The sequence below is a fragment of the Bradyrhizobium commune genome (genome assembly GCF_015624505.1).
In the GTDB taxonomy this organism is placed as follows: domain Bacteria; phylum Pseudomonadota; class Alphaproteobacteria; order Rhizobiales; family Xanthobacteraceae; genus Bradyrhizobium; species Bradyrhizobium commune.
The window spans coordinates 5,513,241-5,568,705 of the sequence record NZ_CP061379.1; the positions used below are offsets into that span (position 1 = coordinate 5,513,241).

The 55,465-nt window shown below is 64.5% G+C and carries 58 protein-coding genes, 1 tRNA gene and 1 riboswitch (2 of these 60 only partly in view); of the genes, 30 read left to right on the forward strand and 29 right to left on the reverse strand.

Features of this window, described 5'->3' with window-relative positions:
- The 4 genes from IC761_RS25885 to IC761_RS25900 all read right to left on the reverse strand — a co-directional run.
- On the reverse strand, positions 1-780 hold the 5' end (the start) of the coding sequence (locus IC761_RS25885; RefSeq protein ID WP_195799510.1) for a DEAD/DEAH box helicase. The gene continues 2,328 nt to the left of window position 1, outside the view; the window shows 780 of its 3,108 coding nt (coding positions 1-780); it begins with the start codon at positions 778-780; its stop codon lies beyond the left edge, outside the window.
- Between the two features lie 341 nt (positions 781-1,121).
- Positions 1,122-1,730, reverse strand: coding sequence for a cysteine hydrolase family protein (locus IC761_RS25890; RefSeq protein ID WP_195799511.1), 609 nt, complete (start codon positions 1,728-1,730; stop codon positions 1,122-1,124).
- 12 nt (positions 1,731-1,742) lie between these two features.
- Positions 1,743-2,135 carry a VOC family protein gene (locus IC761_RS25895; protein WP_195799512.1) on the reverse strand — a complete coding sequence of 131 codons (393 nt, stop codon included), beginning with the start codon at positions 2,133-2,135 and terminating at the stop codon, positions 1,743-1,745.
- Positions 2,136-2,215: 80 nt separating this feature from the next.
- Complete coding sequence (locus IC761_RS25900) at positions 2,216-2,518, reverse strand: hypothetical protein (RefSeq protein ID WP_195799513.1); 303 nt, start codon at positions 2,516-2,518, stop codon at positions 2,216-2,218.
- A gap of 133 nt (positions 2,519-2,651) precedes the next feature.
- Here IC761_RS25900 and IC761_RS25905 point away from each other — a divergent pair, with 133 nt between their 5' ends.
- Positions 2,652-3,167 carry a YciE/YciF ferroxidase family protein gene (locus tag IC761_RS25905; RefSeq protein ID WP_195799514.1) on the forward strand — a complete coding sequence of 172 codons (516 nt, stop codon included), beginning with the start codon at positions 2,652-2,654 and terminating at the stop codon, positions 3,165-3,167.
- 60 nt (positions 3,168-3,227) lie between these two features.
- Here the strand turns inward: IC761_RS25905 and IC761_RS25910 are convergent, their stop codons facing one another.
- Complete coding sequence (locus IC761_RS25910) at positions 3,228-4,415, reverse strand: CaiB/BaiF CoA transferase family protein (protein WP_195799515.1); 1,188 nt, start codon at positions 4,413-4,415, stop codon at positions 3,228-3,230.
- 168 nt (positions 4,416-4,583) lie between these two features.
- On the opposite strand from IC761_RS25910, the gene IC761_RS25915 reads away from it, so the two are divergent.
- Both IC761_RS25915 and IC761_RS25920 read left to right on the forward strand, forming a co-directional pair.
- Positions 4,584-5,471: a hypothetical protein gene (locus IC761_RS25915; protein ID WP_195799516.1), complete on the forward strand. Its 888-nt coding sequence runs from the start codon at positions 4,584-4,586 to the stop codon at positions 5,469-5,471.
- 82 nt (positions 5,472-5,553) lie between these two features.
- Positions 5,554-7,239 carry an O-linked N-acetylglucosamine transferase, SPINDLY family protein gene (locus IC761_RS25920; RefSeq protein ID WP_195799517.1) on the forward strand — a complete coding sequence of 562 codons (1,686 nt, stop codon included), beginning with the start codon at positions 5,554-5,556 and terminating at the stop codon, positions 7,237-7,239.
- Positions 7,240-7,266: 27 nt separating this feature from the next.
- Here IC761_RS25920 and IC761_RS25925 read toward each other — a convergent pair whose 3' ends face one another.
- From IC761_RS25925 to IC761_RS25935, 3 genes are read right to left on the reverse strand one after another with little or no spacing between them, the layout of a single operon-like run.
- Entirely contained in the window at positions 7,267-7,665 is a 399-nt protein-coding gene (locus tag IC761_RS25925; protein WP_195799518.1) for a hypothetical protein, read from the reverse strand.
- A gap of 46 nt (positions 7,666-7,711) precedes the next feature.
- Positions 7,712-8,530, reverse strand: coding sequence for a crotonase/enoyl-CoA hydratase family protein (locus tag IC761_RS25930; protein WP_195799519.1), 819 nt, complete (start codon positions 8,528-8,530; stop codon positions 7,712-7,714).
- Between the two features lie 35 nt (positions 8,531-8,565).
- Entirely contained in the window at positions 8,566-9,078 is a 513-nt protein-coding gene (locus tag IC761_RS25935; protein WP_195799520.1) for a pyridoxamine 5'-phosphate oxidase family protein, read from the reverse strand.
- Between the two features lie 92 nt (positions 9,079-9,170).
- Here IC761_RS25935 and IC761_RS25940 point away from each other — a divergent pair, with 92 nt between their 5' ends.
- Positions 9,171-9,737, forward strand: a complete 567-nt coding sequence (locus IC761_RS25940; RefSeq protein ID WP_195799521.1) for a TetR/AcrR family transcriptional regulator — start codon at positions 9,171-9,173, stop codon at positions 9,735-9,737.
- Between the two features lie 39 nt (positions 9,738-9,776).
- Here IC761_RS25940 and IC761_RS25945 read toward each other — a convergent pair whose 3' ends face one another.
- Complete coding sequence (locus IC761_RS25945; protein ID WP_195799522.1) at positions 9,777-10,676, reverse strand: LysR family transcriptional regulator; 900 nt, start codon at positions 10,674-10,676, stop codon at positions 9,777-9,779.
- 79 nt (positions 10,677-10,755) lie between these two features.
- Here IC761_RS25945 and IC761_RS25950 point away from each other — a divergent pair, with 79 nt between their 5' ends.
- The 4 genes from IC761_RS25950 to IC761_RS25965 are packed head-to-tail and all read left to right on the forward strand — an operon-like array spanning position 10,756 to position 16,313.
- The gene (locus tag IC761_RS25950) at positions 10,756-11,346 is read left to right on the forward strand and encodes a hypothetical protein (protein ID WP_195799523.1); all 591 of its coding nucleotides are present in this window, start codon (positions 10,756-10,758) and stop codon (positions 11,344-11,346) included.
- 4 nt (positions 11,347-11,350) lie between these two features.
- Entirely contained in the window at positions 11,351-12,541 is a 1,191-nt protein-coding gene (locus tag IC761_RS25955; RefSeq protein ID WP_195799524.1) for an efflux RND transporter periplasmic adaptor subunit, read from the forward strand.
- Positions 12,538-15,657: an efflux RND transporter permease subunit gene (locus IC761_RS25960; RefSeq protein WP_195799525.1), complete on the forward strand. Its 3,120-nt coding sequence runs from the start codon at positions 12,538-12,540 to the stop codon at positions 15,655-15,657. Before IC761_RS25955 ends, IC761_RS25960 begins: the two co-directional genes overlap by 4 nt.
- A complete protein-coding gene (locus IC761_RS25965) occupies positions 15,654-16,313 on the forward strand; it encodes a hypothetical protein (RefSeq protein WP_195799526.1) in 660 nt (219 codons plus the stop codon). The genes IC761_RS25960 and IC761_RS25965 overlap by 4 nt, the downstream gene beginning before the upstream one ends.
- Positions 16,314-16,352: 39 nt before the next feature.
- On the opposite strand, the gene IC761_RS25970 is transcribed toward IC761_RS25965, so the two are convergent.
- Positions 16,353-16,427 (reverse strand) — tRNA-Gln (locus IC761_RS25970).
- 240 nt (positions 16,428-16,667) lie between these two features.
- Between IC761_RS25970 and IC761_RS25975 the strand changes: the two genes are divergently transcribed.
- A complete protein-coding gene (locus IC761_RS25975; protein WP_195799527.1) occupies positions 16,668-18,446 on the forward strand; it encodes an acyl-CoA dehydrogenase family protein in 1,779 nt (592 codons plus the stop codon).
- 2 nt (positions 18,447-18,448) lie between these two features.
- Here the strand turns inward: IC761_RS25975 and IC761_RS25980 are convergent, their stop codons facing one another.
- Complete coding sequence (locus tag IC761_RS25980; RefSeq protein WP_195799528.1) at positions 18,449-19,687, reverse strand: MFS transporter; 1,239 nt, start codon at positions 19,685-19,687, stop codon at positions 18,449-18,451.
- A gap of 315 nt (positions 19,688-20,002) precedes the next feature.
- Here IC761_RS25980 and IC761_RS25985 point away from each other — a divergent pair, with 315 nt between their 5' ends.
- The 8 genes from IC761_RS25985 to IC761_RS26020 all read left to right on the forward strand — a co-directional run bounded on the left by IC761_RS25985 (position 20,003) and on the right by IC761_RS26020 (position 28,946).
- Positions 20,003-20,761 carry an enoyl-CoA hydratase-related protein gene (locus IC761_RS25985; RefSeq protein WP_195799529.1) on the forward strand — a complete coding sequence of 253 codons (759 nt, stop codon included), beginning with the start codon at positions 20,003-20,005 and terminating at the stop codon, positions 20,759-20,761.
- A 69-nt stretch (positions 20,762-20,830) separates the two neighbouring features.
- Entirely contained in the window at positions 20,831-22,489 is a 1,659-nt protein-coding gene (locus IC761_RS25990; protein ID WP_195799530.1) for a bifunctional metallophosphatase/5'-nucleotidase, read from the forward strand.
- 124 nt (positions 22,490-22,613) lie between these two features.
- Complete coding sequence (locus IC761_RS25995) at positions 22,614-23,543, forward strand: histone deacetylase family protein (protein WP_195799531.1); 930 nt, start codon at positions 22,614-22,616, stop codon at positions 23,541-23,543.
- Positions 23,544-23,617: 74 nt separating this feature from the next.
- Entirely contained in the window at positions 23,618-23,869 is a 252-nt protein-coding gene (locus IC761_RS26000) for an exodeoxyribonuclease VII small subunit (protein WP_008132970.1), read from the forward strand.
- 560 nt (positions 23,870-24,429) lie between these two features.
- Complete coding sequence (gene dxs / locus IC761_RS26005) at positions 24,430-26,358, forward strand: 1-deoxy-D-xylulose-5-phosphate synthase (protein ID WP_195799532.1); 1,929 nt, start codon at positions 24,430-24,432, stop codon at positions 26,356-26,358.
- Positions 26,359-26,393: 35 nt separating this feature from the next.
- Complete coding sequence (locus IC761_RS26010) at positions 26,394-26,945, forward strand: nucleoside 2-deoxyribosyltransferase (RefSeq protein ID WP_195799533.1); 552 nt, start codon at positions 26,394-26,396, stop codon at positions 26,943-26,945.
- 26 nt (positions 26,946-26,971) lie between these two features.
- Entirely contained in the window at positions 26,972-27,706 is a 735-nt protein-coding gene (locus tag IC761_RS26015; RefSeq protein ID WP_195799534.1) for a TlyA family RNA methyltransferase, read from the forward strand.
- Complete coding sequence (locus tag IC761_RS26020; RefSeq protein WP_195799535.1) at positions 27,699-28,946, forward strand: class I SAM-dependent RNA methyltransferase; 1,248 nt, start codon at positions 27,699-27,701, stop codon at positions 28,944-28,946. Before IC761_RS26015 ends, IC761_RS26020 begins: the two co-directional genes overlap by 8 nt.
- Here IC761_RS26020 and IC761_RS26025 read toward each other — a convergent pair.
- Positions 28,943-29,533, reverse strand: coding sequence for a hypothetical protein (locus tag IC761_RS26025; protein ID WP_195799536.1), 591 nt, complete (start codon positions 29,531-29,533; stop codon positions 28,943-28,945). The two genes, IC761_RS26020 and IC761_RS26025, sit on opposite strands and share 4 nt — an antisense overlap.
- 252 nt (positions 29,534-29,785) lie before the next feature.
- Between IC761_RS26025 and IC761_RS26030 the strand changes: the two genes are divergently transcribed.
- Positions 29,786-30,844, forward strand: a complete 1,059-nt coding sequence (locus IC761_RS26030; RefSeq protein ID WP_195799537.1) for a class I SAM-dependent methyltransferase — start codon at positions 29,786-29,788, stop codon at positions 30,842-30,844.
- Positions 30,845-30,850: 6 nt separating this feature from the next.
- Here the strand turns inward: IC761_RS26030 and IC761_RS26035 are convergent, their stop codons facing one another.
- The gene (locus tag IC761_RS26035; RefSeq protein ID WP_195799538.1) at positions 30,851-31,306 is read right to left on the reverse strand and encodes a GNAT family N-acetyltransferase; all 456 of its coding nucleotides are present in this window, start codon (positions 31,304-31,306) and stop codon (positions 30,851-30,853) included.
- 36 nt (positions 31,307-31,342) lie between these two features.
- Positions 31,343-31,726, reverse strand: a complete 384-nt coding sequence (locus IC761_RS26040) for a bleomycin resistance protein (protein ID WP_195799539.1) — start codon at positions 31,724-31,726, stop codon at positions 31,343-31,345.
- Between the two features lie 131 nt (positions 31,727-31,857).
- On the opposite strand from IC761_RS26040, the gene IC761_RS26045 reads away from it, so the two are divergent.
- Together IC761_RS26045 and IC761_RS26050 are read left to right on the forward strand one after the other, a co-directional pair.
- Positions 31,858-32,499, forward strand: coding sequence for a carboxymuconolactone decarboxylase family protein (locus IC761_RS26045; RefSeq protein WP_195799540.1), 642 nt, complete (start codon positions 31,858-31,860; stop codon positions 32,497-32,499).
- A 17-nt stretch (positions 32,500-32,516) separates the two neighbouring features.
- On the forward strand, positions 32,517-33,362 hold the full coding sequence (locus IC761_RS26050; protein WP_195799541.1) for a nucleotidyltransferase domain-containing protein: 846 nt from the start codon (positions 32,517-32,519) through the stop codon (positions 33,360-33,362).
- A gap of 3 nt (positions 33,363-33,365) precedes the next feature.
- On the opposite strand, the gene IC761_RS26055 is transcribed toward IC761_RS26050, so the two are convergent.
- The gene (locus IC761_RS26055; RefSeq protein WP_195799542.1) at positions 33,366-33,998 is read right to left on the reverse strand and encodes a hypothetical protein; all 633 of its coding nucleotides are present in this window, start codon (positions 33,996-33,998) and stop codon (positions 33,366-33,368) included.
- Between the two features lie 163 nt (positions 33,999-34,161).
- The gene (locus tag IC761_RS26060; RefSeq protein WP_195799543.1) at positions 34,162-35,016 is read right to left on the reverse strand and encodes a DUF1194 domain-containing protein; all 855 of its coding nucleotides are present in this window, start codon (positions 35,014-35,016) and stop codon (positions 34,162-34,164) included.
- A gap of 242 nt (positions 35,017-35,258) precedes the next feature.
- Positions 35,259-35,336: riboswitch (Fluoride riboswitch) on the forward strand.
- A gap of 101 nt (positions 35,337-35,437) precedes the next feature.
- Here IC761_RS26060 and IC761_RS26065 point away from each other — a divergent pair.
- From IC761_RS26065 to clpS, 3 genes are all read left to right on the forward strand, one after another.
- Entirely contained in the window at positions 35,438-36,646 is a 1,209-nt protein-coding gene (locus tag IC761_RS26065; RefSeq protein WP_195799544.1) for an MFS transporter, read from the forward strand.
- Positions 36,647-36,677: 31 nt separating this feature from the next.
- Positions 36,678-37,061, forward strand: coding sequence for a fluoride efflux transporter CrcB (crcB, locus tag IC761_RS26070; RefSeq protein ID WP_195799545.1), 384 nt, complete (start codon positions 36,678-36,680; stop codon positions 37,059-37,061).
- A 161-nt stretch (positions 37,062-37,222) separates the two neighbouring features.
- Positions 37,223-37,528, forward strand: a complete 306-nt coding sequence (gene clpS, locus IC761_RS26075) for an ATP-dependent Clp protease adapter ClpS (RefSeq protein WP_195799546.1) — start codon at positions 37,223-37,225, stop codon at positions 37,526-37,528.
- A 9-nt stretch (positions 37,529-37,537) separates the two neighbouring features.
- Here the strand turns inward: clpS and IC761_RS26080 are convergent, their stop codons facing one another.
- From IC761_RS26080 to fabI, 6 genes are all read right to left on the reverse strand, one after another.
- On the reverse strand, positions 37,538-38,032 hold the full coding sequence (locus tag IC761_RS26080; protein WP_195799547.1) for a GNAT family N-acetyltransferase: 495 nt from the start codon (positions 38,030-38,032) through the stop codon (positions 37,538-37,540).
- Between the two features lie 67 nt (positions 38,033-38,099).
- Positions 38,100-38,630 carry a GNAT family N-acetyltransferase gene (locus IC761_RS26085; RefSeq protein WP_246791317.1) on the reverse strand — a complete coding sequence of 177 codons (531 nt, stop codon included), beginning with the start codon at positions 38,628-38,630 and terminating at the stop codon, positions 38,100-38,102.
- Between the two features lie 34 nt (positions 38,631-38,664).
- On the reverse strand, positions 38,665-39,855 hold the full coding sequence (locus IC761_RS26090) for an adenylate/guanylate cyclase domain-containing protein (RefSeq protein WP_195799549.1): 1,191 nt from the start codon (positions 39,853-39,855) through the stop codon (positions 38,665-38,667).
- 80 nt (positions 39,856-39,935) lie between these two features.
- A complete protein-coding gene (gene aroC / locus IC761_RS26095; RefSeq protein ID WP_195799550.1) occupies positions 39,936-41,024 on the reverse strand; it encodes a chorismate synthase in 1,089 nt (362 codons plus the stop codon).
- A gap of 85 nt (positions 41,025-41,109) precedes the next feature.
- Positions 41,110-41,709: a histidine phosphatase family protein gene (locus IC761_RS26100; RefSeq protein WP_195799551.1), complete on the reverse strand. Its 600-nt coding sequence runs from the start codon at positions 41,707-41,709 to the stop codon at positions 41,110-41,112.
- 12 nt (positions 41,710-41,721) lie between these two features.
- Positions 41,722-42,543 carry an enoyl-ACP reductase FabI gene (fabI, locus tag IC761_RS26105; protein ID WP_195799552.1) on the reverse strand — a complete coding sequence of 274 codons (822 nt, stop codon included), beginning with the start codon at positions 42,541-42,543 and terminating at the stop codon, positions 41,722-41,724.
- A 168-nt stretch (positions 42,544-42,711) separates the two neighbouring features.
- Between fabI and IC761_RS26110 the strand changes: the two genes are divergently transcribed.
- Together IC761_RS26110 and IC761_RS26115 are read left to right on the forward strand one after the other, a co-directional pair.
- On the forward strand, positions 42,712-43,200 hold the full coding sequence (locus IC761_RS26110) for a sigma-70 family RNA polymerase sigma factor (RefSeq protein WP_195799553.1): 489 nt from the start codon (positions 42,712-42,714) through the stop codon (positions 43,198-43,200).
- Positions 43,201-43,252: 52 nt separating this feature from the next.
- On the forward strand, positions 43,253-44,026 hold the full coding sequence (locus IC761_RS26115) for an anti-sigma factor family protein (protein WP_195799554.1): 774 nt from the start codon (positions 43,253-43,255) through the stop codon (positions 44,024-44,026).
- Positions 44,027-44,337: 311 nt separating this feature from the next.
- Here IC761_RS26115 and IC761_RS26120 read toward each other — a convergent pair whose 3' ends face one another.
- A complete protein-coding gene (locus tag IC761_RS26120; RefSeq protein WP_195799555.1) occupies positions 44,338-45,306 on the reverse strand; it encodes a DnaJ C-terminal domain-containing protein in 969 nt (322 codons plus the stop codon).
- A gap of 159 nt (positions 45,307-45,465) precedes the next feature.
- Entirely contained in the window at positions 45,466-45,870 is a 405-nt protein-coding gene (locus IC761_RS26125; RefSeq protein ID WP_195799556.1) for an RT0821/Lpp0805 family surface protein, read from the reverse strand.
- 113 nt (positions 45,871-45,983) lie between these two features.
- On the opposite strand from IC761_RS26125, the gene pdxH reads away from it, so the two are divergent.
- Together pdxH and IC761_RS26135 are read left to right on the forward strand one after the other, a co-directional pair.
- Positions 45,984-46,625 (forward strand): pyridoxamine 5'-phosphate oxidase, encoded by a 642-nt coding sequence (pdxH, locus tag IC761_RS26130; RefSeq protein ID WP_195799557.1) that lies wholly within the window; start codon positions 45,984-45,986, stop codon positions 46,623-46,625.
- Between the two features lie 26 nt (positions 46,626-46,651).
- The gene (locus IC761_RS26135; RefSeq protein ID WP_195799558.1) at positions 46,652-47,404 is read left to right on the forward strand and encodes an SDR family NAD(P)-dependent oxidoreductase; all 753 of its coding nucleotides are present in this window, start codon (positions 46,652-46,654) and stop codon (positions 47,402-47,404) included.
- Positions 47,405-47,523: 119 nt separating this feature from the next.
- On the opposite strand, the gene IC761_RS26140 is transcribed toward IC761_RS26135, so the two are convergent.
- Entirely contained in the window at positions 47,524-47,757 is a 234-nt protein-coding gene (locus tag IC761_RS26140; protein ID WP_195799559.1) for a hypothetical protein, read from the reverse strand.
- A 186-nt stretch (positions 47,758-47,943) separates the two neighbouring features.
- Complete coding sequence (locus tag IC761_RS26145; RefSeq protein WP_195799560.1) at positions 47,944-48,921, reverse strand: magnesium transporter CorA family protein; 978 nt, start codon at positions 48,919-48,921, stop codon at positions 47,944-47,946.
- Positions 48,922-49,260: 339 nt separating this feature from the next.
- Here IC761_RS26145 and IC761_RS26150 point away from each other — a divergent pair, with 339 nt between their 5' ends.
- The gene (locus IC761_RS26150) at positions 49,261-49,947 is read left to right on the forward strand and encodes a L,D-transpeptidase (protein ID WP_195799561.1); all 687 of its coding nucleotides are present in this window, start codon (positions 49,261-49,263) and stop codon (positions 49,945-49,947) included.
- Between the two features lie 37 nt (positions 49,948-49,984).
- Here IC761_RS26150 and IC761_RS26155 read toward each other — a convergent pair whose 3' ends face one another.
- Complete coding sequence (locus IC761_RS26155) at positions 49,985-51,061, reverse strand: extensin family protein (RefSeq protein ID WP_195799562.1); 1,077 nt, start codon at positions 51,059-51,061, stop codon at positions 49,985-49,987.
- 65 nt (positions 51,062-51,126) lie between these two features.
- Here IC761_RS26155 and IC761_RS26160 point away from each other — a divergent pair, with 65 nt between their 5' ends.
- Both IC761_RS26160 and IC761_RS26165 read left to right on the forward strand, forming a co-directional pair.
- Positions 51,127-52,755 carry a fatty-acid--CoA ligase gene (locus tag IC761_RS26160; RefSeq protein ID WP_195799563.1) on the forward strand — a complete coding sequence of 543 codons (1,629 nt, stop codon included), beginning with the start codon at positions 51,127-51,129 and terminating at the stop codon, positions 52,753-52,755.
- A gap of 156 nt (positions 52,756-52,911) precedes the next feature.
- The gene (locus tag IC761_RS26165) at positions 52,912-53,766 is read left to right on the forward strand and encodes a DUF1499 domain-containing protein (RefSeq protein WP_195799564.1); all 855 of its coding nucleotides are present in this window, start codon (positions 52,912-52,914) and stop codon (positions 53,764-53,766) included.
- 80 nt (positions 53,767-53,846) lie between these two features.
- Here IC761_RS26165 and IC761_RS26170 read toward each other — a convergent pair whose 3' ends face one another.
- A complete protein-coding gene (locus tag IC761_RS26170; protein ID WP_195799565.1) occupies positions 53,847-54,764 on the reverse strand; it encodes an MBL fold metallo-hydrolase in 918 nt (305 codons plus the stop codon).
- 179 nt (positions 54,765-54,943) lie between these two features.
- A protein-coding gene (locus IC761_RS26175) for an acyl-CoA dehydrogenase (protein ID WP_195799566.1) crosses the window boundary here: on the reverse strand, positions 54,944-55,465 show its 3' portion. 693 nt of this gene lie beyond the right edge of the window; only the last 522 of its 1,215 coding nucleotides appear in the window; its start codon lies off the right edge, out of view — the gene reads right to left on this strand; its stop codon occupies positions 54,944-54,946.

The window sequence follows — 55,465 nt, forward strand, 5'->3', positions numbered from 1 at the left end:
CATGCCCCGGGTCGCCTGCTTCCAGTCGCGACGTCCGAGATATTCGCGCTCCCTGTCCGCGCGTCCCGCCACGTCCTCGATCGTGTTCAGCCAACCGTCGGCGTGCGCGGGAACGCCGGCATCCGCGATCCATTTGGCGCGTCCGCAATAATCGAACAGTGTCGTGCGCTTGGCCCGCGTCCCGGCGAAAGCGAGCCGCTCCGACATCGGATCGACCAGGAGCTCTTTGGTCTCGAAGATGATCTCGTGCTCCTTCGGATCGAATGCCACGATCCGATTGATGGCGCGCCCGGAATGCTCGATCCGGAACGGCCCCAATGCGCCTGCGGGAAATATCTCGAACGTCTGCCCATGAAACAGGACGCCGCCCGGATAATCCGGCTCCTCGTCCAGATCGTAACCGAGCGCTTCGAGACGGACGCGAAGATCTGCTTCCGAAAATTTGCCGCCGACCTTCAGATCCGTAGTCAGGCGCAACAGGCTCGCCGGTAGCGGCAGCCTCTCCATCACGGCTTCCGCTGTCGCGACCAGAAAGACCGGCTTTTTCGATTTCGCGAGACGCCTCAGCACCGCGGCTCTGCGGCCTGCGATTTCGCGCGATGGCTCCAATTGATCGAACGGCAAGGTGTTCAGACGCGGAAACACCAGAACCTCGCAGGACGGGTCGAGCGCATGGATGACGCTGCCGAGCCGCTCCGCCCTGCTCTCATTCTCGGCGAGAAACACCAGCCCGCTCCGGCCGGACTCCTTCCATTGCGCCAACAGATGCAACGCCATCATGCCAAGGGGCGACGACGACGAGATCGTGGCGCGTTGCGCCGCGTTGCTTCTCTTGGGCGGACTCCTGGTCGGCGGGCTCTTGACCGGTAAGCGCCTGGTCGGCGAGTTCTTGGCCAGACGCACTTTTTTGGAATGACGCACGTTAATCCGTTTCTGGTCGTCGGCTTCGTCAATTGCGGGCGATTCGGCAGTCCCCGGTCATGCATAGGGGATTTGCCGCTCGAACGCACGCATCCGGCCCCCGCGCCGTCGGACCAAACAGGGCGATGCGGGTTACCCCAGGCACCGCCGGGTGACAACCGGACACAACGGGGACGATGAACAGCCTCGGCGCCGTTCGATCACTCTCTCCAGAACTCCGTCAGCTCCTCGGCCGTCGCCAAGTCCACCTGACCGTGAAAGCGGGTGCGGTACATCGTCATCAACGCGTCGTGGCCGACGTCGGACGAACTGCATAACGCGTCTTCAACGATCACGACCCTGAAGCCGAGATCGACGGCGCTCAGGACCGTCGAGAGAACGCAGACATCTGTCTCGGCACCGGTGATCACCACGGTGCCGATACCTTTCTCGATCAGCAGGCTCGCTAGCGCCGAGTTGCTGAATGCGGAATAGGCGGGCTTGTCGATGATGCGGGCCGGAGGAGCGAACCTTGCCAGCGCCGGCACGAGTTCGAGAGCGGATGGCGGGAGCTGGCTGCGGGTCGCCTGGCGCCATCGTCGAAAGTAGCTCTGCCACTGCCCTGGGCGATCCCCGGGATCCTGCGGCGTGATGAAACGCGAAAACACGGTTCTGACCTGATAGCGCGAGACGATCGAGACGATCGTCGGCAACACCTTCTCCATCCACGGCGTTTCCCAGAGCCCCCCGGGCGCAAAAATATTCTGCATATCGATGCAAAGATGCACTGCATCCCGAATTGGGCTTGCGGGCGATTTTGCGTCCATCATCGGTCCGCTCGATCAGAGACCGAAGCTCTCGCGCCCCGTGTAGGTCACGGTTTCGATCTTGTTGCCATCGAGATCGCGCACAAAGGCCCCATAATAGTTGGCGTTGTAGTCGTCACGGATGCCCGGGCCTCCCTCATCGCTTCCGCCATTTGCCACAGCTGCGCTATGGAAGCGCCTCACGGTCTCGCGGTCGGGCGCTTGAAAGGCAATATGTACGCCATTTCCCGGGCTGGCAGGCTTGCCATTCACCGGCGTTTCGAGACTGAAGACGATGTCAGACGCGCCGTAGTGAACGGATCGCTCCGAAGCCTTCAGGACCCGAAAGCCGATCAACGTCATCAACGGATCATAGAAAGCGCGCGCGCGACGCACGTCGTTGGTTCCGACCGATACGTGATGGATCATCGGTTTATCCTTACCGGTGCAGGCGGGAGGAGGCTTGGCATCGGCCTCCCCCTCTCGTCCTCCGTTGCAATGCCGATGACTCAGCAGTCCTTGTCGCTGGCGGCGCCGGTCGTCTTCGACTGTTCGGCCGCGGTCGGCTGTCCCTGCATCTGACGCTGGGCATCCTGCGACGAGGTCGCCGTGTTCTCGCTCGCCTTGTTCATGGCCGACGTCGGTGGATGTTCCTTGGCGTTTGACGACGCGGTGCCCGTGGCCTGGCTGGTCCAGCCGGTCGTTGCCGGCCCTGATCCGGCGTCGCGGCTGGCGGTATTGCAGGGACCGCCGAGAGCGATGGTGGAGCTGGCGGCCAGGACTGCGCCTACCAGCAATGATTTCGTCAGCATGACTGTCTCCTCTCTGCCTTGCCGGAATTGCAGCCGGCCGGGTCGATGCTCCTCTCCAGCCCCGGAATAGGAACGACAGGCGCCTGCCGCCGTTCCAAAGCTTTCCCGCCGAAAAGAAAAGGAGACATTTGAAATGGGTTTGTTCACCAAGGACATCAAATCGATGGAAGACCTGCTGATCCACGGTTTGCAGGATATCTATTACGCCGAACAGCAGATCCTGAAGGCGCTGCCGCAAATGATCGACAAGGCCACCAACCGGGACCTTGTGACCGGCCTCAAGAACCATCTCGAGGAAACCAACAAGCAGGTCGAGCGGCTCGAGAAGATTTTCGCGAAGCTTGGCAAGGAGCCCAGCGGAACGCAGTGCCCGGCCATCGACGGGATCATCAAGGAAGCCAACGAGACGGCGGGCGAGATCGAGGACAAGGCCGTCCTTGATGCGGCGATCGTCGCGAACGCGCAGGCCGTCGAGCATTACGAAATGTGCCGCTATGGAACGCTGATCGCCTGGGCCGAGGGACTCGGTCACGACGAGATCGTGCGCTTCCTGACGACGAACCTTAACGAGGAGAAGGCCGCCAATACCAAGTTGAATACGGTTGCCTTGCGCAAGGGCGTCAATGCCAAGGCATCAAGTGCGGCGTAGACTGACAACCTCGCGGCTCCGCAGATAGCGGAGCCGCTCGTACAGCGCCTCGCATGCCCTTCAAATGATCCTGCTCTGTCGAAGCGCCGCGATCGCGGCCTCGTCATAGCCGAGTTCCGCCAGCACGGCATCCGTATGTTCGCCGAGCGTCGGCGGACGCGTCGCGATTTTGCCCGGCGTTTCCGAAAGCCGCACCGCGGCGCGGGCGACCGGCGCCTGTTTCGGCAGGCCCGGATAGTCCACGCCTTGCAAGAAGCCCGCGGCACGAATGTGAGGATGATCCAGCGCCTGTTGCGGGCTCAGGACGGGCCCGGTCGGAATCATCGCTTTGCCCAGCGTGTCGACCGCCTCCTGCGTGGTGCGCTCGGCGCACCAGCGCGCCATCCGCTCGCTGATGATGGGGCCGTGATTGCCGCGGCTGATGTCATCGGCAAAGCGGGGATCGTTGAGCCATTTGTCCTCCTCGCCCATCAGCTTCGCCCAGCGCTTGAACAGGGGATGACCGGTGACCTGGCACAGCACCCAGCCATCCTTGGTGCGGTAGATGTCGACGGGCGCCGCGGTCTGGCCGAGATTGCCGGTCGGCACGCGATTGACGTTGATGACGGCCTGCTCGATCAGCGTCGCATTGGTGAAGGACAACGCGGTTGCGAGCAGCGCACCCTCGACGATCTGGCCGCGCCCGGACTTGCCGCGCGCGATCAGCGCTGCGAGCGTCCCGAACGCGCAGTGCAGCGCGGTTCCGAAATCGACCCAGTTCACCGCCGCGCGATAGGGCGGATCGCCGGCACCGGTCATGTAGACCGAACCCGACATCGCCTGCCCGACGCCGTCGAAGCCGACACGGTCGGACCAGGGTCCCGGCCCGCCGAACGCCGTTGCCGTCGTCAGGATGATGTCCGGCTTGATCGCCTTGAGCTGCTCGTAGTCGAGCTTCATCGCGCGGAGCGTCTGCGGCGGCAGATTGGCGACGACGACGTCGGCGGTCGCCACGAGGCGGCGCATCACCTCCTGCCCCTCCGGCTTCATCGGATCGAGCGTGATGCACTTCTTGTTGCGGTTGACCTGGAGGAACAGCGCGCCCTCGCCGCCTTCGCCGACCGGCGCGACGAAGCGGTCCTCGCTGCCGTCGCGCTTTTCCACGCGAATGACCTCGGCGCCGAACTCGGCCAGCAATGTCGCGCAATAGGGCCCGGCGATATAGCGCCCGAAATCGAGCACGCGCACGCCCTCCAGAACTCCTCCCATCGATCCCTTCCCTTAATTCTTATGTCGCCAGATTACAGGGACTGGCTGCCACGGCAAGGCGGCAACGGGCATGATGCCCTGCCCCCAAGATGTGATCGGCCGGCCGTTTCGGCTGGCGGAAATTCTGCTCTAGTATGGCTCCGTCAGTCCCCAGCGAGAAGCACAGCCATGCCGCAACAATTCGATCGATCCGCAGAAGATCTCGGCAACGCGATCCATTTCGAGCACGTCAACATCCAGGTCCCGGACCAGCGTCTCGCCGCGCTGTTCTATGTCACGGGCCTTGGGCTTACCCGCGATCCCTTTCTGATGGTGTCCGACACCAACATGTGGATCAATGCCGGACGCAGCCAGTTTCACTTGCCGAGCGGCAGGCCGCAGGTGCTGCGCGGCCATACCGGGCTGGTCATCGAGGGGCGGGAGGCGCTGCTGCAACGGCTGGCATCCGTGGCCAAGAAGCTCGAGGGCACGGCCTTCGCGTTCGCCGAGCATAACGACCATGTCGAGGCGACCTGCCCCTGGGGCAACCGCATGCGCTGTTACGAGCCCGACGCGGCGCGCTTCGGGCGCATCACGCTCGGCATCCCCTATGTCGAGTTCGACGTTCCCGTTGGGACCACGCCTTCGATCTGCGCCTTCTATCCTGACGTCATGGGCATGCCGGCCCAGTTGCGCAACGGCGACGGCAAGGTTGCGGCGGTCAAGACCGGCCGCGACCAGCATCTCTTGTTCCGCGAGACGGATCGGCCGCAACCGGATTATGACGGCCACCATGTGCAGATGTACATCACCGACTTCTCCGGCCCCTACCGCAGGCTGCTCGCGCGCAACCTCGTCTCGCGCGAGGACAATCAATATCAGTACCGGTTCTGCGACATCGTCGATCTCGACAGCGGCAAGCCGCTGTTCACGGTCGAGCACGAGGTGCGCAGCGCGACCCATCCGATGTTCATGCGGCCGATGGTCAATCGCAATCCCGTGGTGAACAACCGCAACTACGCGTACGGCCACGATCAGTCGTCGTGGGCAATGGGGCCGGATCAATACGACGGGTAGCGGCGAAACGTCACAGAATGGTTATGTCGGATCGATAGGGATTGCCGGCTGAGCTTTCTCATGCGGGGCGATGTCAGTTGCCATGAAGATCGACGACCCCCGGCAGTTGTTGCATTCGGCCATGCAACACTTCCACGCCGGACAGCTGGAGCAGGCGGACTTCCTCTGCCGCACGGCGCTGAAGGGGCATAACAGTGCAGATGGCTGGCATCTGCTCGGCATGATCGCGCTGCGCAGCGGGCGCATCGAGGAGGCCGCATCCTGCCTGAAGAAATGCACCAAGCGTCAGCCTGACAATCCGGCGGCGTTGTGCAGCCTGGGCATTGCCTACAAGGCGTTGGGGCGATTGAGCGAGGCGGCGACCGCCTTCGAGCAGGCCGCGCGCGCGGACCCGCGCAGCAGCCAGATCCTGTACAATCTCGGCAATGCACGTACCGCATCGGGTGAGTTCAAGGCCGCCATCACGGCCTACCGTCAGGCGCTGACGCTGGATCCGTCGCGACCGGAGTACCATACAAACCTGATCTTCGCGCTCAATTTCGATCCCGCGGCCGGGCCGGAAGATCATCAGCGCGAGCGGCTCAGCTATGGCGACATGCAGCGTGCGCAGACTGCGCCGGCGCCTGCCGCCGAGAGCCGTCCATACGACCCCGAGCGGCGCTTGCGCGTCGGCTATGTCAGCGCGCATTTCCGCCATCAGGCCGCGACCTACGCCTTCGCGCCCGTCATCATCAACCACGACCCGACTGCCTTCGACGTCGTCTGCTATTCCGACACGGCGATCGAGGACGATCTGACGCGCCGACTGCGCGGCCATGTGAAAACCTGGCGCGCGACCGCCACACTGTCCGATGCGGAATTGATCGCGCTGATCAGGGCCGACGACATCGACATCCTCGTCGATCTGGTCGGGCACATGGTCGGAAACCGGCTCGAGGTGTTCGCCCGCAAGCCGGCGCCGGTGCAGGTGACCGGCTGGGGCGAGCCGACGGGGACGGGCCTCACCACGATGGACTATCTCCTCGCAGATCCGGTTCTGGTCCCGCCCGACATGCGCTTCCGCTTGCGGGAGGAGGTGATCGATCTGCCCTGCTTTCTCAGCTTCTGGACGCCGGAGCCGCTGCCAGATCCGGGACCGCTGCCGGCGCTGGCCGCCGGCCATGTCACGTTCGGTTCGTTCAACCGGCCCGAGAAGCTGTCCGATCCGGTGCTGCGGCTCTGGGCCGCCATGCTGCGCGCGCTGCCCAATGCACGCCTCGTTCTGAAAAGCTCGAGCTTCGGAAATGCTGCTCACCAGCAGCGCATTCGCTCGGTGTTCCAGCGCGAAGGCATCAAAAGTAGTCGACTGACCATCCTGGGCGACACCGATCGCGACGCGCATATGCTGGCCTACCGAACCGTCGATGTCGCGCTCGATCCGTTTCCTCACGGTGGCGGCATGACCACGCTCGATGCGATCGCCATGGGCATCCCCGTGATCACCTGTCCGGGGCCGACGATCTCGTCCCGCCTTGCCGCCGCCTGTGTCACGGCGGTGGGTCTGCCGGACTGGGTCGCGCCAAACCACGATGACTATGTCGCGCTGGCGGCACGCATGACCACGGACCTCGATGGGCTCGCACGGCTTCGAGGGTCGTTGCGCGACAGGCTGATGCGGTCGTCCGTCGGAGATACCAGGTCATACGCGCATGCCGTCGAAGCCGCGTATCGTGACATGTGGCGCCGCTGCTGCGCCCGCGCGCAGGACAGCGGCCTCGAAGTCAGCTAGCTCGCGGGATTGCTGGCGAGCGAGGCATCAAGATCGATCGCGGATACGGATCCAGGCGATCGCAAACAACACCATCCAGAGGGCGTCGATTGCGCCACCGAGCAGCGGCGCGCCCGGAGCCAGGCGCCCTGTCAAGAAGAGTACGAGGCAGACGCTGAAGAATGAAAACTTTTCCAGGATACTCAACGCGACCAGCGGCCGGAACCGGATCGGATCAGTCGCGATGAAGAAGAATACGATCTGCCACAGTGTCACAGCTCCACCAAAGCCGTAGTAGAATTCCGGATGAGTGATCGCCGGCGGCGCCCGGACGGCAAGCTCGTTCTCGAAAAAGAAACCCGGGACAAGAACAAGCAGACCATATGTCCCGGCAGCAAGAAAGATCCAACGCGCATAACGTATCTTATTGTCGGACCTTAGCTCCATCGTGCACCGTCCTGCTCATGCGTCGGTGTAGCAGGCGATCCCTGCTTCAAGCGCCGATCGGGGCCCGGTCCGCGAAGCGGGGCGGACGGTTCTCGAGATTGGCTCTGACGGCCTCGACCTGATTGGCTGAGCCGATAAGGCCATGCTGCTCAGCCGTTTCCGCCGCAAGCAGCGCCGCAGCATCAGTCGCCGCGCCGAGATTGATGAGGCGCTTGGCCGCCCGGATCGCGTCGGGACTACGCGACGCGATTTCGCGCGCGGTCGCCATCGCGACTGCGTGAGGATCCTCAACCAGGCGCGTAATGAAGCCAAGCTCAAGAGCCTCCTCGGCCGAGAATATCCGCGCGGTGTAGGTGAGCTCGCGAACCACATCCTCCCGCGCCAGACGCCGCATCAGATAGGTGCCCGCCATGTCAGGTACGAGGCCCCAGCTTGTCTCAAGCACGCAAAAGCGCGTCCCCGGCGCCGCAAAGCGCAGATCAGCTCCCAGCGCAAGCTGGAAGCCGCCTCCCAACGCAAAACCATGCACGGCCGCGATCACCGGGACCTCGAGCTCTCGCCACTGCCAGACGACGTGCTGGACGAAATTGGCAAGGCCGTGCGTGCGCTTCATCAGGTCCGCAAAGGGAAGCAGCGGCTCGCCATTAACAATTGCCGACATCCGTTCGACATCGAGACCCGCACAAAAGCCGCGGCCCTCGCCTGAAAGCACGACCGCGCGCACGCTCCGGTTCCGGTTCAACCGGCTGCCTGCTTCGGCAATCGCCTCGAACATCGTCGGGTCGAGGGCGTTCAGCTTGGCGGGACGCGCCAGCCGGACGTCGGCTATTCCGTCATTGACTGCGAGATGAATGCGATCGTCCATCTGGACCCCTACTGTCCTGCGCGCCCGAACCAACGTCATGTCGTCAAATGCCAGCCTCCCAGCGGGTCGCGCTGAAGGGTCGTCGTGCGCGATCCGAACGGCTCGGGCGTCACGCCCTTGATCCAAAGCTCGATCCGTTCGATCTTGACTTCGATGAAGCCGGCATTGGCCCGATCCGTCTCGGTGGGAAAGTGACGCGAATGGGCGTCTTCCTTCCAGAGTGCCCGGATCTCGGACGTCCTCTCGATCAAACGGGCGGCGCCGGTAACGCCCACAAAGGCGTTCTCAAGCGCGTCCTGAAAGATGAGGCTGACGGTGGGAGCCCGCCGAAGATGGGCAATCTTGCGCGACCGCAAGTCGGTCAAAAACCGAATGGTCCAGTCATCATCATTTTCGCCCGGAGGAAGACGCTCCATCGGCCGCCCGCAAACACCTTCATCGCTTGAGCTGAGCAGCCAGCAATATTGCACTCCGGCGGCGACCTTTTTCGCACCCGCCAACATCCGCTCGACATGCTCGGGCTCTTGTCCGTCCTCGATACTCAACATTACGGTTCTCGCCAGCTTTGAGGTGTCATGAAGCCTTAGCAGTTGTTGACCCCCACGTCTAGACCGTATAGTCTACAAATATGGGACGAGCGTTGTTTGACGAAGCCGGCTTCCTGGAAGCCGCACGAATCCTGGCCAGCGAGCACGGACCCGGCGCCGTTACCGTCGATTCCGTGACACAGCGCATGAAGGCGCCAAAGGGTTCGTTCTATCATCGCTTCTCGTCCCGCGACGTGCTGCTTGGGCAATTGTGGCTGAAGCTGGTGCTTGCCTATCAGGAGGGATTTATCGCTGCGATCGAGGCGGGTGCGGGTCTTGAAGCGGCGCTGCACATGCCGCGCTGGGCGAGAGCGCATCTCGACGATGCGCGCGTACTCTTGCTTCATCATCGAAACGATTTCGTACAGGGCGACTGGCCTGCGGAACTCAGACGCGGCGTCCGCGACCAGGCGGATCGCCTCCAGGAATGTCTGGCCAGGTTCGCGCGCGACGTTTTCGGCCGGGCGGGTCCTCTCCAGATTCGCCGCGCCAGTTTCGTTCTGGCGGAAGTTCCGGGAGCCGCAATCAAGGGGCATCTCGAACGGGGCGAAGTGCCGCCGCCGATCGTCGATGAGCTGATCACCAAGACCTATCACGCGATCGTCGAAAGCGAACGCTAGCGCTCGTTTCCCGCGAAATCGGACCTGCCTCCGGCCCGATCATAAGGTGGTTGCGGTTCCGATAATTGTGCTCCGCAACCATCGGTGAGCGGGGACGTCATCAAAGCGCCGATGCCAGCTCATCACGCTGTGCAGAACCGGGGCTTCGAAGGGCAGCTCCCTCATCTCGATGGGATAGGCGCGGCGGAACTCCATCGCGAGCTTGCGTCCGAGGATGGCGACCAGGTTCGATTGGACCAGAACCGCCCCCGCGGAGAGATAGGGCACGTCGGCGGCGACAAAGCGGGCACTTTTCCGTGCCTTCAAGAATGCATCCACAAATTCCAAATTCTCCCCGCTCGAGCTGATCCCCAGGTGCCGCAGTTCGGCAAGCGACGACGCCGTCAACCGCCTTCGTAGTGCGGGATGGCCACTCCGGAGCACGGCCACAAATCGATCCTCGATGAGCTGCTGCGAGGCAAACCGCTCTCCGTCGATGGCCCGCCCCGACAACGCGAGATCGAGCTCGCCGCGGTCTAATCGATCCGTGAGGTTCAGCGTCCCGCTGGGCACAAGCGACAGGCGCACGGCCGGTGCCTGCGCGCGCACCGCGGCCACGATCGGCCCCACCGCGACCACGGCTGCATAATTGTTTACTGCAATCGTGAAACGCCGGTCTGCGGTCGAGGGATCGAAGGTGTCCCCCTCGACCGCGAGTTGCAGCTCGTTGAGCGCCTTGCGCACGGGCAGCGCGAGCTGTTCGGCTCGCGGGGTCGGGCTCATTCCCGCGGGCGTGCGGATGAACAGCTGATCCTTCAACGCATGACGCAGCCGGTTGAGCGCGTGACTCACGGCCGGCTGGCTGATGGCGAGGCTGTCTGCCGCGCGAACCACGCTGCGCTCGCGCAGCACGGCGTCGAACACCAGCAGCAGATTGAGATCGAGGTTGCGCAGTCTCATGGGCTCCGATGCACAGCGTGAATTGGTGAATTACCTCAATTCATTTGAATAATAGACCGGCCGCGTCCAACTTCAAGTCATGTCAATACGCTCGCCAAGCGAGACCGCCGCGCGGACGGCGCGCGGCGCCGCAAAAGTCGTCGTCGCCGTTATTGCCGGGCCAGATGCCCTGCTGGTCGCGACACCCGAGATGCTGCGTCAATGGCGCCGGCTGACGCCGCTCGCTGTGTGGTCCGCCGTTTCCGTCGGCCGTGGCAATTCCGAAGAGATTTTGCGCAGCCTCGCCACGGAGATGGCGCGGCTGGACGTCGAGCCGCACCGGCTGATCCTGCTCGCAGAGGGCAAGACCGCCCGCGCCGCACTCGAGCTCGTGCTGCAAGGGGCGATCGACTGCGCCGGCCTGCTTGCGATTGCCGCTCCCGGCGCGCCGCTGCCGTTTCCTATCGTCCCCACCGCCGCCGCCATCCGCCTCGTCGTGCGGCGTCAGGATCGCGAGGACGCGCCGGCCGATCTCATCACCGCGCTAAGGGCCAGCTATGTCGACACGCGGATCATCGGGTTCGATGCGCCCGCGGCGAACGACCTGCGTGCCGCGGCGAGCGCGGCCGAAACCTACGTCCTGGAACTGGTCGCCAATGCCAGCCGCCAAAACCGTCACCATGGAGTGTGAAGCAATGCCGTCCAGAAAGACCCTTCTCCTCGCCGGCACGGTGCTCCTGATCGGAGCCGGGGCCGGCGCGTATGCCCTGCATGGCCCCGCACCAAGCCATGCGGCTGAGCCCAAGGCCACACCCACGGCTGCGTCACCCGTTCCGGTGACGGCCGCGCTTGCGCACAAGGGCGACGTGCCCATCGTGCTCGAAGGGCTCGGTACCGTGACGCCGATCAACACCGCGACCATCCACACCCAGGTCCAGGGTACGCTCGACAGCGTCAATTTCGTCGAGGGACAGGCGGTGAAACGCGGCGACGTGCTGGCGAAGATCGACCCGCGCGTGTTCGAGGCGCAGGTCGACCAGGCGGAAGCTGCCCTCGCCCGCGATCAGGCCAGCCTCAAGAACGCGCAAGTCAACCTCGCGCGAACGCAGCCGCTCGCCGCGCGCGGGTTTGCCACCCAGCAATTGCTCGACACCCAGGATTCCCAGGTGGCGCAGGGCCAAGGCACGGTCGCGCTCGACAAGGCAGCGCTGGAAGCCGCGCAAACCCAGTTGAGCTACACCACGATCACCGCGCCCTTCGACGGGATCACCGGCATCCGTCACATCGATCCCGGCAATATCGTGCATCCGACCGACACGACTGGCCTTGTGACCCTCACGCAGATCGAGCCGATCTCGATCATCTTCACCCTGCCCTCGACCGACATTCCGAAAGTGCAGAAAGCGATCGCATCCGGCGAGGCGTCGGTCGACGCCTATGACGCCGCCAACACCCACAAGCTCGACCATGGCAACCTGATGCTGATCGACAACCAGGTCAATGCATCCACCGGCACAGTGCAACTGAAGGCGTCGTTTCCGAACGAAAGGAAGAACCTCTGGCCGGGATCGTTCGTCAACATCCACCTCACCGTCGCGCTTCGCCATGACGCCGTGACCGTACCGCTGACGGCCGTTCAGCAGGGACCGAACGGCGCCTTCGTCTATGTCGTCGATGCGAACCACGTGGCGAGCGAGCGCGGCGTCAAGGCCGGCCAGTCGCGCGACGAAAAGGTGCTGATCGACCAGGGCCTGTCCGGGAGCGAAACCGTCGTCACCGCCGGCCAGTACCGGCTGACGCCCGGGACATCGGTCGAAATCGTCCCCGACAGCCGCAAGGACATCGTTCAGAACGCAACCACCGCAAGCGCAGGCATGCTGCCATGAGCATCTCCCAAGGTTTCATTCGCAAACCCGTCGCCACGGTTTTCGTCGCGATCGGCATCACGTTGATCGGCCTGGTTGCCTTCTTCCGGTTGCCCATTTCGGCCCTGCCGACGGTGGATACACCGACGATCCAGGTCACCGCGCAACTGCCCGGCGCCGACCCTCAAACCATGGGCTCGTCGGTCGCCACGCCATTGGAGCGCCAGTTCGGGCAGATCGCAGGGCTGACCGCCATGACCTCGTCGAGCGGCTTCGGCAACACCGAGATCACCCTGCAATTCGCGCTGAGCCGCGGCACCGACGCGGCTGCGCAGGACGTGCAGGCCGCGATCAACGCGGCGGCCGGGCAATTGCCGAAAACCATGCCGTCGCCGCCGATCTTCCGGAAAGTCAATCCGGCCGACGTGCCGGTGCTCCTGATCGCGCTGACGTCGGACACCGAGCCGCTCACCAAGGTCGACGACTATGCCGACAGCATCCTGGCGCAAAAGCTGTCGCAGGTGCCGGGCGTGTCATTGGTCACGATCGGCGGCATGCAAAAACCCTCGATCCGTGTCCAGGTCAATCCGGCAAAGCTTGCCGCGGCCGGCATCGATCTCGAGCAATTGCGCTCGACACTCGGCAACGTCACCGTCAACCAGCCCAAGGGCGTCCTCTACGGCGATGCACAGGCCTACACGCTTGCGACCAATGACCAGGTGCTGACCGCCAAGGGCTATGAAGATCTGATCATCGCTTATCGGAACGGCGCGCCGGTGCGGCTGCGTGACATCGGCCATGCCGAGGTCGCGGCGGAGGACGTGACGCTGCACGGCTGGTACAACGACAAGCCGTCGATTGTTCTCGCCATTCAGCGCCAGCCGGGCGCCAACGTGATCAGCACGGTGGACGGCATCAAGAAGCTGCTGCCGCAGCTGGTCGCGGGCCTGCCCTCGGATATCAAGGTCACGATCGCATCGGACCGCACGCAAACGATCCGCTCCAGTGTCGCCGACGTGCAATTCACCCTGCTTCTCACCATCGCACTCGTGGTCGGCGTCATCTTCCTGTTCCTCCGCAATTTCTGGGCGACCGTCATTCCCGCGATCTCGGTGCCGATCTCGCTGATCGGCACCTTCGGCGTGATGTATCTCCTGAACTACAGCCTCGACAATCTGTCGCTGATGGGTCTTTCGATCGCGGTCGGCTTCGTCGTCGACGATGCGATCGTCATGATCGAGAACATCTCGCGGCATATCGAAGAGGGACTGTCGCCGCTGGAGGCCGCGCTGAAGGGCGCCGGCGAGATCGCATTCACCATCATATCGATTTCGGTCTCGCTGGTTGCGGTGTTCATTCCGCTGCTGCTGATGGGCGGCGTGATCGGACGGATGTTCCAGGAGTTCGCGGTCACCGTCTGCGTCGCGATCGCCGTCTCCGTCATCGTGTCGGTGACGTTGACACCGACGATGTGCGCTTACCTGCTCTCCAGCCACGGCGCAGGTACGGGCGTGGTATCGCGGACGCTGGAGCGCGGATTCGTGGCGATCCAGCGCGGCTATGAAGCGCTCTTGACGGTTGCGTTGCGGTTCAAGCTCGCGACGCTGGCGGTCATGCTTGCGAGCGTCGTGGCCACGGGCGTGCTGTTCGTAGGCATTCCGAAGGGGTTCTTTCCCCAGCAGGACACCGGCATGATCACCGGCATCACGGAAGCCTCGGCCGACGTCTCGCCGACAGAGATGGCGGAGTTGCAACGGGGCGTGATCGACGTGATTGCCAAGGACCCATCGGTCGCCAACGCCACGGGTTACATCGGCCCTGGGGGACCTACCGTGACCGAGAACAACGGCCGCCTGTTCGTGCTGTTGAAGCCGCGGAACGAGCGCCAGTTCGGCGCCGACGAGGTGATCCGGCAGCTCGATGCCAAGCTCGCCAAGCTCCAGGGGATCGCCGTGTTCATGCAGGCGACGCAGGACATCAATCTTGCCAGCCGCCTGTCCAAGACCCAATACCAGTTCACGCTCACGGATGTGAACCAGGACGAGCTGAACAGCTGGGCCGGCAAGCTGTTCGAGAAACTGAAAAAGCGGCCGGAACTCGCCGACGTCGCCAGCGACCAGGCCAATGCCGCCCGTCAGCTCAAGCTCAAGATCGACCGCGATGCCGCCTCCCGCCTCGGCATCGATCCGGCGGCGGTGGACAACACGCTGTACGATGCGTTCGGCCAGCGTCACGTCGCCCAGCTCTTCACCACGTTGAATACCTACTACGTGATCCTCGAGGTCGATCCGTCGTTCCAGTCCGGCCCCTATGCGCTGAACCGCATTTACGTCCGCTCGTCGAACGGAACAGTCGTACCGCTCAGTCAGTTCACGACCATCGAACATGGCTCGGCAGCGCTGGCGGTGAACCATCAGAACCAGTTCCCGTCGGTCACGCTGAGCTTCAATCTGGCGCCAGGCACGGCCGTCGGCACGGCGGTCGCCGCCGTGCAGCAGGAAACGGCCGCGCTGCATATGCCGTCGACCGTCGCGACGAGCTTTCAGGGCAATGCCCAGGCATTCCAGTCTGCGCTCGCCTCCACGCCCGTGCTGATCCTGGCTGCAATCGTCGCAGTCTATCTGATCCTCGGCATGCTCTACGAGAGCACGATCCATCCGGTCACGATCCTGTCGACGCTGCCGTCCGCCGGGCTTGGCGCGCTCCTGGCGCTCTGGATTTTCGGTTTCGGGCTCGACGTCATCGGGCTGGTCGGGATCATCCTCCTGATCGGCCTCGTGCAGAAGAACGGCATCATGCTGATCGATTTCGCGCTCGAGGCCGAGCGCCACAGGGGACTCTCGGCCGAACAGTCCGCGCTCGAGGCCTGCAAGGTCAGATTCCGTCCGATCCTGATGACGACCATGTGCGCGATGCTCGGCGGCGTTCCGCTGATGATCGGCACCGGCACCGGATCGGAATTGAGACAACCGCTCGGCTTCGCGATCGTCGGCGGCCTGATCGTCTCGCAGCTCCTCACGCTGTTCACGACGCCGGTGGTCTACATCTATCTCCAGAACGTCAGCGACTGGTTCGCGCGCAAGCGCACGATGAATCGCGCTCCCCTTCCCGCCGTCAAACCGGAGCTTGCGGGATGAACAGCAGGACAGAGGATCCGTCCATCCGCATGGGCATCGTCCCGGAGCCCTCGGCCACTTTCTGGATCAACTGGTTCCTCGCGGCCATGGCTGGCGAGATCGCGGGCCATGCGCTCAATCATGTCTACTTTCACCGCTCGGGACGCGTGATCGTCGCGTTGATGCTGTGCCTCCTTGCGATGTCGATATTGCAGGGAGCAACCCGACGGCTTCAGCGGACGATCTTCTGGTCCGCCGCATTCCTGCTCAATCTATTGGGTGCGGTCCTCGCGGAGACGACGGACATCTCGATGGGAATTGGCGACATCGGCGCGATCGTGCTGATCGCCATCTTGCTCATCTTCTCGTTCGTGATCTGCTATCGCCTGACGGGAAACCTGCCGGGCCCGACGGACGGCTCCAATGTCCGCGGCTTCTTCTGGGTCACGGCACTGCTGGCCCAAACCGCCGCCAGCGCCTGCGCGGACTGGATCACCGACCCCGGCGGTCCGCCGGAGCGCCTGGCGATCGCCGTGATCGCGCTTGGCACCGCCGCGACCATCGGGGTCTATTCATGCACGCGCATGCCGCGCTCGATATTGTTTTGGCCCGCTTTCGTTCTGTCGGGGACCTTGGCCGCGCTCGCAGGACACGTCGTTCTGAAATCAATCGCATGAAATAAGCAAAATGCAGGGATAGCCGGCTTGCGGAGCTTCTGGCTGGGGCGGGAGGGATCGAACCTCCGAATGGCGGAATCAAAATCCGCTGCCTTACCGCTTGGCTACGCCCCAACTGCGAGGGAACGGCTGAGCGCGACGACCGCAGCATTCCCTCGAATGCTGCCGGTCTATAGGGTGCGGCGCGGCATTTCAACCGCCTGGAGGGGCAAAATACCACAGGCCGGAGGCGGCTCCCGCCACACTTTAAATGAAGGTCCCGCCCCCTGCCCGATCCCGGCCCGCTTCCGGCCATTGAGACCTCGCGCGTTTCATGGGAATACGGCGCCAAACCTTGTCCACGGGGAGTGAGCCATGACCTACCGCGCGCCGATCTCTGACATGCTCTTGTCGCTCAACCATGGCGCCGGCCTGAAGGCGGCCATGGAGGCCGGCCATTACGGCGATTTCGACGCCGACATCGTCGCCGCGGTGCTGGAGGAGGCCGGCAAGTTCGCAACCGACGTGCTGGCGCCGCTGAACAAAATCGGCGACGAGCACGGCATCAAGCTCGATGACGGCAAGGTCACGACCGCGCCGGGCTGGCCGGATGCCTACAAGCGCTGGACCGAGGGCGGCTGGAACGCGGTCTCGGGGCCTGAGGATTTCGGCGGCCAGGGCCTGCCGCTCGCCATCAACGCCGCCTGCACCGAGATCTGGAGCGCCTCCAACGTGGCCTTCGGCCTGTGCCCGCTGCTCACAGCGTCCGCGATCGAAGCGCTGGATGCGCATGGCAGCGAGGAGCTGAAAAAGATCTATCTCGAGAAGCTCGTCACCGGCGAATGGACCGGCACGATGCAGCTCACCGAAGCGCAGGCCGGCTCCGACGTCGGCGCGCTGCGCACGCGCGCGGAGAAGCAGGCGGACGGCACCTATCGCATCAAGGGGACGAAGATCTTCATCACCTATGGCGACCACGACATGACCGACAACATCGTGCATTTCGTGCTCGCGCGGCTGCCGGACGCGCCGGCCGGCACCAAGGGGATCTCGCTGTTCCTGGTGCCGAAATTCATGGTCAACGCCGACGGCTCGCTGGGGCAGCGCAACGACATCTTTGCCTCCGGCGTCGAGCACAAGCTCGGCATGCACGCCTCGCCGACCTGCACCATGACCATGGGCGATCACGGCGGCGCGATCGGCTTTTTGATCGGCGAAGAGAACCAGGGCATGCGCTGCATGTTCACGATGATGAACCAAGCCCGCCTCGGCGTCGGCCTCGAAGGCGTCGGCGTCGCCGATCGCGCCTATCAACAGGCGCTGGCCTACGCGCAAGAGCGCAAGCAGGGCCGCGCCATCGGCAAGACCGGCGACGGGTCGGATGCGATCTTCGTCCATCCCGACGTCAAGCGCATGCTGATGCGGATGCGGGCGCAGACGGCGGCCGCGCGCACCATCTGCTATGCCACCGCGGTTGCGATCGACGTCTCGACGCGTGCCAAGGACCCCAATGTCCGCGCCGAAGCGGCCGCGCGCGCGGCGCTGCTGACGCCGATGGCAAAAGGCTATTCCACCGACATCGGCAACGAGGTCGCCTATCTCGGCGTGCAGGTGCATGGCGGCATGGGCTTCATCGAGGAGACCGGTGCCGCCCAGCATTATCGCGATGCCCGCATCACCGCGATCTACGAAGGCACTAACGGCATTCAGGCGATCGATCTCGTGACGCGCAAGCTCGCGGCCAATGGCGGCGCCTCGGTCTGGGCGCTGCTGTCGGAGCTCTCCGCCATCGTGAAGCAGGTCGAGGCCTCCAACGATCCCGCCTTCGGCACCACCGGGGTGAAATTGCGCGAGGCGCTGGAGGCGCTGACGCGGACCAGCAAGTGGCTCTTGGAACGCGTCGCGTCCGCCCCGAACGAGGCGCTGGCCGGCGCGACGCCGTATTTGCAGCAGTTCGGCTCGACGCTCGGCGGCTGCATGCTGGCCTCCGAAGCACTCGCCGCGAAGGCCGACGGCCTTGCGGATGCGTCGCGCTATGTCTCCCTCGCGCGCTTCTTCGCCGAGAACATCACGGTGCAAGCGGGCGCACTGGAGCGCACGGTGACCGAGAGCGCGGAATCGGTCGCGGCGGCGGATGCGGTGCTGCTGGGATAAGGCTACGGCGCCACGACCTTCGCGCTTCGCCCCGGCCGCCACAGCACGACGCTGGCTGCGACCAGATCGAGCGCCACGCACAGCGCGAACGCCGTCGTGTAGTTGCCGGTCAGGCTCCGCACGAGGCCGATGATGCCGGGGCCGAAGGCGCTGACGATGCCGCTGATCGAGGTCCCCAGGCCCATTGCTGCGGCAAAGGCGGTGCTGCCGATCTCGCGCTGGATGATCAGGGGCGGAAACGTGATCATGTTGCCGATCGAGAAGCCGTAGACGGCGCAGCAGACCAGCAGCACCGTCGGACTCTCGCTTTGCAGGAGAACAAGCAGCGCTGCCGCCTGGCTCGTCATCGACGCCGCGCAGGCGAGCCGCGGATCGAGCCGGTCGACGAACAGGCCGAGCGACAATCGCCCGACCACCGCCATGGCCGCCATGATGGTGACCGCAAGGCCAGCGCTGGAGCGGCCGATCAGCGGCTCGAGGAATGTCACCTGGTGGATGATGAATCCCATCTGCGCCAGCAGTGCGATCGCGATCGGCAGCACCATCGTCCAGAACGCGGCATTGGCGAGCAGCGCCCTGCGCGAGTGACCTCGAGGTACGACGGCGCTGCCGGAGAGGCGGCCGGCTGACTGCAGCGACGCAGCCGCCGGCCAACGGATAAAGACGACGACCACCGGCAAGACCAGCGCCACCATCGCGATGGTGGCTGCCAGCATGGCGCAGCGGAAGCCGACGCTTTCGCTCAGCGCCAGCAGCAGCGGAACGAGGACGATGCCTCCACAGGTCGCGCCGTTGAATGCAAGGCTGAGTGCGAGCCCGCGGCGCCGTTCGAACCAGGCGTTCAGCACGGTTGCGATCACCACCGTGCCCATGCCGGTCCAGCCGACCGACATCAGCGCATAGGCGAGATAGAGTTGCCAGGGCGACTGCATCAATCCCAGCAGCACGGTCGACGCGCCAAGCGCCGACAGCCCGCACAGGATCAGCGCCCGCAGCCCGATGCTGGCGAGCAGATCGTCGGTGAAGACGACGAGGATGGAGGTCAGGAGGAACGAGAAGGTGCTGGCGGCAGAAACCAGCGTGCCCGGCCAGCCATGGGCGCGCTGGAGCTCGGCGAGATAGACGCCCTGGCCGTAGAGGCCGAAGCCGAACATGAAGAAGGCCATCAGGAAACAGGCCAGCACCACACGCCAGCCGGGATAATGCGGCGAGGATTCGTCAACGCCCGTTGCGGAAATCATCAATCGAATATCGGCCAAATGGAACGTGGGCGCCGATCGTGCCGCACAACCACCGGTTTTTCAAATGAAACATTGTAGCCGATTGTTGCGGCGCGCAACGCCGGCCAAAATCCAAGGCAGCCTTAAAATCCAAGGCAGCCTTGGCGACACGGTTCCCCGGACGAATGCACCCGTCGCGCGCGTGTCATCCACCGCGCTCACGGTATCCCGAGCGAAAAGGTTGAGCCACAGGATTGGCACGCCTGCGAGATGATGTAGGCTGAAACGGGCGAGACTCGCCGACGGCAGGCGCCGCGGCAGCCGCAGGGGGACCTTATGCCGAACGGCAACATCATCGTGACGGAGGAGCGCGCAACGCGCGTGATCACCCTGCGCCGTCCGGGCAAGAAGAACGCGATCACGCAGGACATGTATCGCGAGATGAGCCGCGCAATCGACACCGCGCAGAACAATCCCGACATCCGCTGCATGATCATCACCGGCGGCTCCGGCGTGTTCACCGCCGGCGACGATATCGACGACTTCCTGAAGGCCGATGCGTCGCGCCCCGAGGCGCTGTCGAACGGCACCAAATTTCTCTATTCGCTGGCACTGAACACCAAGCCGATCATCGCCGCCGTCGATGGCGCATCGATCGGCATGGGCACCGTGATGCTGTTCCATTGCGATTACGTACTGGCTTCCACCGCAGCGACCTTCTCCGCGCCCTACATCAATCTCGGCCTGGTGCCGGTCGGTGCCGCGAGCCTGCTGATGCCGCGCACGATGGGTTATCAGCGCGCCTTCGCCATGCTGGTGATGGGACGGACTTTTGCCGCCGAAGAGGCCCAGGCCGCCGGCTTCGTCAATGCCGTGGTGTCGCCCGGGCATACCGAGGTCGAGGCCCGCAAGGTGGCGCGCGAGATCTGCAAGCTTCCGGCCGAGGCGGTCGCGACCTCGCGAAAATTGCTGCGCACCGCGCCGGAAGAGCTCACCCGCCGCATCGACCAGGAAGGCCATTTGTTTGGCGAGCGGCTGAAGTCGGACGAGGCGGTCGCCGCGTTCAAGGCGTTTGCGAACCGGAAGAAGCGGTAGTGACGAGCGGCCGGCGCGTTCACGACAATGCTTCGTGAAATCTTCGCGCGGAACGATTAGTCTTGTTCCATGCGATACGCTTTCCCATTCCTCGTGACGGCCCTCACGCTCGCCGCCCTGCCCGCGGCGGCCGAGACCGCCGCGCCGGTCGAGCTGCGCATCCTCGCGATCAACGATTTCCACGGCAATCTTCGGCCCCCGCCGGGCGGCATCCGCATCAATGATCCCGAGGACAAAAGCAAGAAGGTGATGGTGGCAGCCGGCGGCGCCGAATACATGGCGACGCTGGTGAACCAGCTGCGCGACGGGCACAAGAACGCCATCTTCGTCGCCGCCGGCGACCTGATCGGCGCGAGCCCGTTTCTGTCGGCGATGTTTCACGACGAGCCCTCGGTCGAGTCGCTCTCGATGATGGGGCTTGCGATCACCTCGGTCGGCAATCACGAGTTCGACGAGGGCAAGACCGAGCTGTTGCGCATGCAGAACGGCGGCTGTCATCCGCTTGACGGCTGCCAGGGCCCACATCCCTTCACCGGAGCCAAATTCCACTATCTCGCCGCCTCCACCATCGAGACCGCGACCGGCAAGAGCGTGCTGCCGCCTTACGAGATCCGGGAGTTCGACGGCATTCCCGTCGCCTTCATCGGCCTGACCTTGAAGGGCACCGCCGGCATCGTCTCGCCGACGGGCATTGCCGGCCTCGAATTCCGCGACGAGGCCGAGACGGTGAATGCGCTGGTGCCACAACTGAAAGCGCGCGGCGTCGAGGCGATCGTGGTGCTGATCCATGAAGGCGGCGAACCTGTCGGCGACTACAATGAATGCCCGGGCATTTCAGGGCCGATCGTCGACATCGTGAAGAAGTTCGACCGCGCCGTCGACGTCGTCGTCAGCGGTCACACCCATCGCGCCTATGTCTGCAACATCGACGGGCGCCTCGTCACCAGCGGCGACAAATACGGCACGCTGGTCACCGCGATCGATCTCAAGCTCGATCCGGCGACACGTGACATCGTCGGGGCCAAGGCCGAGAACGTCATCGTCGCCAACGCCTCGCTCGCCAAGGATCCCGAGCAGACCGCTCTCATCGACGCCTATGACAAGCTGTCGGCCCCGATCGCCGGCCGCCCGGCGGGATCGGTGACGCAGACGCTGTCGCGGATTCCAAACGAGGCCGGCGAAAGCGCGCTCGGCGACATCATCGCGGATGCACAGCTTACCGCGACCAAGGACGCCAAGGATGGCAGCGCTGTCATCGCGCTGACCAATCCCGGCGGCATCCGCACCGATGTCGTGCCGAAGGAGAACGGTGCGGTGTCTTTCGGCGATTTGTTCGCGAGCCAGCCGTTCCGCAACCGCCTCGTCACTCTGACGCTCACCGGCAGCCAGCTCAAGGACATGCTGGAGCAGCAATGGCTCGATCCGAAGCGGCCGCGGATCCTCCAGGTCTCGAACGGTTTCAGCTACAGCTGGGACGCATCGAAGCCGCTCGGCGAGCGCATCATCGCCGACAGGATGACGCTCAACGGCAGGCCGATCGAGCCGGCCACAGGCTACCGTGTCACCCTCAACGACTACCTCGCCGTCGGCGGCGACGGCTTTACGGTCGCCAAGCAAGGCTCATCGCCGCAATATGGCGGTTACGACGCCGACGCCTTGTTTGCCTTTTTTAGGGCGCATGGACCGATCGGTCCGCTGCCGCCCACCCGCATCCTACGCGTGAATTGATCTGGGTCAGACCGGCGAGCCCTTTGCCAAGTGGGCCCAAACTCTTACATTGCGTTTTGCATTGCGTTTTGGCGCCGGATGCGCCAAGCGACGTCACGAGCCCGTATCCTGTGAGGCCGACCTGATGAGCACGCTTCTCCTGTCCCACAAGGCCTGCCTCGACCACGTCACGCCGCCGGGACATCCTGAGAGACCCGACCGCCTGCGCGCGGTGGAGGAAGCGCTGTCGCAGGAGCGCTTCCAGTATCTGGTACGCGACCTGGCGCCGGAGGGCGATCTCGATCTCGTCACGCTCTGCCACAACGAGGATTACGTCACCGAGCTGCGCCACATCGCGCCGACCAGCGGCCAAGTCTATATCGACGGCGACACCTCGATGTCGCCGGGCACGTGGGAAGCGGTGATGCGCGGCGTCGGCGGCGCGGTCGCAGCGACCGAAGCGGTGATGAATGGTGAGCACCGCAACGCCTTCGTCGCGGTGCGCCCGCCGGGCCATCACGCCGAGATCGGCAAGCCGATGGGCTTCTGCTTCTTCGACAATGTCGCGATCGCTGCGCGCCACGCGCAGCGCAAATACGGCATCAAGCGCGCGGCCATCGTCGATTTCGACGTGCATCACGGCAACGGCACGCAGGACATCTTCTGGTCGGACCCGACCGTGATGTACTGCTCGACACACCAGATGCCGCTGTTTCCAGGCACCGGTGCGCGCGGCGAGCGCGGCGATCACGACACCATCGTCAACGCGCCGCTCGCGTCCGAAGACGGTGGGCCGGAATTCCGCGCCGCGCTCGAGAATCTGATCCTGCCACGGCTGACGGAATTCAGCCCTGAGCTGCTCATCATCTCCGCGGGCTTCGACGCGCATTACCGCGATCCTCTCGCGTCGCTGAATTTGCGCGGGGAGGATTATGCCTGGGTGACGCGCAAGCTGATGGACCTCGCCGACAAGTCGGCGGAGGGCCGCGTTGTTTCGGTGCTCGAGGGCGGCTATGACCTGCAAGGACTGAAAGAATCTGTTACGGCGCATGTCGGCGCCTTGATGGGCGCCTGACGACAATCGCCACATTAAGCCCGCAAAATCCGCCTTCACTGCAATGAAAGCGAATCGGGCAATCGGAAGCGGATATGGCCGAAAATACCCAAGTCGACGTCTCCCGGCTCACCTTCGAGCGCGCGATCGAGGAACTCGAAACGATCGTGAAGCGCCTCGAAGACGGCAAGGTGCCGCTTGAGGAATCCGTGACGATCTACGAGCGCGGCGAGGCGCTGAAGCGGCGTTGCGAAGAGCTGCTACGGCAGGCCGAGGCGCGCGTCGACAAGATCACCACCGATGCCAGCGGCCAAGCCACCGGTACGGCGCCGCTCGACGTGCAATAAAGGCTCGCCGCAGGAACAATTTTTCCATGATCCCTCGAGGCGTGTTCCGCGCACGGGAACGCAAGACCGATGACGAGGTCGGAACTCGCCTCGCGCATGCTCCCAGCCGCTCTCGAATCCAGCCAAAACAGCCGCGTTCTTGCCGAAACCTGCCGAGGAACCGGGCAAGACGGGAACCTCAGCCCCGGCGTCAGGGTTAACCAAACTGGCCCGCCGGTTGCACCTGCATACCCGTAATCGGCCGGGCGGGTTGGCTTTGGCCTCAGGTTTGGTGTAAAGCTGCGCGGAGTGTGGCTTTTTGGAAGCCTTGCGTGGGGACCGAATACCAAGCGCAAATGCTTCAAATCGCTGATGAAATTGGCTGGGACGGACGAAGCCGATCTAAGTGACAGGGATCACGGGGACTGAACCGGAGCGCACTTGGGCTCACCAACGCTTGAACGAGGGGCTTTGCCCCGGGCGGGTGGCTTCGACGGTCTGGGGACTCGCGCTGCGCCGATATTGTGCAAACCCATCGCGCACCGGAATGACCTTCCGGCGCTGACAAATTGGAAATCGCTGTGAACGCATACAGTAAAACGCCGCTTCTCGACACCATCCGGACGCCGGACGACCTGCGCAAGCTCAAGATCGAGCAGGTTCGCCAGGTCGCCGACGAGCTGCGTCAGGAGACCATCGATGCCGTCTCGGTGACCGGCGGTCATTTCGGCGCGGGCCTCGGCGTGGTCGAGCTCACCACCGCGATTCACTACGTCTTCGACACGCCGCGCGACCGGCTGATCTGGGACGTCGGCCATCAGGCCTATCCGCACAAGATCCTCACCGGTCGCCGCGACCGCATCCGCACGCTGCGCACCGGCGGCGGCCTGTCCGGCTTCACCAAGCGCAGCGAGAGCGATTACGATCCGTTCGGCGCCGCGCATTCCTCGACCTCGATCTCCGCCGGTCTCGGCATGGCGGTTGCGCGTGACCTCGCCGGCGGCAAGAACAACGTTATCGCAGTGATCGGTGACGGCGCGATGTCGGCGGGCATGGCCTATGAAGCCATGAACAATGCGGGTGCGATGAACTCGCGCCTGATCGTCATCCTCAACGACAACGACATGTCGATCGCGCCGCCGGTCGGCGCGATGAGCGCCTATCTGTCGCGGCTCTATTCCGGCAAGACCTATCGCACGCTGCGCGAGGCGGCCAAGCAGATCAACCAGCGCCTGCCCAAGGTGCTCGCGAACCGTGCCAACCGCGTCGAGGAATATTCCCGCGGCTTCATGATGGACGGCGGCACGTTGTTCGAGGAGCTCGGCTTCTACTATGTCGGCCCGATCGACGGTCATAACCTCGACCATCTGCTGCCCGTGCTGAAGAACGTCCGCGACATGGAGACCGGCCCGATCCTGGTCCACGTCGTGACGCAGAAGGGCAAGGGCTACGGCCCGGCGGAAGCCTCCGCCGACAAGTACCACGCCGTCGTCAAGTTCGACGTCGCGACCGGCACCCAGGCCAAGGCCAAGCCGAACGCGCCGGCCTACCAGAACGTGTTCGGCCAGAGCCTTGTCAAGGAAGCGCAGAAGGACGACAAGATCGTCGCCATCACCGCGGCGATGCCGTCGGGCACCGGCGTCGACATCTTCAACAAGGCGTTCCCGGAGCGCACCTTCGACGTCGGCATCGCCGAGCAGCACGCGGTGACCTTCGCCGCCGGTCTTGCGACCGAAGGCTACAAGCCGTTCTGCGCGATCTACTCGACCTTCCTCCAGCGCGGCTACGACCAGATCGTGCATGACGTCGCGATCCAGAACCTGCCCGTCCGCTTCGCCATCGACCGTGCCGGCCTCGTCGGCGCCGACGGTGCCACGCATGCCGGCTCGTTCGACAACGCCTATCTCGGCTGCCTGCCGAACATGGTGATCATGGCGGCGGCCGACGAAGCCGAGCTCGTGCACATGGTGGCGACCCAGGTCGCGATCAACGACCGCCCGAGCTCGCTGCGCTATCCGCGCGGCGAAGGCCGCGGCATCGAGATGCCCGAAATCGGCGTGCCCCTCGAGATCGGCAAGGGCCGCATGATCCGCCAGGGCAGCAAGATCGCGCTGCTCTCCTTCGGCACGCGCCTCGCCGAATGCGAGAAGGCGGCCGACGAGCTCGCCGCCCACGGCCTCTCGACCTCGATTGCGGACGCGCGCTTCATGAAGCCGCTCGACACCGAGCTGGTGCTCAAGCTCGCCCGCGACCACGACGTCCTGATCACGGTCGAGGAAGGCTCGGTCGGCGGCTTCGGCTCGCATGTCGCGCAGTTCCTGACCGACCAGGGCGTGCTCGACACCGGCATGGTCAAGTTCCGCACGATGGTGCTGCCCGACGTGTTCCAGGACCACGATACGCCCGCCGCGATGTACGCCCGCGCCGGTCTCGACGCCAAGGGCATCGTCGCCAAGGTGTTCGAAGCGCTCGGCAAGGACGTCAAGACCGAGACGGTGAAGCTCGCCTGAGGCGAGCTTCGACCTTCGCCGAAGCAGCGACCTTCATGAAAATCTATCTGGCGGGCCCCGACGTGTTCCTGCCGGATGCGATCGAAATCGGCCGACGCAAGGCGGACATCTGCGCGGCCCATGGCCAGAGCGGCCTCTATCCGCTCGACAACAAGATCGACCTCACCGCACCTGACGCCTCGCGGCAGATCTTTTGCGGCAACGAGGCGATGATGGACCGGGCTGACGCCATCATTGCCAATCTCACGCCGTTCCGCGGCGCCGGCGCCGATCCCGGCACCGTCTACGAGCTCGGCTACATGGCCGGCCGCGGCAAGCTTTGTCTGGCCTATTCCAACGATCCCGCCACCTATGCCGACCGCGTCTCGCGTTTCATGAACGTCACCTCCGAGGACGGGCGGCTGGTCGATGCGCAGGGGCTGACGGTCGAGGATTTTGGTCTCGTCGACAATCTCATGATGATCCACGCGGTGGAGCTGCATGGCTGCCCGCTGGTGACGCCGGCGGAGATGCCGATCGACGTCTGGCACGATCTCTCAGCGTTCGAGGCTTGCGTCCGGATGGCGGCTGCGCGAGTTTCGCAGTAACAAGCGCTTCATTCTCCGGAGAGCCGATGTCCCCTCCCCGCAAGCGCGCGGATGTTCTGCTGGTCGAGCGCGGCCTGTTCGAGAGCCGCGCGCGGGCGCGCGCGGCGATCGAGGCCGGGCTCGTGACGGCTGACGACAGGCTTGTTTCAAAACCATCCGAAACCATCGCGGAGGACGCGGCGATCCAGGCCGAACCGGCACACCCTTATGTCTCGCGCGGCGGCGTCAAACTCGCCGGCGCGCTGGAGCGCTACCCCATCGAGGTCGAGGACCATGTCTGCCTCGACGTCGGCGCCTCCACCGGCGGTTTTACCGAGGTGCTGCTGGCGAACGGCGCGAGCCTGGTCTTTGCCGTCGATGTGGGCACGGCCCAACTGCATCCGTCACTGCGCGGGCACCCCAAGATCGTGTCGATGGAGGAGACGGATATCCGCGCCTATGACGGCAAGCGGCTTCCGGCGCGGCCCGATGTCGTCGTCATCGACGTCAGCTTCATCTCGCTGAAGACCGTGCTGCCCGTCGCGCTGTCGCTCGCAGCAGCGCCCATGAGCCTGCTCGCGCTGATCAAGCCGCAATTCGAGGCCGACCGAAAGCACAACAAGAAGGGCATCATCCGCGACGCCGCCGTGCATCAGGAGATCTGCGACGACATCGCAGCGTTCGCGGCATCACTCGGCTGCACCGGCATCGAGGTGTTTCCCTCCTCGATCGCGGGCGGCGACGGCAACATCGAATTCTTCCTGGGCGCGCGCCGTGGTTGAGCGCGTGAGGATCGATCACGTCGGCCATCGCGGCGACGGCGTCTCGCTCGACGAAGGCGACGCGCTCTACGTGCCGTATACGCTTGGTGGCGAGACCGTCGAGGTCGACCATGTCGCGGGCAACCATCCCGACCGCCGCAAGCTGCTCGCGGTCGAGGTCGCAAGCCCCGAACGCATCGAGCCGTTCTGTCCGCACTTCGGCGTCTGTGGCGGCTGCGCCATCCAGCACTGGGCGACCGAGCCCTATCACGCCTGGAAGCGCAACATCGTGGTCGAGACGCTGGCGCAGGCCGGCATCGAGTGCGAGGTGGCGCCGCTGGTCGATGCGCATGGCGCGGGGCGCAGGCGCGTCACGCTGCACGGAAGGTTCGGCACACACAGTATCCTCAAGGTCGGCTTCGCGGCGGTGAGTTCGCATGACGTGATCCCGATCCATCGCTGCCCGATCCTCGATCCCGCGCTCGACGGCGCGCTTGATGCGGCCTGGGCGCTTGCCGAACCGCTGACATCGAAAATGCCGGTGACGAAGCCGATCGACATCCAGGTCACCGCCACAGCCAATGGCCTCGATGTCGACGTGCGCGGCTCCGGCCCGCTGCCGACGGCCCTCATCACGGCGCTGTCGCGCGTCGCCGAGCAGCACCGGCTGGCACGGCTGACGCGGCATGGCGAGCTCGTGCTGCAACGCCTGCCACCGACGTTGCGGATGGGCCGCGCCGAGGTGACGTTGCCGCCGGGCTCGTTCTTGCAGGCAACGGTGGCGGGCGAAGAGACGCTGGCCGCGCTCGTCGCGGAGCGCGGCGGCAAAGCCAAGGAGGTTCTCGACCTTTTCTGCGGCGTCGGGCCGTTCGCGCTTCGGCTCGCTGAGAAGGCGCGCGTCACGGCTTTTGACAGCGACGCTGGCGCGATCAATGCGCTGGTGAAAGCCGCGCGCGCACCCGGCCTGAAGCCGATCAAGGCCGAGCCGCGCGACCTGTTCCGTCGCCCGCTGGTGCCGCAGGAGCTGCGCGACTTCGACGCCGTCGTGTTCGATCCGCCGCGCCAGGGCGCGCAGGCGCAGGCGCTGAAGCTCGCCACAAGCAAGGTCCCTGTGGTGATCGCGGTGTCCTGCAACGTCGTAACGTTTGCGCGCGACGCTCGGTTGCTCATTGATGGCGGTTACAAGATCGAGAGTGTCGTTCCGGTCGACCAGTTCCGCCACACGCCACACGTGGAATTGGTCGCGCGCTTCACGCGCTAGCGGCGAAGGGCCCCGAGCGCCGGCGACTCGCCGGGCAGCATGTTCGATCTGATATCGCTGTCCATGCGGCCCCCGTCCAGCTGGGTGAAGCCGGCGCCGAACGACAGGCTGAGGTTGGAGGTCGGCTTGAATTCGACGCCGGCAAAAGCGCCATAGCCCGGCGCTGTGCTGGACGTGAGCGGGGCAAGCGAGCTGCCGATGCCGTTGCCGTATTTCAGCGTGTCGAAACCGGCGAAGAACGTGACCGGCATGCCACCCGCGGTCTTGGCGGTGTAGCCGAACTGCGAGCTGTCGTAGGAGAGCGCGCTGAAATTGCCGGCCGGTCCAGCCTGGCTGAATCCGCTCCAATTGAGGTTGCCACGCTGGGTGTTGACAAAGAAGCCCGTGCGTCCGCCCGCCTCAGTGGAATTGAAGCTCGGAAAGTTGCCGTACGTATTGGAGGTTTGGTCGGCACTCCCGCCAAAGCCGAAAGGCCCGCCCGGGATGAAATATTGCACCGGGGCAACTTGCGCGTGAACCGGTGCTCCACTGAAGCAGAGCACCGCGAAGAGAGTGGCGAGACCGCAGGAACGCCGGAGGCGAGGCATTCAGGTGACCGTCAGAATGATACGCAAATTATACGCCCGGCATCGCGCAAATGCCAGCGACCGCACGCCGGTGAACGCGCCATCCGGTTCCAGGATTACCTCTTCCTGACGCTTTGAACCTCCCCCGTGCCGGATTGACCCATTGAAGGGTGCGCCAGCCAAGCCGCCACATTGACGCGAAGCCTGGCGCAGTTCTGCAACGCGCAAATTGTGCAGACCCTTGAAAATGCCAACGCTTGCATGGAGGTCGTCATGGAGGTCAATTCCGACAGGTTGAATGCCTTTATGGGCAAGATGGTCACCGAATTCGGCGCGGCGATGAACGCATCGCTGGTCCTGCTCGGCGACAAGCTCGGTCTCTACCGCACGCTTGCCACCAAGGGACCGATGAACTCGTCCGAGCTCGCGCGCGCCACCGGAACGACGGAACGCTACATCCGCGAATGGCTGTCGAGCCAGGCAGCCTCGGGCTACATCGAATACGATGCCGCGTCGGGAAAATTCTCGATGCTGCCGGAGCAGGCGATGGCGCTGGCCGATGAGGACAGCCCGGTCTTTCTCGGCGCATTCGCCAACGTGATCGCCTCGACATTTCTCGACGAGCCTAAGATTACGGACGCATTCAGGAGCGGCAAGGGTGTCGGCTGGAACCGGCGCAGCGAGTGCCTGTTCTGCGGCACGGCCCGGTTTTTCCGCACCGGCTACATGCACAATCTGGTGCAGGCCTGGCTGCCCGCGCTCGACGGTGTCGTCGACAAGCTGAAGCGCGGCGCCAAGGTCGCCGATGTCGGCTGTGGGCACGGCGTCTCGACACGGTTGATGGCGCAGGCCTTCCCGAACTCCCGCTTCTACGGTTTTGACTATCACGAGGGCTCGATCGAGGCCGCGCGAAAGGCGGCCGCCGACGCGAAACTCGGCGATCGGGTCTCCTTCGCCGTTCATTCCGCAAAAACCTATCCGGCCGAAGACTATGATCTCGTCTGCTTCTTCGATTGCCTGCACGACATGGGCGATCCCGTCGGCGCGATTCGCCACGTGCGCGAATCCATGGCGAAGGACGGCACCTGCATGCTGGTCGAGCCGTTCGCGAACGACCGTCTCGAGGACAACCTCAATCCGGTCGGACGCGTCTACTATGCGGCGTCGACCATGATCTGTACGCCGGCATCGCTGGACCAAGAGGTTGGCCTCGCGCTGGGCGCCCAGGCCGGCGAGGCACGTCTGCGCAACGTCGCGCGCGAAGGTGGCTTGACACGATTTCGCCGCGCCACCGAGACGCCCTTCAACTTGATCCTGGAGGCGCGGATCTGACGTCCATCACACGCCTGGCTCGGGTCGGCGCGCGACATAGCCGACCCGCAAGCCCGGCACGAAGCCGCATCCCTCGTAGAAGCGGTGCACGCGCGGGTCCTTGCGGCCGCTCTGCATCAGCACGTGATGGCAATGCTTCCGCCAGGCCGCCTCCAGCGCCGCCGTGACGACGGCGCGCCCGTGGCCACGCCCCTGGTGTTCGGGATGGGTCACGACGTTTTCGAGGAAGGCGTGGCGTCTGCCGCCGCGCAGCAAGTTGGGCACGGTGATGAGCATGCAGGTCGCGACGATCCTGCCGCCATCCTCCGAGACGAACACAGCGAGATCATCGCGGGACATTGTCTGCCGCCAGATCTCCTCGGCCCTCTCCCGCGGCTCGGCCGCCGCACTGACCTCCGAGGCGCGGAACAGATCGAGCAGCGCGGAGAGATCGGGTGCTTTGGCGAGCCTGGCAGTCGGCATTTCGCGTTCTCCTGACCTCGCGCGCGACCGGCGATATCAGGCCGCCGTGTCCGTTCCGGTCCCGAATGTAAGCTGATTCCCGTCGGCATCGACGGCATCAAAATCGCGCATGCCGTAGTCGCGGTCCTCCGGCTGGTTGAGCAGCTTCGCGCCCCGCCCCGCCACCTCGGCATGGACCTGGTCGACGTCCCGAACGAAAATGCAGATGGCACCATGGCCGGGCAGCCGCTTCGTGCTGCTCGCCGCGAGCAGGTGCAGGGCAACCTCGTCGCGACAGAGGCAGGCATAGGACAGCGGCTCGCCATATTCGAACGTGACGTCGAAGCCGAGCACGTCGCGATAATAGGCGAGGCCGGCTACGATATCGGAGACGACGAAGACGGTGGCGGAGCCGACCATCATCGGGCGTTCGTCGCTCATGTGAGCCTCCTGCAAGCGATCTCCGGCGCGCAGCCTAGCATGTGCGCGCGAGCCCTTGCACGGCCTATCCCGCAACGTAAACTGGCCTGCGAACAAGGCGGCCACAGCCCGCCGGACATGGGAGCACGACAATGAAATATCTGGGCCTGGCGCTGGCTGCGCTGTTCGCGGCGACCATCCCGGGAGCCGGCCACGGCAGCGAGCCGACGCGCTTCACGCCGCTGAAGGCGGACGAGCTCACACCGCCGCAGAAGGAATGGGCCGATGCGATCGCCGTGCCGCCGCGCAACGCCAAGTTCACCAATCCGCCCTACCGGGCCTATATCCACAACCCCGAGCTCGCACCAAAGCTCTCGGCGATGTCGGACTATCTGCGCTGGAACTCGTCGCTGCCGGCACGCTTGAGCGAATTCGCCATCCTGATCACGGCGCGGCAATGGACCGCGCAATATGAATGGTTTGCGCATTATCCGCTGGCGATGAAGGCAGGGCTCGATCCAGAGGTCGCCAACGGCGTCGCGAACGGCGTACGGCCGCAGGCAATGAAGGACGACGAGGCTGCGCTCTATGACCTCGCGATGGCGCTTTATCGCGACAAGAAAGTGTCCGACGAGATCTACCGCGCGGCGCTGCAAAAGTTCGGCGAGCGCGGCATCATGGATATCATCGGCCTGATCGGCTATTACGATCTGGTCTCGATGACGCTGATCACGATGCAGGCGGAAGCCCCGAACGACAGCGTTCCGCCGCTGCCGCCGCTCGCGGCGAAATAGATGCCTCCACGCCGTTCATGCCGCATGATCCCTTGCTCACGCGCCTGACATCTGCCCTTACTGAGGTGCCGGGCGTCGCGGCCGTCGTGCTCGGCGGATCGCGTGCGCGCGGCAGTGCGCATCCGGCGTCGGACTACGATATCGGCCTGTATTTCACCGCAGCTCGTCCAATTGACACGGAACGGCTGCTGGTCGCCGCGAAGGCGGTCGCCGACTATCCCGCGGCCGCGGCGGTGACGGCAATCGGCGAGTGGGGACCGTGGATCGTCGGCGGCGCCTGGCTGTCGGTCGAAGGACACAAGGTCGACCTGCTCTACCGCAACGCCGATGCCGTCGAAGCGGTGATGGAGGCCTGCCGCACCGGTACGGTCACGATGAACTATCAGCCCGGCCATCCGCACGGCTTCTGCTCGGCGATCTGGATGGGCGAGATCGCGTACTGTCAGCCTCTGCACGATCCGCTGGGCCTGATCGCTCGGCTCAAATCGATCGCGCTACCCTACCCGCAGACCCTCGCCGACACCCTGATCAGGCGCTTTCAGTGGGAGATCCTATTCAGCATCGAGAATGCCGAGCTCGCGGCCGCACGCAATGAGCGGACACATTTCGCGGGCTATCTCTACAGATCACTCGCCTGCATCGCCCAGGTGTTGTTTGCACTGAACTGTCGATACCTCATCAATGAAAAGGGCGCACTCCAGGAGACGGCCGGCTTCCCGCTCACGATTCCAGGTCTGGCGGAGCAGTCCGACGAAATCTGGCGCCTGGTTGGTGATGGCAGCTACACACAGGCCTGCGCGATCCTGCGGCGGATCGACCAGCAGTTGAAGGGGCTGACGCAGTCCGGCGGCAAGCAGCCGTGACGCTCAGGCAGTCTGGTCCACCGAGGACGACGAATCCGCCGGCGGATATTTGGTCACCGGCACCAGGAAGGACTTCATGCCGACCTGGTAGATGATCTTGCCGTTCTGTCCGTCATCCGTCGCGATCTGCGCCTGCCCGAACATGATGACGTTCTTGTAGACGATGCCGGTGCCCTGGCGGGTGATGCCGTCGGTGGTGACGCTGACCTGCGCCTCATTGCCGTTGACGGAGAGCACGCGAAAGCTCGCGCTCTTGCCGTTGTCGCTGGAATAGCCGCCCCAGCTTCCCATCAGGCGGCTGTCGGAAGCCGGCGGCGCCTGCTTTGCAAGCGTAGCGGTCTGCTTGCCGCCGCCCGCGGAGAACAGGAGCACCAGATTCTTGCCGTCCTTGGTGCCGACGGTGACCGAACCGAAGGTGATGGTCGCGCCATTGACCTGACCAAAGCCACGCTCGGTGTGCCCGTTATGGGTGTACTCGACCTGAGCGCGGGTGCCGCGGATGTTCACGACCTTGAAGCCGACGGCCTGGTTGTTGCCTGCCCAATTGCCCTTCCATTCACCGAGCATGGCGCTCTGGTGATAGACACGTTCATTGGCGGGTGAGATCTGGCTGGTGCTTTGCGTGACGATAGCCATGAGCTTGCTCGGTGCACGAGCTTGACGAACGCGATTGCGTTCGCGCGCCGGGACGCAGCGCCAGAAACATTCAGAAACAATTTGATTAAGGGCACGCCATGGTTAACAAGCGGTTAATCCCGCCCGCTGCCGGCGAGGCAAATGGTCTCGTCGGCGGGGCGCCTCAGCGGCCCCAGCGGTCCGACCAGATCTTTTCGCCGATCATGCAGTTCACGCGCGGCTCCTTGTCCTTGTCGGCAACGCGCAGCACCCGACGCTCCGGCGTGCGGCCGGCCACTTCCATCAGGAGCTTGGTGCGGATCGCCTCCTTGAACTTGTCGCGGTCCTTGATCGCGATCACGAAGGAGCCGGGACCGCCGACGACGCAGTCCTCGTAGTAGTAGTCGAGATTGTCGATATCCATGGTCGAATAGGACGGCTCCTTGACCATGATCGGCAGGCCGTTGATGACGATCCCCTTCTCGAGCGCGGCGTCGCGCGCCAGCGTGACCGGGCTGCCATTGTTGTTGGGGCCGTCGCCGGAGATGTCGATGACCCGACGAATCCCGTGATAGGGATCCTCGTCGAACAGCGGCATCGCAAATCCGATCGCGCCGGAGATCGAGGTGCGCGAGGCGCGTCGGATCGGCGTCTTCATGATCTCGGCCGAGACCGCATCCGCCGTCTCCGGTCCGTCGATCAGGCGCCAGGGGATGATGATCTTCTGGTCGGTGGACGCGGCCCACTCGAAATAGGTCACCGCGATCCTGCCGTTGGGACCGGCCTTCAACGCTTGCAGGAACTCCTTCGACTGGATCGCCTGCGCGTAGCCTTCGCGCTGGATCGCGAGCTCGTCCATGTCCATGGAGTAGGAGACGTCGACCGCGAGGATCAGCTCGACGTCGACCGATTGCGCGTCGCCATCGGCGGCCTGCCGCTGCGGTTGATATCTTGGTCCTGGCGCCGCGACGCTCGCGACGTCCCCTCCGGCAAGCACGCCGGCCACCAGCACAGCCCCGATCGAGAACAGCAAGCGCATCGCAGTCTCCCGTCGTATGACGTGATGGTGACATGCAAACGCCTTGCCGCAAAGTGCGAAGATCGCTTGTGCTTCACATTTGGGTTAGGAATTTGCGAGCTAGGATTTTGCGCGTCTCGCGCGACATTGCCGCCGCGTCGCCACGGTCGCGCCGCAGTGATACGCGCGACCGCTCACCTCGACAGGCTTTGGGACGAAGCACCCCGCCCACTTGTCCGGCGCAATTTCCATGCTAGGCTTGCTGCACAGATGGGGATGGAGTCCCCCGACAACCGCCCGGCGGTCGATGGCCGTAATGGGCTGATGACTCCTGCTTGAGGTGAGGCGTCACGGAGCCTCTGCCTTTGGCGGGAGCATGGACAAACCCGCCGCTGGCGGGTTTTTTGTTGCCGGTGACAAAGGCCAGGGAGAAGTCCACGGCGTGACGACGACGACACCGAATGCTGCGCGCGCAGGGCTGCCCAGAGGGATCTGGGTACTCGGCTTCGTCTCGATGCTGATGGATATCTCGTCCGAGATGATCCATGCGCTGCTGCCGGTCTATCTCGTCACCGTGCTCGGCGCCTCCACGCTCACCGTCGGTTTCATCGAGGGCATCGCCGAGGCGACCGCCTCGATCACGAAGATCTTTTCCGGCGCGCTGTCGGACTGGCTTGGCCGCCGCAAGCTGCTCGCCGCCCTTGGTTATGGGCTGGCCGCGCTGACAAAACCGCTGTTCCCGCTGGCGCCCAGCGTCGGCTGGTTGGTGGCGGCACGCTTCATCGACCGCGTCGGCAAGGGCATTCGTGGCGCACCGCGCGATGCGCTGATCGCCGACATCGCACCGCCCGGACTGCGCGGCGCGAGCTTCGGCCTGCGGCAGTCACTCGACACGATCGGCGCCTTCGTCGGGCCGCTCGCCGCAATCGGCCTGATGTGGTGGACCGCGGACAATTTTGCCGCCGTGTTCTGGGTGGCGGTGCTGCCGGCGTTCCTGTCGTTCGGCCTGATCGCGATGGCGGTGAGCGAGCCCGCGCCGGACGCGGCTCGGGAACTAACGAAAAACCCGCTCAACACCGCCGCCATGCGGCAGCTAGGCCCGGTCTATTGGCGCGTCGTCGCGATCGGCGCCGTGTTTACGCTGGCGCGCTTCAGCGAAGCCTTTCTGATCCTGCGCGCCCAGAACATCGGCCTCAATGCGATGTGGGTGCCGGCGGTGCTGGTGCTGATGAACATCGCCTACGCGCTCTCCGCCTATCCGGCCGGCGCGCTGTCGGACCGGATCAACCGGACCGCCCTGCTTGCGCTCGGACTTGTCTTTCTGGCGATGGCCGATCTCGCGCTCGCGCTGCTGCCAAACCTTGCCGGGCTCGCGCTCGGCGTCGCGCTATGGGGCCTGCACATGGGATTGACGCAAGGGTTGCTGGCAGCGCTCGTCGCCGATGCCGCGCCGCCGCACCTGCGCGGCACCGCGTTCGGCTATTTCAACCTGTTCACGGGCCTTGCATTGCTGGCCGCGAGCGTGATCGCCGGCGCGTTGTGGGACGCGTACGGCCCGGCCGGCACTTTCTTCGCGGGGCTCGGCTTTGCGCTGGTCTCGCTTGTGGGGCTGCTCGCGATCGGCAAAAGGCTGGCAGAGGACCGCAACTAATCATGCGCTTCGCAAATTGGGGGACGAGACGTTGAACATCCAATTCATTCTGGCCGTTGCTGCCGGCGGGGCGGTGGGCGCCGTCGTGCGCTATCTCGTTGGCATCGGCTCCGGCCGCGCGTTCGGCACGGATTTTCCCTGGGGCACACTGATCATCAATGTGACGGGATCGTTCCTGATCGGCATGTTCGCGGCGTTGTTCGCGACAAAATGGAACCTGCCGCAGGCGGCCCGGATCTTCCTGACGGTCGGAATTTGTGGCGGATACACGACATTCTCGACCTTCTCGCTCGATGCCTGGTATCTGATCGAGCGCGGACAAAGCTGGGCCTCGGCAACCTACATGATTGCGTCGGTCGTGCTGTCCGTCGGCGCTCTCATTGCAGCCATGCAGCTCATTCGCGCGATTCCATGAAGGGCGCGTGTCCGGTCAACGCATCCCTGCCCATCCTTTCGGACATGTTGCCGGGCCGGCCGACCGCCTTGGAGAGGTCACGGGTCCTGCAATATAATAAACGCGTTGCAGGCCGAGCGGCGCGCGGCTGAAAGCTCACGACCGGAGCGTTTCGGGACACGATGAACGACACCGTCACCAAGCCGAAGACGCGGACCAAGATCAAGGTCGAGCGGCCGAAGCTGCACAAGGTCATCCTGATCAACGACGACTACACACCGCGTGAGTTCGTCACCATGATCCTGAAGGCCGAGTTCCGCATGACCGAGGATCAGGCCTACAAGGTCATGATCACCGCTCACAAGCTGGGCGCCTGTGTCGTCGCCGTCTTCACCAAGGACGTCGCCGAGACCAAGGCCACCCGCGCCACCGATGCCGGCCGCGCCAAGGGTTATCCGCTGTTGTTCACGACAGAGCCGGAAGAATAGCGGCTTCGCCTAGTCCTTGAGGCGCGCCATGATGATTTCGTCGTGATAGGTGCCGTCGACCAGAATAGCCATCCGCTTGGTGCCCTCCTCGACAAACCCGATCTTGCGATAGAGCGCCGCCGCAGCGACGTTGCTCGCGAACACACCGAGCTCGATGCGACGGAAGCCGAACGTATCCGCAGCCTGAACCGCCTGCCGAAGCAGTTGCTCGCCAAATCCCCGGCCCCTGACGTCCGGCAAGAGCCCCATGAAGAGATCGCCGACATGCGCCGAGACGGCGCGGCTCGCCGGCGGCACGTTGCACCAACCGACCACTGCACCGTCGATTACGGCGATGATCTGCGGATAGCCCCGTTCAACATTACGGGTAACGAAGGCGCGGACCTGCTCGATCGGCGGCGCCTCCGTAAGCGCGATGTATTTGCGCTCGCGGGCCACGATATCGATGGCGGCACGAAAGGCATCGGTGTCGGCGATCTCGATCTGGCGGAATTCGACGGTCATGGGCAGCCCCGTGGCTTTGACCTCAGCATACCTAATTGTTCCACCACCGCGACGGGCGCTGGCCCAATCACCCGAGCAGCGCCGAGGTCCGCCAGTGCACGCGCAGCACGGTCTTTCCACCAGCAGCAGGAAGGGCGGAATGATCCTGTTCGACGACGCGGCCTCCGAGCCGCTCGTAAAAACGAAGCGCGGCTACGTTCGCTTCGAAGACCCAGAGGTGAAACCCGCCGCCCGTAGCTCTTGCCGAAAACTGGCCGACGGCATCGCGAAGCAGCCGCTCGCCCATTCCTCGACCACGCGCCTGCGGGCGAACGTGAAGATTGTCCACGAGGCTGCCCCAAACAGGATCGGCATCGCATTGGCAGCAAACGAACCCTTGCATGACGCCAATCGGATCGAATGCCACGTTGATCAACTGTGTTGAGGGCCGGTCGCGGAGTCGTTGAGACCAGACGGCGAGCCGATCATCCTCGACGGCGCCCTTCAAGAATTCCGGTGCGAGAATGTCCGCGTAGGCGTCTCGCCAGCTCGAGGCGTGAATGGCGGCAATCAGAGCCGCATCCTGCTCTGTCGCAGATCGAATGACGATGTCGTTCAAACTGTCACTCTTCGTTCTCATCGGCGCTTGCAAGCTACGCCATCACCACCGGCGTCTCTTCCGCCAGCCCGTACACGCGCTGCGCCTGGGAAAACCCCGCGATCGGAAACTCGCCGAGATCGCGCCAGCCTTCGCGGCACACCTTCGCGAAAACCTCGGACGCCACCACCGTGCGCCCGAGCCTCCCTGCAATCTTCTCCATCCGGGCCGCGAGATTGACGGCGGGACCGATGCAGGTGAAGTCGAGCCGGTTGCCGCCGCCGATATTGCCGTAGAGGATGTTGCCGACATGGAGCGCGACGCCGAAGCGGAAGCGCTCGACGACGTCGCCGACGGGATGCGCGAGCGCCTCGACGCTGGCGCGCGATTCTCGCGCTGCTTCCAAGACGCGCGCGCAGACATGCGAGGCGTCGCCGACATATTCGTCGATCGGGAACACTGCGAGCAGCCCGTCGCCCATGAATTTCAGGACTTCGCCGCCGTGGCCGCGGATCGCGGTCACCTGGCAATCGAAATAGCGGTTGAGGATATCGACCACCGTCTCGGCCGGTAGCCGGTCCGACAGCGCGGTGAAGCCGCGCAGGTCCGACAGCCAGATCGCGGCCTGCATGGTGTCGTTGTGGCCGCGGCGGATCTGGCCGGCGAGAATGCGCTCGCCGGCGCGATTTCCCACATAGGTGTCGAGCAGGGTCGCAGCGGTGCGGCGCAGGGTGACGATCTCGCTGACGCGCGCGAGCGGCGCCACGATGGAGCGGATCGTCGCGATGTCGTCCTCGCTGAAGCCGCCGGGATGCCGCGTGGTCCAGCTGATCGCATGAATCGAGCCGTCGAGAAACCGCATCGGCGTCGCGATGTAGTCGGTGACGCCCTCGGCGCGCATGTCTTCCAGGAACGGAAACCGCCTGGTGTCGATCTCGTCGATGCGGCCCCTGACCTCCAGCCCCTCCTCGAACACGATCCGGAGCGGGCTCCGGGCGAACTCGGGCGTATCCAAAATCTCGAAATCGACGGTGCCGATCTCGACCTCCTCGCCCTGCCGCCAGATGAAGTTGCGGCCGAAGATCTCGGGATGCAGCGTGCGGATGAAGACGCCGAACCGCCATAATGGAAGGCCGGCTGCGACCAGGTTTTCGCAGGCATCCGCAATCATCTCCGCCGGCCCCCGCGACGATCTGGCGCCGTCGATCAGCCAGTTGATGATGCGCTGGAGCTCGGAGTTTTCCATGGGCGCATTTGCCGACGAAGTTGTGGGGCCGTCAAGCTGCGCGGTGGGCTAGTACCGCGACACAAAAGCTTCAAGCGGGCCTACCGCCCGACCTGTCCGCGATCGCGGATGAAGTGATCCGCCAGCACGCAGGCCATCATGGCCTCGCCAACGGGCACGGCACGGATGCCGACGCAGGGGTCGTGGCGGCCCTTGGTCATGATCTCGGTGTCGGCGCCGTTACGATCGACCGTCAGGCGCGGCTGCAGGATCGACGAGGTCGGCTTCACTGCAAAACGCACCACCACCGGCTGGCCGGTGGAGATACCGCCCAGAACGCCGCCGGCATGGTTGGACAAAAAGCGCGTGCCGTCATTGCCGGTACGCATCTCGTCGGCGTTCTCCTCGCCTGTGAGCTCAGCCGCGCCAAAGCCGGCGCCGATCTCGACGCCCTTCACGGCGTTGATGGTCATCATCGCGCCCGCCAGATCGGAATCGAGCTTTGCGTAGATCGGCGCGCCCAGGCCTGCGGGCACGCCTTCGGCGACGATCTCCAGCACCGCACCGATCGAGGAGCCGCTCTTTCGGATGCCGTCGAGATACGTCTCGAAGAACGCGGCCTTGTCCTTGTCCGGACAGAAGAACGGATTCTTGGCAACCTCGTCCCAATCCCACTTCTCGCGATCGATCTTGTGCGGGCCCATCTGCACCAGCGCGCCACGCACCTTGACGTCGGGCAGCACCTTTCGCGCAATCGCACCGGCGGCAACGCGCGTGGCGGTCTCGCGCGCGGAAGAGCGGCCGCCGCCGCGATAATCGCGCAGACCGTACTTCGCCTCATAGGTGAAGTCGGCATGGCCGGGGCGGAACTTGTCCTTGATCTCCGAATAATCCTTCGAGCGCTGGTCGGTGTTCTCGATCAGCAGCCCGATCGGGGTGCCCGTCGTCACCTGCACGCCGGTCTCCGGATGCGCCATCACGCCGGAGAGGATTTTGACCTGATCCGGCTCCTGCCGCTGGGTGGTGAAGCGCGACTGGCCGGGCCGGCGGCGATCGAGGTCCTGCTGGATGTCGGCCTCGGTCAGCGGGATCATCGGCGGGCAGCCGTCGACCACGCAGCCGATCGCCACGCCGTGGCTCTCGCCAAAGGTGGTTACGCGGAACATGTGGCCGAAGGTGTTGAAGGACATCGCTGCTCGCTCGGTTCCGGCGTGTGGTAACGCGCGGGGGGCCGGGGGTCAAACCCGCAAGCGGCCCTGGGAATGCCGGAGCGGTTTAACTATACTTCTCCAGCCGCCCCTCGCGGAACACATAGACGGCGCCCTGCTCGATATAGAGCTCGGCGGCGCTTGCAGGCGTCTCGAGGCCGAGCGAGACCATCAGGGCCCGGCAGGTGCCGCCATGGGCGACCGCGACGGTGTCGGTCGGGAGCTCGTCGTACCAGGCTCGGACGCGGACCTGCACATCGGCATAGGTCTCCCCGCCTGCCGGCCCCACTGTCCATTTGTCGGCGAGGCGACGGGCATAGATTTCGGGATCGGCGGCCTCGCTCTCGGCGAGCGTCAGCCCCTCCCAGGTGCCATAGCCGATCTCGCGCAGGCGATCGTCGAGCGCGTAATCGGCAGGCGGCAATTCGAGCTTGCCGCGCGCGAGCTCCATGGTCTGGCGCGCACGGCCGAGCGGGCTCGACACGTAGGGCAGCGCCGCCTTGTCGCGGCCGTCGCGTTTGAAGAGATCGGCGAGGACGCCGCCTGCCTGCACGGCCTGGTCGCGGCCACGCGCGTTCAGCGGAACGTCCTTGGTGCCCTGAAGCCTGCCGAGCGCGTTCCACTCGGTCTCGCCGTGGCGAAGATAATAGATCGTGGGCACGGGCATTGCGGTTGAAGATCAGTCCTTCCCGCCCAACGAGACGTCCGGCGCATCAGGCCGTTTCATGCCGAGCACGTGGTAGCCGGCATCGACATGATGCACTTCGCCGGTGACGCCGCGCGACAGATCTGACAGGAAGTACAGCGCACTGTCGCCAACCTCCTCGATCGTCACGTTGCGCCGCAGCGGTGCGTTGAGCTCGTTATATTTCAGGAGGAGGCGTGAATCGGCGATGCCGGCGAACGCCAGCGTCTTGATCGGTCCCGCCGAGATCGCGTTGACGCGGATCGCCTTCTCGCCGAGATCGGCGGCCAGATAGCGCACGCTCGCCTCCAGCGCCGCCTTGGCGACGCCCATGACGTTGTAGTTCGGCATCCATTTCTCGGAGCCGTAATAGCTCAGCGTGATGATCGAGCCGCCGTCGGTCATCAGCTTCTCGGCGCGCTGCGCGATCGCCGTCAGCGAGTAGCAGGAGATCAGCATCGACTTGGAGAAATTGTCCGCGGTGGTGTCGACGTAGCGGCCCTCGAGCTGGTCCTTGTCGGCAAATGCGATCGCGTGCACGACGAAATCGATCTTGCCCCACTTCTCCTTCAGCACGTCGAACACCGCGTCGATGGTCGCGGCATCCGTGACGTCGCAATGGCCGAGCATGAGCGCGCCGAGCTCGGCAGCGAGCGGCTCGACCCGCTTTTTCAGCGCATCGCCCTGATAGGTGAGTGCCAGCTCTGCGCCGGCTGCGTGGCATGCCTTGGCGATGCCCCAGGCGATCGAGCGGTTGTTGGCAACGCCGAGGATCACCCCGCGCTTGCCTTGCATCAGAGCTGAATTCTGCGCCATTTCTTCACGTCCGAACTGGGTTAGGGTCTGGAGGTACACCAGCCCTCCCCTGCGGTACAGTCCTAATACGCGGCGTTAACGCTGTTTCGACGGCCGGAATAGCCGTTCTGCTCGGGTGTTATGATCGTTGAGGCGCTCGCGCCGAACGTTGAGGACGACAAGACGGCAATGAGTGCGTTTCGCCAGAGTGTGGAAGCCATGATCCCGGCGTTGCGACGCTACGCCCGCGCGTTGACGCGCGATGCGGATGCGGCGGACGATCTGGTGCAGGACACGCTGGTGCGTGCGTTGCGTTCGGAGCGATTGTTTCTCGGAGGCGACGTCAGGAGCTGGCTCTATACGATCCTGACCAACCTCAACAAGAACCGGCGGCGCTCGCTGGCAAGGCGGCCGCAATTCATGCAGCTGACGGAGAACAGCCCGGACGCCAGCGGGACCGAAGCCGAAGGGCGTGACATCGAGAAGGCGTTGTCGACGCTGGTCGAGGAGCAGCGGTCGGTGTTGCTGCTGGTGATGCTGGAGGGCATGAGCTACCGCGAGGTCGCCGACATCCAGGGCGTGCCGATCGGCACCGTGATGTCGCGCCTGGCGCGCGCACGCGCCCACGTCAAAGCGTCGCTGGAGGGTGAGCGCCCGGCGCTGAGGCGGGTGAAATGATGGCAGGATTAGTGCAACGATATTTTGGGCCGCAGAGCCAGAGACGACCGATATGAACGACCACAATATTCCCGTGACCGAAGACGAGCTTCACGCCTATGTCGACGGCGAGCTGCCGGCCGAGCGCCGCGCCGACGTCGAGGCCTGGCTCGGTGCGCACCCAGAGGATGCCGAGCGGGTGCAATCCTGGCGTGCCATGGCCGAGATGCTGCACGCCCGTTACGACTCGGTCGCCCAGGAGCCGGTGCCGGCGCGGCTGGAGCTGGAACGGCTGGAGCGTCGTCCGCGGCAATGGTTCTATGGTGCGGTTGCGGCAGCGCTGGTCGCCTTTGTCGCCGGCGGCACGGCCGGCTGGATCGCGCATGGCGCCGCAAATGCGCCCTCGACCTTCCAGAGTTTTACCGCGGACGCGCTCGACGCCCACCGCCTCTATGTGGTCGAGGTCCGCCACCCGGTCGAGGTCGGCGGCAACGAGCGCGACCACCTCCAGGCCTGGCTGACCCGACGCTGCGGCTGGACCGTGTTCGCCCCGAACCTGGAGGCGAGCGGGCTGAAGCTCGTCGGCGGCCGGCTGCTGCCGGGGCCGAACGGGCCGGCGTCGTTCCTGATGTATGAGGGCGCCTCGGGCGAGCGCTACACGATCTACACGGCCAAGACCGAGACCGGTGCAACACAGATGCGCTACGCCAAGACGGACAAGGACGGGGCGCTGTTCTGGGCCGAGCGTGGCGTCGGCTACGTCGTCAGCGGTGGTGGCAGCGACCGTGACCGGCTGACCAAGGTGGCGCAGGCCGTCTACGACCAGGCCGAGAAAAACGGCGGCTAAGCAACCGCACGAGCGCCGTGCCTCGATTCCGTCATTGAAAATTTCGAATCAAGACATGCGCGCGTCTCATTATCGCACCGGGTGATCACGCGATTATGAGCAGCGTTCGATCCGCCGATCGACGCGGGCGGCCTCGATTGGGGTTTTTGGTACCGCGCTGGTCCCCCTCTCGAGGCCGCACCTTTTCATCGGCTGCCCCGCCGGACAGCCGACACGTCGAGAAGCGCTACCACGCCTCAGGCATATGATGGGCATCATCCGTTCGGAGATGCCCTCAGCTTTTAGGAGAACCCCTTCAGTTGCGCTCGGCTTTAGCCAAGTCCGCTGCGTGGATTGTAGGGGTGCTGGTCCCGCCACTTTTCCATCAGTGCCTCGAGCTCGGCGTCGTTTCCATCCGGTAGGATAATCCGGATGACGACAAAGAGATCCCCGGTTCCGCCAGTTTTCGGCAAGCCCTTACCTTTCAGACGGAAGGTCCGGCCGCTGGAGGTGTTTTTGGGCACCGACAGTTCGACCGCATTGCCGAGCGTGGGCACGCGGACCTTGCCGCCGAGCACCGCCTCATAGAGCGTGACGGGCAGGTCGATCCGCAAGTCGGCGCCCTCGACCTTGAAGAACGAGTGCGGTGCGATGCTGATCGTGATCAGGAGATCGCCCGGCGGATGGCCCTGGGCGCTCTCGCCCTGCCCCCGCAGTCGGATCTGCTGGCCCTCGACGACCCCGGCCGGAATCTTGACGTTGAGCTCCTTGCCATTCGGCAGCCGGACGCGCTTCTCGCCGCCCTTGACCGACTCTTCCAGCGAGACGGACATGGCGACGCTGACATCGAGATCGAGCCCGACCCCGCCGGTGTCGAATTCGAACTGGGCACCGCCGCCGGCTCCGGGCCGCGCACCGCGCATCCCGCCGCCGAACATGCTGTTGAGGATGTCCTCGAACGCGCCCGCACCCTGGCCGGGGCCGGCACTGCCGCCACGGAACGTATAGCTCTCGAACCCGCCGGGACCAGCGCGCCCGCGCGGACCGGCGCCACCGCCCGGGAAGCCCTGAAAGCGCGGCTTGCCGTCGGCGTCGATCTCGCCGCGGTCGAACTGCTTGCGCTTGTCCTCGTCGCCAAGGATCTCGTTGGCCGAGTTGAGCTCGGCGAAGCGCTCGGCAGCCTTCGGATCATCCTTGTTGCTGTCAGGATGATGCTTCTTGGCAAGCTTGCGATAGGCGCTCTTGATCGCGGCAGCGTTGGCGCTCCGCGGCACCCCCAAGACCTCATAGGGGTCGCGCATCCGTCACGTCTCCTCTCGGGAAATCGAAATGTTCAAAGGGCTCCCCGCCCCACCTGAACCTCATGTGGGGGGCGAGTGGCATTTTTGCAACTAGTTCGATGAAGCGATGATCTACGATTCGAGCGTGATCTTAGCGGAAAACCGGTTTCCCGATCATGCTCAACTGCGCCACGGCTTTAGCGTATGAATCTCCCAACGGCCACGGCTGCTTTGGCAGCCGGCGCCCTGGAGCCAGCTCTCGGTGTCGCCGTTGACGTAGCTCGCCAGGAAATCGCGGCACTTGCGGCCATCCTCGGCGGCGTAGGACTGCGCGATCGGCGTCACCGAGCCGCGCGCGCCGGTCTCCGGATTCTCCCAGTGCTGACTGGCGTCTTTGTCGCCCTTGCTCAGCACGTCGGAGGCGGCGTTGCGGGCGAAGGCGAGATCGGTCTCGGTCGGTGCGGCCTCCTTCGGCCGCACGATCGAGCCCGTGAGGTCGCCGTCGTCAGCCTTGGCGTAGGCGCTGGTGTCGTTGCGGGAGAGGCTGCAACCGCCGGTGCCGAGCCCGACCAGAATCATCGTCATGACAATGCCGGACGGGCGGATCGCCGATAGGCCAACGCGTCCCCATGCCCTATATAGGGCGGTAGCGGACAACAACGCGTTTTGGGCCGCGGGACGCAACTCGGACTCCAGACATGACCGACACGACCTCGATGAAACACCAGACACCCTTAACATCCGGTGATTTCACCGCCGCCGATGAGCCTTTTGCGCTGTTTGCGGCCTGGCTGGACGAAGCGATCAAGAGCGAGCCGAACGATCCGAACGCGATGGCGCTCGCAACCGTCGATCCCGATGGCCTGCCCGACGTGCGCATGGTGCTGATGAAGGGCTTCGATGCTGAGGGTTTCGTCTTCTACAGCCACATCGCGAGCCAGAAGGGCCGCGAACTCGCCGCAAATCCTAAGGCGGCGTTACTTTTTCACTGGAAGTCGCTGCGCCGTCAGGTCCGCATCCGCGGCAACGTGACGCCGGTGACCGACGCCGAGGCCGACACCTATTTCGCCACCCGCCCGAAGCAGGCGCAGATCGGCGCCTGGGCGAGCAAGCAGTCCGAGGCGCTGGAGAGCCGCTTCGCCTTCGAGCAGGCCATCGCAAAGGTCGCGGCCAAACACATCATCGGCGAGGTGCCGCGGCCGCCGGGCTGGAGCGGCTGGCGCATCACGCCGTCGCGTATCGAGTTCTGGCACGACCGCCCATTCCGTCTGCACGACCGCATCGAATTTCGCCGTGACGCGGCCTGCCAGAAATGGTCCAAGACGCGGATGTACCCTTGAGCTTTGCGCCGACCTGAAAGATGTCCATGCCGCATTCGTCCAATGCGCCGCGCCGCACGCTGCTCCTGACCGGAGCCAGCCGCGGCATCGGCCACGCCACGGTGATCCGCTTCTCCTCAGCGGGCTGGCGTGTCATCACCTGCTCGCGGCACGCCTTCCCCGAGGACTGCCCGTGGGACGCAGGGCCTGAGGACCACATCCAGGTCGATCTCGGCAATCCCGTGGACACCGCGCGTGCGATCACCGACATCCGCAACCGCCTCGAAGGCGGCGTGCTGCACGCGCTGGTCAATAACGCCGCTATCTCGCCGAAGGGCCCGGGCGGCTCCAGACTCGGCTCGGTCGACACCGACCTCGACACCTGGACGCACGTCTTCCATGTCAACTTCTTCGCGCCGATCATGATCGCGCGCGGCCTGATCGAGGAGTTGAAGGCGGCCAAGGGCTCGGTCGTGAATGTCACCTCGATCGCGGGCTCGCGCGTGCATCCCTTCGCGGGCGCAGCCTACGCGACCTCGAAGGCGGCCCTTGCATCATTGACGCGCGAAATGGCCTCCGACTTCGGCCGCGTCGGCGTGCGCGTCAACGCAATCGCGCCGGGCGAGATCGACACCTCGATCCTGTCTCCCGGCACCGAAAAGATCGTCGAGCAGCAGATCCCGATGCACCGGCTCGGCACGCCGGACGAGGTCGCCAAGATCATCTACGTGCTGTGCACGGACACCAGTTCTTACGTCAACGGCGCCGAGATCCACATCAACGGCGGCCAGCACGTGTAGCGCTTCGTCGCCATTGCGAACGAAGCGAAGCAATCCAGGCTCTCTTACCAAGGAATTCTGGGAAGCAGGCGATCCAGACGAAGCCGCCGCAAGACCTGGATCGCCCTTACCTTCCGTTCTCAATCAGCGCGGAATCGACGCGACGTTTCGCGCAGCCTTTGTACTCCGGCATTTGGAGCGGCAGCGTCAAATGCAGTCGAGCAGTCGTCGTCGTTCTCGCCGTCGAGCAGCGGAGCACCACAGTGCCGGCACATGCGTGCCGACATTGACGACGCCTTGCCGCTCGCAGCGACCTGACGATAGCTCGCCAGATCGATGACGTTGCGGCGCGTCGTTATGTGTTTCTCAACCATGGCTGTTCCTCGCGGCTAACCCACTGCTTATCGCAGACAAGTTTCGAGCAAACGTTCAGCCCACTGCTCAAATTTTACCGGAGGAATTGGGGCGGCGCGCACGCATCGCCGCGTGGCCGCAATCCCGCTCTATTCTGCGACACCAACCGCCGTGTCTCTGCAACCGGCGTAAGGTCTCGGTAGCTATTAAAGCCACTTCTTGAACTTGAAGATCCAGTACGGAACGATCGCGGCGATCACCATCAGCACCAGTGCATAGGGATAGCCGTGCTCCCATTCGAGCTCCGGCATCGCCTTGAAGTTCATGCCGTAGATCGAGGCGATCAGCGTCGGCGGCATCAGGACAACAGCCATGACCGAAAACAGCTTGATAATGTTGTTCTGCTCGAGATTGACGACGCCGAGCATGGCGTCGAGCACGAAGGTGATCTTGCTGGAGAGGTAGGAGGCGTGGTCGGTCAGGGAAGCCACGTCGCGCTGCATGGTCTTGAGCTGCTCGCGCATGTCCTTCGACCATTTCACACCCTCGACCACCGCAGAGAGGAAGGTGACGACGCGGCCGATCGAGACCAGGCTCTCGCGAACCTTGGAGGTCAGGTCGCCCTTGCGGCCGATCGAGATCAGGATCTGCGAGTATTGCTTGGCGTGGCCGTGCCGCTCGCTCTCGGGCTCGAAGATGTCGTGCGAGACCTGGTCGATCTCGGCGCCGCAGCGCTCAAGAATGTCGGCGCAGCGGTCGATCACGGCGTCCAGGAGCTCCATCAGCACCATCTCGCCGGTGATCGCGGGGGTGCAGGTGCGGGCGAGCTTGGCCTCGACCAGGGCGAACGGCTTGGGCTGATCGTAGCGGACCGTGACCAGCCGGTGGTCGCCGAGAATGAAGGTCACCGCCGTGGTCCGGGGCATATCGGTGTCGGAGTGGCACATCAGCGTCGCGGTCATGTAGCGGGCGCTGTTTTCGATATACAGGCGGCTGGAGATCTCGATCTCCTGCATGTCCTCCCGGGTCGGGATCGCGATGCCCGACAGCCGCTCCACGGCCTTGTCCTCGGCCGCGGTCGGGTTGAACAGGTCAATCCACACCGCATGCTCCGGAACCGCCGCGAGATCCTCGACAACGGCCTTCTTCAACGAAGACTCGGAGGGAACGAACACAGAAAACATAAACTACTCCAGCGGAGGCATCCTGCGACAGAATGACAGCCCTTAGCGCGATTCTGACAAGTTCATGATGACAAGCACATTAACGGTGCGTTTGCATTTGTGGCTGCCCCGTGGCGCAACCGTGGCACGGAATCGACAGTTTGGCTTCCGCTGCCCAAAAACCAACCCAAGGCCGCAAAACTTGCGGCAAAAAAGCCACAGGTCGGGCCTCGCAGCGCGGGAAAAGCCCCTCAGCGCTGGAATTGTGGCAGATTTCGACGATAATGGGATCAACGGAGTCGAAGGCCTTGGGTGCTACGCTCAGGACCTGCGCGGTATTGTTTTGATTGGAACCAAACCATGTCGTCGCTGAAAGTTATGTTAGGAATTCTGGCTGCCGGCTTCATGCTGTCGGGCTGCATGCAGGGCACGCATTTCGAGGCAACCAACACCCAGAATTTCAAGCCGAAGGACAAGGAACTCCTCGCCAAGATCCGGTACGAGAATACGCCGGTGGCAGAGCCGTTCCGTCGCGCCATCGTCGACTACCATCGCAAGGAGTCGCCGGGCTCGATCGTGGTCGATTCCGACAACCACTACCTCTATTACGTGATGGATGGCGGCAAGGCGATCCGCTACGGCATCACGGTCGGCGAAGAGGCCATGGCCTGGTCTGGCATCGCCAAGGTTGGCAGCATGACCGAATGGCCGGCCTGGCACCCGACCCCGGGTGAGATTTCGCGCCTGGGCGTGCCGACCTACGTCGCCCCCGGTCCGGACAATCCGATGGGCTCCCGCGCGATGTATCTCTATTCGGGCGGCAAGGACACGCTGTTCCGCATTCACGGCACCAACCAGCCGGAATATATCGGCGCCTCGATCTCGTCGGGCTGCATCCGCCTGACCAACGAGGACGCGATCGACCTCTACAGCCGCGTCAAGATCGGCACCATCGTCGTGGTGCTCGAGCCGAAGCACGGCGACTCGCCCTACAATTCGCGCCTCGCGCTCCAGGGCGGCGGCACCGGCCAGGCCGGCAGCTTCTGATCGCCGCCTGATCGGACGACCTGCAAAAGCGCCGGTTTTACCGGCGCTTTTTTGTTGCCGGCTTGCTCGGGCCTGAATCCGCGACAGGCTTGTCGGCGGGCGCCGCAGGTTTCGTAGTCTCCTGATCGTCAGCACGATCCTTCGTTTCCGGCTTGGCCGCGACCTCGCGTGGCGGCGCCTCCTCGGGGCGCTCGGCGGGCAGCAAGGGCGCGACCTGCGGCAGCGGATCCCAGACATTCCATTGGCAGATCCGGTAATCGTTGCGGCGCTGCGCGAGGTCGAGATGGATGTGGTCCTCGTGGTACCAGTCCGAGCCAGGGCCGAGCACGGTCGTGAAACGCGAGCAGACCGAATGCAGCACGCGCTGGCGCACGTCACGCGACAGGGTGCGGTCGGTCAGGCCGATCGACTGGCCGTTGGCGAGCTTGATGGCACGGACATCGAGCGCATTGGCCTTGCCGTGCTCGGACAGCATCGCGCCGACGATGCGATTGCGGCCGCGGCATTCGAAGCTATCGAAATTGTCGAGGTCGCTGATGGTCGAGCCGAGGCTTGCGGCGAGCGGCACCATGTCGGTGCGCACCCAATCCGCGATCGCGCTCGCCATGGTGCAGCGGAGGATCGCCGCCGGCTTGACCGCGACCTTGCGCTTGTCCGGCAGCACGATCGCTTCCAGCCGCACCAGATCCTCGCCGCCGCAGGCGCCGGGACCATGGATATCCGGAATGGACGGCGCGACCGCGATCTCCTCGGTCAGCGCGAGCCGGCAGGCCGAGAGCTGCTTCTCGGGAGGCGGCGCAGCCTCGGCCGGCTTGTTGGCGCCGGGCTTGTCCGGGGAAGGCTTGGCGTCGGTTTCCGGCGGGGCATCGTCCGGTGCTCTAGGGGCCTCCCCCGGGCGCGGTTTTGGTAGCGGTATCTTGGCGGAATGAGCTGCGACGCGCGGCCGTGGTGTACCAAGGCCAAAGATATCGAGCGGCGCAGCATAGTTTCGTGCCTCCGCCGACTGCGGCAGCACGAGCCACAGCCCGAGCCCGGCGGTAACCATTGCCGCGCCGGTGGACATATTGCCGCGACAAGACCATTTGCGGCGAAAGTCCGGCAGGCTAAAACTCATGACAATTCTTTGGCCCAAAGCTGAGAGCGACAACGCGCCCAGCGGTTTCTCGGAGGAACGTCTGAATGCTTGGCTTGATGCAAGATTGGCCCCTGCTCTGCCACCGGATCATCGAACACGCCGCCAAGATTCACGGCAAGCAGGAGGTCGTCACCCGCTCGGTCGAGGGACCGATCCATCGCACCACCTACGCCGAAATCCACCAGCGCGCGCTCAAGGTCTCGCAGATGCTGGAGCGCGACGGCATCAAGCTCGGCGACCGTGTCGCCACGATCGCCTGGAACACCTGGCGCCATCTCGAGGTCTGGTACGGCATCATGGGCATCGGCGCCATCTGCCATACCGTCAATCCCCGCCTTTTCCCAGAGCAGATCGCCTGGATCATCAACCATGCGCAGGACCGCATCGTGATGACCGACATCACCTTCGTGCCCGTGCTGGAGAAGCTCGCCGACAAGCTGCCGAGCGTCGAACGCTACGTCGTGCTGACCGACAAGGCGCATATGCCCGAGACCAAGTTGAAGAACGTCGTGGCCTACGAGGACTGGATCGCGGAGGCCGACGGCAAATTCAAATGGAAGGACTTTGACGAGAACACGGCGGCCGCGATGTGCTACACATCAGGCACGACGGGCGATCCCAAGGGCGTGTTGTATTCGCATCGCTCCAACGTGCTGCACGCGCTGATGGCCAACAATGTCGACGCGCTCGGCACCAGTGCCTCCGAGGCAATGCTGCCGGTGGTCCCGCTGTTCCATGCCAACAGCTGGGGCATTGCCTTCTCCGCGCCCTCGCAGGGCACCAAGCTCGTGATGCCCGGCGCCAAGCTCGACGGCGCCTCGGTCTACGAGCTGCTCTCGACCGAGAAGGTGACCCATACCGCTGGCGTGCCTACGGTGTGGCTGATGCTGCTCCAGCACATGGCCGCCAACAATCTGAAGCTGCCGGACCTGAAGATGGTGATCTGCGGCGGCTCGGCGATGCCGCGCTCGATGATCAAGGCCTTCCTGGACATGGGCTCGAACGTCCGCCACGCCTGGGGCATGACCGAGATGAGCCCGATCGGCACGGTCGCGGCGCTGAAGCCGCCGTTCCAGCATGCGACCGGCGAGACGCGTCTCGACGTGCTCCAGATGCAGGGCTATGCGCCGTTCGCGGTCGAGATGAAGATCACCGACGATGCCGGCAAGGAGTTGCCCTGGGACGGCAAGACGTTCGGCCGCCTCAAGGTGTCGGGACCGTCGGTTGCCAAGGCCTATTTCCGCCTCGACGCCAACATCCTCGACGAGGAAGGCTTCTTCGACACCGGCGACGTCGCGACCATCGACGAGGCCGGCTACATGCGCATCACCGACCGTTCCAAGGACGTGATCAAATCCGGCGGCGAGTGGATCTCCTCGATCGACCTCGAAAACCTCGCGGTCGGCCATCCCGCCGTGGCGGAAGCGGCCGTGATCGGCGTCCATCATCCGAAATGGGACGAGCGTCCGCTGCTGATCGTGCAGCTCAAGCAGGGCCAGCAGGCGAGCCGCGAGGACATCCTCAAATTCATGGATGGCAAGATCGCCAAATGGTGGATGCCCGACGACGTCGCCTTTGTCGACGGCATCCCGCATACCGCGACCGGCAAGATCCTGAAGACCGCATTGCGCGACCAGTTCAGGGACTATCGCTTCCCCAACGCGGCGGCGTAGGCCGCAAGAAAGACGTGGATGGCCGGGCCAAGCCCGGCCATGACGATCAGAGCGGCCGCGGAACCCTTGAATTTGCCGTCCGGCCATGGTCTCAACGACCGATCGTCGCGCCAAATCGGCCGGCACCGCCCCCAAAACCCCGGCAGAGCTCACCCGATGGCCCGCAGGTTTTCCGCTCCCTATCAGACGGAGCCCGTGTCCAGCCTCGCGAGCTGGGCGCGCAATCTGGCCGTGTTCGCGGTGGTGGCGGTGGTGGTGTCGATCATCATTGTCCGCTTCGGCTTCCTGGAGATGAAGCCGGCGCTCGCGACCTTCTTCGGCGGGCTTGCGATCGCGGCGCTGTCGATCCTGTTCGGGCTCGCCGGTTTTGCCGCGATCTGGCAGAACGGCTCGCGCGGCATGGCGCGCATCCTGCTCGCCTTCGTGATCGATGCGATGATCCTCGCCTATCCCGCCTATCTCGGCCTGCAATACCGCAAGCTGCCGGCAATCCACGACATCACGACCGATCCGATCGACCCGCCGCGCTTCGATGCGCTGGCGCGCCTGCGCACCGGCGACGGCGCCAACAGCGCGGTCTATGCCGGCCTTTATTCGGCCGAGCAGCAGCGCCAGTTCTATCCCGACATCGAGCCGATCGAGCTCGAGATCCCCGTCGACCGCGCCTATGCGATCGCACGCCAGCTCGTCATCAAGCGCAAATGGCTGGTCATCGACGAGCGCGAGCCACAGCCGCCCCGCCGGATCGGCCGCATCGAGGCGGTGGCGCGCTCGCCGATCATGGGCTTTCGCGAGGACATCTCGATCCGGGTCGTGCCTGACGGCGAGGATTCCCGCGTCGATATCCGCTCCGCCTCGCGCTATTTCGAGAGCGACCTCGGCAGCAATGCGTCACGCGTCACCAAATTCATCGACGATCTCAACACGGCTGCCGACGCCGATGCGCTGAAGCCGGTGAAGAAGACGCCGGTGGCGCCGCCCAAGGCGCCGGCGAAGACGGTGAAGAAATGAAGATGGCGAATAGGGAGTAGCGAATAGCGAATGGAAGGTTGAACCTTTCCCGTTCGCCATTCGCTACTCACCATTCGCCCCTACGCCATCCGATACGTCCCGCCAATCACGGGATCCCCATCCGTCGCCACCACGCCGCGGGCGACGAGATCTTCCAGATGCGCCAGCACGGAATAGCCGGCGGCCGTGGTCAGCCGCGGATCGATGCCGATATAGATCGCGCGCACCATGGTCGGGATGTCGGCCTCGCCCTTGGCGAGGCGGTGCAGGATCGAGGCCTCGCGCGCCTTGCGGTGGCGGATCAAAAACCGCACGAAGCGCGGGCCATCCGGAATCTCCGGACCATGGCCGGAGAAATACAGATCCTCCTTGCGGGCGGCGAGCCGGTCGAGCGATTCCATGTAATCGATCATCGAGCCGTCAGGCGGGGCGACGATCGAGGTCGACCAGCCCATCACGTGATCGCCGACGAAGTTGAACTTCCGCTCGGGCCAGGCAAAGGCGAGATGATTGGCGGTGTGGCCAGGTGTCGCCACGGCCTCCAGACGCCAGCCGGCGCCCTCGATCACATCGCCATGGCCGACCTTGACGTCGGGCACGAAGTCGCGATCGGAGCCGGATTCCGGATTGTGCTTCTCGCTTTCGAAGCGCGGTCGCGAGGCGCGGTGCGGACCCTCGGCATAGACGGTCGCGCCGGTTGCCTGCTTGATCCGCGCCGTGTTCGGCGAATGGTCGCGGTGGGTATGGGTGACGAAGATATGGCTCACCGTCTCGCCGCGCACCGCATCGAGCAGTGCGGCTGCATGCGCCGCGTCGTCCGGACCGGGATCGATCAGCGCGACCTTGCCGGTGCCGACGATGTAGCTGACCGTGCCGGTGAAGGTGAACGGACTCGGATTGTTGCAGAGCACGCGCCGCACGCCGGGGCGGACTTCCTCGACGATTCCCGGCTTGAGCGGAAAGTTGCGGTTGAACGGGATGTCGTCGTTGTCGGACATGGCGTGCTCATACCTTGCTGACTTCGTCATGCCCGGCCTTGTGCCGGGCATCCACGTTCTTTGCGTGGACCAGAACGTGGATGGCCGGGACATCGAGCGCGAAGACGCGCTTCGCGCTGTTGCCCGGCCATGACGCAATTGGAGAGTTCTGCCGCCTCACGCGCTCATCGCCCGCCGGCTCAGAAAAACGCCTGGATCCCCGTGATGGCGCGACCCAGGATCAGGGCGTGGACGTCATGGGTGCCCTCGTAGGTGTTGACGGTCTCGAGGTTATGGACGTGGCGCATCACGTGGTACTCGATCGAGATGCCGTTGCCGCCGTGCATGTCGCGGGCGACGCGGGCGATGTCGAGGGCCTTGCCGCAATTGTTGCGCTTCATGATCGAGATCATCTCGGGGGCGAACTTGCCCTCGTCCATCAGGCGGCCGACGCGCAACGAACCCTGGAGGCCGAGCGCGATCTCGGTCTCCATGTCGGCGAGCTTCTTCTGCACGAGCTGGGTCGCAGCCAGCGGCTTGCCGAACTGCTTGCGGTCGAGCGTGTACTGGCGGGCACGGTGCATGCAGTCCTCGGCGGCGCCGAGCGCGCCCCAGGAGATGCCGTAGCGGGCGCGGTTGAGGCAGCCGAACGGGCCCTTCAGGCCGGAGACGTTGGGCAGCAATGCGCTTTCGGGGACCACGACGCCGTCCATCACGACCTC

Coding starts and splice junctions, on each gene's coding strand:
- IC761_RS25890 (WP_195799511.1), bottom strand. CDS start 1,730: ATGATGGACGCAAAATCGCCCGCAAGCCCAATTCGGGATGCAGTGCAT.
- IC761_RS25895 (WP_195799512.1), bottom strand. CDS start 2,135: ATGATCCATCACGTATCGGTCGGAACCAACGACGTGCGTCGCGCGCGC.
- IC761_RS25900 (WP_195799513.1), bottom strand. CDS start 2,518: ATGCTGACGAAATCATTGCTGGTAGGCGCAGTCCTGGCCGCCAGCTCC.
- IC761_RS25905 (WP_195799514.1), top strand. CDS start 2,652: ATGGGTTTGTTCACCAAGGACATCAAATCGATGGAAGACCTGCTGATC.
- IC761_RS25910 (WP_195799515.1), bottom strand. CDS start 4,415: ATGGGAGGAGTTCTGGAGGGCGTGCGCGTGCTCGATTTCGGGCGCTAT.
- IC761_RS25915 (WP_195799516.1), top strand. CDS start 4,584: ATGCCGCAACAATTCGATCGATCCGCAGAAGATCTCGGCAACGCGATC.
- IC761_RS25920 (WP_195799517.1), top strand. CDS start 5,554: ATGAAGATCGACGACCCCCGGCAGTTGTTGCATTCGGCCATGCAACAC.
- IC761_RS25925 (WP_195799518.1), bottom strand. CDS start 7,665: ATGGAGCTAAGGTCCGACAATAAGATACGTTATGCGCGTTGGATCTTT.
- IC761_RS25930 (WP_195799519.1), bottom strand. CDS start 8,530: ATGGACGATCGCATTCATCTCGCAGTCAATGACGGAATAGCCGACGTC.
- IC761_RS25935 (WP_195799520.1), bottom strand. CDS start 9,078: ATGTTGAGTATCGAGGACGGACAAGAGCCCGAGCATGTCGAGCGGATG.
- IC761_RS25945 (WP_195799522.1), bottom strand. CDS start 10,676: ATGAGACTGCGCAACCTCGATCTCAATCTGCTGCTGGTGTTCGACGCC.
- IC761_RS25950 (WP_195799523.1), top strand. CDS start 10,756: ATGTCAATACGCTCGCCAAGCGAGACCGCCGCGCGGACGGCGCGCGGC.
- IC761_RS25955 (WP_195799524.1), top strand. CDS start 11,351: ATGCCGTCCAGAAAGACCCTTCTCCTCGCCGGCACGGTGCTCCTGATC.
- IC761_RS25960 (WP_195799525.1), top strand. CDS start 12,538: ATGAGCATCTCCCAAGGTTTCATTCGCAAACCCGTCGCCACGGTTTTC.
- IC761_RS25965 (WP_195799526.1), top strand. CDS start 15,654: ATGAACAGCAGGACAGAGGATCCGTCCATCCGCATGGGCATCGTCCCG.
- IC761_RS25975 (WP_195799527.1), top strand. CDS start 16,668: ATGACCTACCGCGCGCCGATCTCTGACATGCTCTTGTCGCTCAACCAT.
- IC761_RS25980 (WP_195799528.1), bottom strand. CDS start 19,687: ATGATTTCCGCAACGGGCGTTGACGAATCCTCGCCGCATTATCCCGGC.
- IC761_RS25985 (WP_195799529.1), top strand. CDS start 20,003: ATGCCGAACGGCAACATCATCGTGACGGAGGAGCGCGCAACGCGCGTG.
- IC761_RS25990 (WP_195799530.1), top strand. CDS start 20,831: ATGCGATACGCTTTCCCATTCCTCGTGACGGCCCTCACGCTCGCCGCC.
- IC761_RS25995 (WP_195799531.1), top strand. CDS start 22,614: ATGAGCACGCTTCTCCTGTCCCACAAGGCCTGCCTCGACCACGTCACG.
- IC761_RS26000 (WP_008132970.1), top strand. CDS start 23,618: ATGGCCGAAAATACCCAAGTCGACGTCTCCCGGCTCACCTTCGAGCGC.
- IC761_RS26010 (WP_195799533.1), top strand. CDS start 26,394: ATGAAAATCTATCTGGCGGGCCCCGACGTGTTCCTGCCGGATGCGATC.
- IC761_RS26015 (WP_195799534.1), top strand. CDS start 26,972: ATGTCCCCTCCCCGCAAGCGCGCGGATGTTCTGCTGGTCGAGCGCGGC.
- IC761_RS26025 (WP_195799536.1), bottom strand. CDS start 29,533: ATGCCTCGCCTCCGGCGTTCCTGCGGTCTCGCCACTCTCTTCGCGGTG.
- IC761_RS26030 (WP_195799537.1), top strand. CDS start 29,786: ATGGAGGTCAATTCCGACAGGTTGAATGCCTTTATGGGCAAGATGGTC.
- IC761_RS26035 (WP_195799538.1), bottom strand. CDS start 31,306: ATGCCGACTGCCAGGCTCGCCAAAGCACCCGATCTCTCCGCGCTGCTC.
- IC761_RS26040 (WP_195799539.1), bottom strand. CDS start 31,726: ATGAGCGACGAACGCCCGATGATGGTCGGCTCCGCCACCGTCTTCGTC.
- IC761_RS26045 (WP_195799540.1), top strand. CDS start 31,858: ATGAAATATCTGGGCCTGGCGCTGGCTGCGCTGTTCGCGGCGACCATC.
- IC761_RS26050 (WP_195799541.1), top strand. CDS start 32,517: ATGCCGCATGATCCCTTGCTCACGCGCCTGACATCTGCCCTTACTGAG.
- IC761_RS26055 (WP_195799542.1), bottom strand. CDS start 33,998: ATGGCTATCGTCACGCAAAGCACCAGCCAGATCTCACCCGCCAATGAA.
- IC761_RS26060 (WP_195799543.1), bottom strand. CDS start 35,016: ATGCGCTTGCTGTTCTCGATCGGGGCTGTGCTGGTGGCCGGCGTGCTT.
- clpS (WP_195799546.1), top strand. CDS start 37,223: ATGAACGACACCGTCACCAAGCCGAAGACGCGGACCAAGATCAAGGTC.
- IC761_RS26080 (WP_195799547.1), bottom strand. CDS start 38,032: ATGACCGTCGAATTCCGCCAGATCGAGATCGCCGACACCGATGCCTTT.
- IC761_RS26090 (WP_195799549.1), bottom strand. CDS start 39,855: ATGGAAAACTCCGAGCTCCAGCGCATCATCAACTGGCTGATCGACGGC.
- aroC (WP_195799550.1), bottom strand. CDS start 41,024: ATGTCCTTCAACACCTTCGGCCACATGTTCCGCGTAACCACCTTTGGC.
- IC761_RS26100 (WP_195799551.1), bottom strand. CDS start 41,709: ATGCCCGTGCCCACGATCTATTATCTTCGCCACGGCGAGACCGAGTGG.
- fabI (WP_195799552.1), bottom strand. CDS start 42,543: ATGGCGCAGAATTCAGCTCTGATGCAAGGCAAGCGCGGGGTGATCCTC.
- IC761_RS26110 (WP_195799553.1), top strand. CDS start 42,712: ATGAGTGCGTTTCGCCAGAGTGTGGAAGCCATGATCCCGGCGTTGCGA.
- IC761_RS26115 (WP_195799554.1), top strand. CDS start 43,253: ATGAACGACCACAATATTCCCGTGACCGAAGACGAGCTTCACGCCTAT.
- IC761_RS26120 (WP_195799555.1), bottom strand. CDS start 45,306: ATGCGCGACCCCTATGAGGTCTTGGGGGTGCCGCGGAGCGCCAACGCT.
- IC761_RS26125 (WP_195799556.1), bottom strand. CDS start 45,870: ATGACGATGATTCTGGTCGGGCTCGGCACCGGCGGTTGCAGCCTCTCC.
- pdxH (WP_195799557.1), top strand. CDS start 45,984: ATGACCGACACGACCTCGATGAAACACCAGACACCCTTAACATCCGGT.
- IC761_RS26135 (WP_195799558.1), top strand. CDS start 46,652: ATGCCGCATTCGTCCAATGCGCCGCGCCGCACGCTGCTCCTGACCGGA.
- IC761_RS26140 (WP_195799559.1), bottom strand. CDS start 47,757: ATGGTTGAGAAACACATAACGACGCGCCGCAACGTCATCGATCTGGCG.
- IC761_RS26145 (WP_195799560.1), bottom strand. CDS start 48,921: ATGTTTTCTGTGTTCGTTCCCTCCGAGTCTTCGTTGAAGAAGGCCGTT.
- IC761_RS26150 (WP_195799561.1), top strand. CDS start 49,261: ATGTCGTCGCTGAAAGTTATGTTAGGAATTCTGGCTGCCGGCTTCATG.
- IC761_RS26155 (WP_195799562.1), bottom strand. CDS start 51,061: ATGAGTTTTAGCCTGCCGGACTTTCGCCGCAAATGGTCTTGTCGCGGC.
- IC761_RS26160 (WP_195799563.1), top strand. CDS start 51,127: ATGCTTGGCTTGATGCAAGATTGGCCCCTGCTCTGCCACCGGATCATC.
- IC761_RS26165 (WP_195799564.1), top strand. CDS start 52,912: ATGGCCCGCAGGTTTTCCGCTCCCTATCAGACGGAGCCCGTGTCCAGC.
- IC761_RS26170 (WP_195799565.1), bottom strand. CDS start 54,764: ATGTCCGACAACGACGACATCCCGTTCAACCGCAACTTTCCGCTCAAG.